The following is a 57,671-nucleotide window of genomic DNA, read 5'->3' on the forward strand; positions in this document are numbered from 1 at the left end:
TTAGCCGTTTTAACTAGTCAATTATCGCTAGATCTCGGTGCCACTGCAGATCAGTTGGCGTTGGCATCAGGTCTTTGGTTTCTAGCTTTTTCGGCGATGCAAATTCCAATCGGGTGGGCGCTTGATAAATTTGGTCCGCGGTTGACAGCAGGTTTGCTGTTTATATTGGGCGGCGGTGGCGGTGCGGTAATTTTTGCAGCCGCTCAGGCCGTCTGGCATGTACATTTGGCGATGGTGCTGCTTGGGGTTGGGTGCGCGCCGGTTCTTATGGGGGCGTATTTCATTTTTGCCCGGCTTTATCCGGCAAAAGTTTTTGCCACTTTGGCGGCTGTGATGGTTGGCGTTGGCTCGCTCGGCAATTTGGCTGGATCAGCGCCTTTGGTCTATGCGGTACAGGCGCTGGGATGGCGCGAAGCCATGGCAATTATTGCAGCTCTGTCCGTACTGATCGGGGCAGGTTTACTTTTGTTTGTGCGCAACCCCGAACCCTTGACGGGCAAAGCCGAGGGAAGCTTGCTTGATTTGCTGCGTCTGCGGGCGCTTTGGCTTATTTTACCGTTGATGCTGATGAGTTATGCGCCGGCTGCCGGTTTGCGCGGTGTCTGGATTGGGCCCTATTTGACAACAGTGCATGGCGCAGGCCCCGATGCCGTTGGCCGGGCTGCGATGATTATGAGTTTGGCAATGATCTTGGGTACGTTCCTTTATGGCCCCTTAGATCGCATTTTTAAAACCCGCAAGTGGGTGGTTTTTGGCGGCAACGCTTTGGGCGCACTGTGTTTGGCGGTTCTTAGCTTTTCCCCACAAATTGGATATACTGGCGCTGTTACGGCTTTTGCGCTCGTTGGGTTTTTTGGAATGTCCTATCCAGTGCTGGTGGCGCATGGGCGCAGCTTTGCACCGGCTCATTTAACCGGCCGTGGGGTGACTTTGATGAACCTGTTTAGCATCGCGGGTGTCGGAGTTTTTCAGGTCATCACCAGCCGCTTGCACAAAGCTGCTGTGGCCAAAGGCGGGGTAGGGGCCAATGTATATGAACCGCTGTTTCTGCTCTATGCGTTTGCGCTTTTAGTCGGCGTGTTGATTTACGCTCTGTCGCAAGACCGGTTGGATTAACCAATATTTTGCTTGGGTATTTTACCCGCCCCCCTTTCATCCACTGGCGGCCTGCGCTAAGACGACTACGGGTCTTGCAGGATAAGAGCCAGCTAAAGAAAAATAAGAGGAACTCTACCCATGGGGTACAACATCGTTGTTGTTGGCGCGACCGGAAATGTCGGGCGCGAAATGTTAAACATTCTGGCCGAACGTCAGTTTCCAGTGGAAAAAATTGCCGTGCTGGCAAGCCGCCGCTCGCTGGGCACCGAGGTTAGTTTTGGCGATGACACCTTAAAAACCAAGGATCTAGACACCTTTGACTTTTCTGGCTGGGATATGGCGCTGTTTGCCATTGGCTCTGACGCAACCAAGAAATACGCCCCTAAAGCGGCCGCTGCCGGATGTGTGGTGATCGATAACAGCTCGCTTTACCGGTACGATCCAGATGTGCCTTTGGTGGTCCCTGAGGTCAACGCCGATGCGGTTATGGGCTATGCAAAGAAAAACATCATTGCCAATCCCAACTGCTCGACGGCGCAGATGGTCGTTGCGCTAAAGCCGCTGCATGATCGGGCTAAAATCAAGCGGGTTGTGGTTTCGACCTATCAATCTGTTTCAGGCGCGGGAAAGTCAGGTATGGATGAGCTTTGGGATCAAACCAAAGCAATTTACAATCCAACCAGCCACGTAAGCGCGAAGACCTTTCAAAAACAGATCGCCTTTAATGTGATCCCGCATATTGACGTATTTATGGAGGACGGATCGACCAAAGAAGAATGGAAAATGGTCGCAGAGACCAAAAAGATCGTTGATCCATCCATCAAGGTGACCGCGACCTGTGTGCGAGTGCCGGTTTTTGTGGGCCATTCAGAAGCGATCAATATAGAGTTTGAAGAGTTTCTTGATGAAGATGAAGCCCGCGATATCCTGCGTGAAGCGCCGGGCATTATGGTCATCGACAAACGCGAAAACGGTGGCTACGTGACCCCGATTGAAGCGGTTGGCGATTTTGCCACCTTTATCAGCCGTATCCGTCAGGACAGCACCATTGATAATGGGCTTAACCTGTGGTGTGTGTCTGATAATTTACGCAAGGGCGCGGCTTTGAACGCGGTTCAAATTGCTGAAACCCTTGGCCTGAAGGTCCTTAAAAAAGGTTAATCCGAGTACACCTTAAAAGTGTTTTAGCCTCCCTATGGTTTGGGGGGGCCTTTCGGCATTAGTTTTTGTTTTTCTCAACCCTAAAGGATGCGGTTATCCATACATCTTTGACAGGGTTTATCCGAACGATCCAGTGTAATTGCCACCTGTCAGGGCTAATCTGATGGCGCAAACACCGGTGTGTTTGCCCAGAATGTAAGCGCTCTTATTCGAGCGATACCGTGCGCAAAGCACGAAGAGTTGGACCGGCCTGGTGCCTTAGACACCGCATCCCTTACCTTGGGTGTCAGGCTGGTTTGACAACGGATAACAGGGTAGCAATGGCGTCTCTCTCTTCTAAATCACTATTTGCTAAACTGGTAAAACGACGCGAGTTGCATGCCGCAGCCTCTGCAGAACAGGAAAAGCGCTCTCCTTTATCGCAGGCGGAATTGCAGAATTTGTTTGCCTATGATTTGAAAACAGCAGATGCACATCTATCAAAATTGAAACTGCTGACTAAAGATAATCGGTTTAAACCGGTGTAGGTCACCACCGGTTGGTGTCAAACTCCGAGTAAAATCGCACCGCATCCGCGCAATTTTTACCGCAGGAAACACGTTTTTTTGCACCACTGCGAAACTGCCGCGATACTGTTGCAATACCGACGTCGCTTTTTACCCCCAAAGCAGAGCCATAAAAAATCAACTTGAGTGTTGAATTGTTTTAAACAGGGGTAAATTTGTTCGAATTTGAATCGTAAGCTTCAAGCCCGCCCGCACCGATATCTGTCCACAGCCCATGCAGGCTAAGCTCTTCTTGTTCAACAGCTTTCTTGACAAATGGGAATGTCATCAGGTTTTCCAAAGAGGTCAGCACGGCTTTTTTCTCAAGGGCTTGCATGTTATCGCCGACATTATCGGTGATGTTGAGCGTATCATAAGCCGGCCTAAGGATTTCAAGCCATCTGCCGACAAAGCTTGTTTTTTCTTCTAAATCAGGGGCTTGGCCTGAGCACATTTCATAACAGCCCTGCACACCGCCGCAGTTTGAATGGCCTAGAACAATGATATGGCCGACTTTTAGAGCGCTAACTGCATATTCAACAGCCGCGCTGGTGCCATGCTGTTGACCGTCCGGTTGAAAGGGTGGGACCAAATTTGCGATATTGCGGTGGATAAAGAATTCGCCTTGATCGGCGCCAAAAATTTGGGTCGCCTGAACCCGCGAATCGCAGCACGATATCACCATTGCCCGTGGTCGTTGCCCCTCTGAGGCAAGCTTCTTATACCAGGTTTTATCTTCTGAATACGAGGTCGCAAACCATCCATGATAGCGCTGCAAAAGAAAGGATGGCAAAGGTTTTACAAACTCCATAGCGACCTCCAGATGTTTACGACTGCACTCGTAGTGCATTACGATAAATGCAATTCTTTTTCGAGAGTAAAATCAGATTTTTTTAATCTTTTTCTAGAGTGGACTACAATTTTTGGTAGATCATAACCTAGCACACGGTTAAATTTGTTTAAAAAGCTACTGTTTGGCCGGTGAATGAGTACAGGCTAGAGTTAATACCATGCCATTTCGCGTATTTGTGCAGGCAAGTTTACGCTGGATATAGGATGATTTTTCACCTTAGTGAGGCTTCGTGTAGCATTCCTTTGCGATCCTAAGCTTGAGTTAAAAAGCGCTCCGTAAAGGCTTGTGCTCTTAGGTTCAAGCGGTCAAGATGCCGGTCAAAGTATTTATTAGGATGATCAATGAGCCTTAAATTTTCTGCGCCAAGCAAGGATGCAATTCCCGTCTACCTTGCAGAGACTCAAAGCTTGCAAGATGTGTTGCAGGCGCTGCCGCATCATGTGCAGGCATGGGCCGATGCCCAGCAATTTAAGGGCGCTTTTGGATCGGCTTTGCTTTGCCCTGATGCGCAGGGCAAGCCAAAGTTCGCACTTTTGGGGTTAGGCGATGAAAATGCAAGGCAGCGTCAGCGATTTTCATTGGCAGCGGCAGCGGCAAATTTGCCCTCTGGTCTTTACCAGCTTGAAAATGATTTTCCATTTCAAAACAAGCAGTACGAAGTTTTAGGTTGGTTGCTGCTTGGATACCGTTTTGACAAATACAAAGCGTCCAAGGGAAAAAATATAGCGCTTGTCGCACCTGATTGGGCGGATGTCGCGCGCATAGAAACCATGGCCAGCGCCGAGGCTTTAAGCCGGGATTTGGTCAATACACCGGCCTCAGATATGGGGCCAGATGCCTTGGCAGATCACGCCGCTCAGCTTGCTGCTGAGTTTGACGCAGCTTTCGAAGTCATTGTTGGGGATGATTTGTTAAAGCGTGATTTCCCGATGATCCATGCGGTTGGGCGGGCCTCGGCAACAGCTCCGCGTTTGCTTGATATCCGTCATGGAACATCTGGCCCAAAGGTAGTTTTGGTTGGCAAAGGGGTTTGCTTTGATACCGGCGGCTTAAACCTTAAACCCGGTGGGTCTATGGGGCTGATGAAAAAAGACATGGGCGGGGCGGCCAATGTTTTGGGACTGGCCAAGATGATCATGGCTCTGCAATTGCCTATTCAATTGCGAGTTTTAATCCCAGCTGTGGAAAATTCCGTGAGCAGTGCGTCGTTTCGGCCACAAGATATTTTAACATCGCGCAAAGGCCTAACCGTTGAGATTAACAACACCGATGCAGAAGGCAGGTTGGTATTGGCAGATGCGCTCAGCTACGCAGACGAAGAAGATCCTGATTTGATCATATCAATGGCCACGCTCACTGGCGCTGCCCGAGTTGCGCTTGGTCCGGATTTGGCGCCATTTTATGCCTCAAGCGATGATGTTGCCGCGCCATTGATCAAGGCCGGTGAGGCCAGCCTTGATCCGGTTTGGAGGATGCCGTTTTGGGATCCTTATGAGACAATGATTGAGCCGCAAATTGCAGACCTTGATAATGCACCCCCTGGTGGTTTTGCTGGCTCTATCACCGCAGCACTGTTTTTGCGCCGGTTTGTATCTAAGCCTGAACGATATATTCATTTTGACATCTATAGTTGGAACCCAACCGCAAGGCCAGCGCGATCGAAAGGCGGAATAGGTCAAGGCCCGCGCGCAATTCTAACCGCGTTGCCGGACATTTTGGGGTTAAAATAGCTTTGTAGCGCCAATATTCACATAAAGCGTAGAGTGTCTTTATTCCTTGATATGCTGCATTGGTTATTTTGGTTTTGATTATTGTGCTGATCCACAGAAGTCGACATTGTGCCGCTGATTATAGCTTGTTTCACATTGCTGCGACGGCGTTTGTAATATAAAGTAATGGTTCATTTGAAAATTAACAGAGCTAGTAAGGTGATACGTGCGCTTTGCAGCCATTGTTTTAAGATATGCAATCAAATTTATTTAAGGCTGTGTAGCTAATAAGCGCTTGACCTTATAGCTCTGAGCGCCTAAATCGGCCTGCGTTGGCGGAGTAGCTCAGGTGGTTAGAGCAGCGGAATCATAATCCGCGTGTCGGGGGTTCAAGTCCCTCCTCCGCTACCATTTATCAATATAATTCAATGACTTGATTTGTGATGCATGCGGTAGTGCGCAGCGCACTCCCAGCGCACTTTTCTGCTCAAAGTATGCTGGAGGCGCTGTGTTGAGCACAGTATTTGCGACATAGTTTTCAAACACAGTGTTCGTGTATCGGTAGGTTTTTTTGAGAGAGCATATTGTTTACTGAAACAATATCGTACAGAATTTCAGTGCTTAAATTAAGCTCTGAAATTTTTGGACCGGTAGATGAAGGTAAAGGTGTTTTAAAATTTGCTCGCAGAAGCCAAAGAAGCAGCCCGTGAACTCCAAAAAATTCACAGCTGTTGCCGTAAAATGTATAGAAGACATGCATAAACAGATTAGTGCTAACTTGAGCAAGAAAAGCAACCATGATTATATCGCCGGACTGAGACCCTACTTGATCCCATATTTTAGTGATAAGTTTGTGACTTGCATTGACTATGAAGAACTGAAACGCTTTGCTAAATGGCGTGCTGATGAAATGGGGCGTGAAGCTATGGTCAGCGCGTCTAATACGTATAACTCAACCCTTAAAAGACGCTTATAATGAATTGATTTAGGGGCTTAAACCAGTGAGGCTTTCTCTTTCATTGAGGCTGTTAAGGAGCGAAGATGAATAAGAATTTTGACACATAAAGCGGAGGTCTGATGATCGGATGCCTAAGGATATTTTAGGCCATAAATAAAACTATTCCAATTATTGCAAACTAGCGGACTATTGGTGCGGTTGGGTGCACTAGTGAAAACTGCGCTCTAGTTTTTTTATGCGCATGATCAGTCAACAACTATCCTTAGTCAGCTTGCACCCCGTAGCTTGAAAACATAGCAAACGTATCATCAATTTCTGATTTTGATAAAATGAAAGGGTCTCCTGCAAGCAAAGCCTGCCAGTATTGGCAGGCAATAGTTTCTAATTCTACAGCCCGCCACATGGTTTGCTCTAAACCAGTTCCCACTGTCACCATTCCGTGATTTGCAAGCAAGCAGGCGGATCTGTCATGAAGCGCATCAAAAGCCAACCGCGCGAGTTGGGGTGAGCCGAATGTGGCATATCCTGCACAGCGGACATCGGTGCCACCAAAGGCTGCTATCATATAATGGCAGGCTGGAATGGGCTTTCTTAAAATGGCCAAAGTGGTGCAAAAAGGCGGATGCGCATGGATCACAGCCGTTACATCTGTCCGTTCTTTCATCAACATCCAATGGAAACGCCATTCCGTTGAAGGTCTACTTGTCCCCTGCCATTTGCCTGTCATCTGACCAGAGAGATCCATCGAGACAATCATGTCTTTGGTGATACTAGCATAAGGCGTGGCCGAAGGTGAGATTAGCATCTTATCCTCAAAGCGAACCGATATATTGCCTGAAGTTCCTTGATTGAGTCCATTTGCATTCATTTCAAGACAGGCATCGACGATGTCTTGCCGTAAATCATTTTCCCTAGTCATTCATTTCTCCTTTTTTTGGCTTTCAAGAAGGATATTTGCAATTTCACAAAAGCCGGCACCGCCCGACCCACTGGCCACCCAAGTTGGTAAAAGATCTAGATCGTTTTCAAAAGCCCGAATATTTGCAACGCCGCATGAATTATTGAAAAAGCTAAACATTGGCGCATCATTTGGGCTGTCACCCACAAAGATCACTTGACTGTTTTGCGCATCTATATCCAAAAATAAAACTTCGGCAGCAAAAATGCGAGACATACTCAGTTTGTCATATGATCCGAACCATCCGTTCACATGTATAGAAGATATTTTTGCCACAGCACCTTCTTCCTCAAAAATATTTTTGATGTGATTGATGTCCGTGGTGGATAACGCTGCAACATCTTCACAAAAATCAATGGCTAAATCTGCAACGCGAAAGCTTTGGTCTGCGGAAATAGCAGCGCCTGGAACTTCACGCGCAACCCGGTCAAGGATTTTATCAAACCTGTGAAGATTATCGATATGGTTGCCCAAACCCTTATTAAACCTTCGATGCATCTTCTGGCCGCTTGGATCATAGGCATAATAAAATGCCCCATTTTCTCCAACCACGCCTTGGACGGGCCAAAACCGAGCGATCATATCGCACCAACCTGCCGGCCGACCAGTTACAGGAACCACCGCAATACCGGCCATATATAAATCCTCAAGGGCCTGAAAAGCTGCGGCACCCAACCGCCTGTTTGTTGTGATTGTATCGTCGATGTCACAAAATACCGCTTTTACCTCAGAGGCAACCTGTTGAGATAACTCAGAAATTGGCCGCAATCCTTACACCTCCGCAGTCGCAAGTTCAGCTAATGCGCCGCTATCTCGAGCAATGTCAGCGAAAGAAAAACGATCACGCATCTCGTGGGCGTGAAAGACAGCCTCGCGGTAGAATTCGATCGGAATATTCAAACCCTGAGCTGTCGTCAGCCCGCCTGCCGCATTTAAATAGTCTGTTAGTTTCTCGGTTGGCACCGCAATTTCAAGACATTCATTCCGAAGTTCAGGCCATAGCCGGTGCAAATTTTCGTTAAATAGATCTGCTTTTTTTGAGTCAAATGCCTTTTTGCGAAAATTGGGTTCACATTGCGCCGCAATTTCGGGGCCCATTCGGCGTACCATATCTTCTGTATCAATTTGCGTTTCATGCACCTCCGGAGGCGACTTACTGTTCAAAAAGTGCTGCTGAATGCGCGACATTGTTAACGTTGCAATACCTACTTGCTGTCCATGTATCGACCCTGGATGCCGGCGGCCGGAAAAACAGTCGATATAATGTGAGATTTGATGCTCGCCCATAGATCCGTGATTTGAGACCCCGGTAAAACCAATTCCGAGGCCACAAAGTGTTAGCACTCGAAACAGAAAACCAATTGCTTCAATTTCACCTTGGGCAATACCCCGCGCTTGTTGCATCAAGTGGATCTCGTCCGGAATTTCAATCACATAGGGTTCATGCTTGTACATGGTGCCGATCAAACGGTGTGACATCCACCAATCTATTTGAGCCACGGAGCGACATAGACAGTCGCCAAAACCCGCAGCGTTTAACCACGCGGGGGCATTTGCACAAACCTCAAGGTCAACAAAAAATCCTAAAGGAGTTTGTCCGGGAAGCGAAACCTTTAGTCCAGTATCCAATGAAATTGAGGCTGTAGATGATGTATAGCCGTTCATTGAACCGGCCGTCGCAAAGACGCAATATGGACGCTTGTTCATTTTGGTTGCAAGTTTTGTAAGGTCGTTGATTGTACCTGAGCCAACTGCAATCGCCGAAGGGTAGGGCTCTAACTTTTTTGCCAGATCGCGCACCGTTGACATGTTTGCGCTTGGTTTTTCGAGGATGATCTCTTCCACCTCGCCTTTTGCCGAAAGTGCCTTTGCGATCCGTTCCCCCAGGGCTTGATGGGTATTTGGATCGCAAATAAGAGCAAAAGGCGCTACGAAGCCCAATGATTCAATCAGTTCAACTTCTTGTCCTGCTAAACTTTCCGAAAATACAATTCGATCATTGGGCGCAGGCGGAAATCGCTTTCCGGTCAGCGGGCTAATCCAAGTGCCAGCGCATATGTCATCAATCAATTCAGTCCAATTAAAATTCGGCCCTGTGGCTAATCTCATTATGTATTCCCATACCTTGATTTAACATATGCTATTATGATATGGCATATGTCAATTAATATTTATTCTTAGGGGATTGCGGTGCACCACACGAATTACAAAAGGGTACAGCAATATGAAATCAATTGAGTTCGCAGGGGACCCGATCAGGGCTGCCGCATGGTTGTATTATGCAAATACTTATACGCAAAGCGAGGTTGCAAATGCGCTCGGTGTCAGCAGGCAAACTGTGGCAAATTATCTTAGCGAGGCGCGTGAGCGCGGTTTGGTCACAATACAGTTAGAGCCGGATATATTGGCAAAACATGAACTTGCCACCAAACTTAAATCCTGCCTTGGTTTGCAAGGCGTGCATGTGGTGCCAGCCACTTCAGATCAAGATGAGTTGCGCCAAAATGTGGGCCGTGCAGGTGCCGAAGTGTTATGTAGTCTGATGCGAGATGGTGATATTATTGGTGTCTCATCGGGCCGCACCCTAAGCGCGGTTGCCAAGACCATGCCAAAGGCCAGCTTCCCCAGATCAACAATTATTCAAGTGTCCGGCAGTTCAATTTTTGCCACTCAGCATTCACCTGAGGTCTGTGCTAGCGACATTGCTACCAGTATTTCAGCGCGCTGTCTTAACTTACATGCGCCTGCATTTCTTTCATCCCAGGAGTTGACGGAACGGCTTTATCTAGAGCCCGCCCTAAAGGAACATTTCAAAACAATCTCTATGGCTTCGATACTTGCGTTTGGCATTGGTGAATTGACCGAACAAACTGTTGTTGAGCAACCACCATATCTAAATGCCGAAGTGCGTGATCAGTATATTCGAAGCGGAGCCAAAGCTATTGTTTTTGACAGATTTTTAGGTTGTGAAGGACAGGAAGTGCCCGGCGCATTATCAGGCCGAACTGTGGCTATTTCATTAGATACAGCGAAACTCGTGCCTACCCGTCTTGGGGTTTGTGGGGGCACGCAAAAGGTAGAGGCTGTCCAAGCAGCTATTTCTGCTGGTCTCATCACCCATTTGGTGCTGGATGCGTCACTGGCCTGCGCCTTATTGGGCAAGATAGGAGCAAAATGACAGAAGAATTCGTTATTGGATTGGATAGTTCGACCCAATCCACCAAAGCGGTGGCGTGGTCAAAATATGGCATTTGCCTTGGTGAGGGCCGTGCCAGTATTCCGATGGCACAACCCGCTGAAGGTCATTTTGAACAAGACCCTGAGGATTGGTGGCACGCGGCCTATGCTGCACTAAGGGCTTTGGGACAAGAGGTTGATCTAAGCTTGGCAAAGGGGTTGGCAGTTTCAAATCAACGTGAAACCATTGGTTTTCTAGACGGTCAGGGCGCCGTCCTTCGGCCTGCCATTGTATGGTTAGACGAACGCGCCAAATCTTCGGTCAGAAAATTTTCAAAGGCTATAGGGGCCGATTTTCTACATCACACTACCGGCAAACCGCCGGATATCACACCGGCAATTTACCGGTTGCATTGGCTGCAGAGTAATAACCCTGAGGTTCTGGCATCAACAGCTAAAATAATCGATGTTCACAGTTTTCTCTGCGACCGGCTAACTGGCAAAATGGTCGCATCATGGACCAGTGCAGATCCTATGGGCGTGTTTGATATTGCTGCCAAAGATTGGTCTGCTGAACTGATAGAATCGCTGCACATGCATCGTAATCAATTTGTGCACACTATATCGCCCGGTAGCAAAATTGGACAGATCCATGGAGCTGCATCCCAAGCCACAGGTCTTCCGGTAAATATGCCAGTGATCGCGGCCGGTGGTGATGGGCAATGTGCAGGGCTTGGAGCCAATGCAATGCGTCACGGGACCGTTTATCTTAATCTTGGTACAGCCATAATTACCGGCGCTTGGTCGGCAGAACCAAGAATAAGTAAAGAATGGCGCACCATGATTTCACCCACCGGAGCCGGCTATTTTCTTGAGGGTATTTTACGCGCAGGAACATTTTTTATCGACTGGTTTATTGAGAATTTTGCAGGTGGAGATCTTTCTGCCGAGCATTTTTTATCTTTGGAAAAACAAGCCCAAAACATTCCTGTAGGATCAGATGGGGTCGTCGTTTGCCCCTATTTATCTGGCTGCATGAACCCGCATTGGGATCTAAACGCACGCGCTACATTTTCAGGGTTGCAACCTGATCATGGCGTCGCTCATCTCTACCGCGCGGTTCTTGAAGCGCTCACAGGCGAAATTGTCCGCTGCATCAAAGCCATGCAAATTGCCGACATCAAAGTCACCGAAATTGTTGCTGTAGGAGGCGGTGCAAATTCACCCCTATGGCGCAAGATGATTAGCGATGCGTCTGGCATCCCTGTGACCATTAGCGCATCGCATGAAGCGTCTTCTTTGGGGGCGGGCATCACTGCGGCCAAAGGGATTGGATGGTATAGGGACTTTTCCGCAGCCGCTGCGGCAATGTGCTCTACAAAACAGACGCTTAAGCCTGATAAAACCGATTGCGCCCAATGGCAAACCCTGTTTGAGAAGCAAGATAAATTGAATAGGTTCGTTGTGTCGACCTCGGATTAATCCATATACTGCAATAGGCTTGCATCAGCCGCGCGCTTTGAAAGATGTTGCCGCAGCAGCTCTTAGCGCACCATAGCTGACACATTGCCGCCATCAACGGTCAAAACAGCCCCGCTGGTCGTTCTTGTGGTTGCAAGATAGAAAAATGCTTCGGCAACATCACGGCCTGTAACTTCTCTTCCCAGCAGATTACCGCGCATATACTCCTTGGTTGATGTACCACGGGCTTTTGCACGGTCCTTTATAAAACCATCAGTCAGCAAGTTTGTGCGGATGCGATCTGCATTGACCGCATTTGATGAAATACCTGCATCTCCAAATTCAACGGCGTATTGCCGCATCAGCGCCATCAGCGCAGCTTTCGATGTCCCATAAGGACCAAAGTTTCGACCGGGATTAAGAGCTTGTTTGGAAACATTGAAAACTAAAGCTCCTCCGGTATCTTGCTTTTCCATGATCGCAACGCAGGCGCGCGCCATTAAATGATGTGACCAAAAGTTTAGGTCAAATGCTTTTTGAAACAGCTTATCATCTACCGTTTTTAATGCACCTTGAAAAGCTGCGCCTGCATTCGAAATCAAAATATCGACGCCGCCAAACTTTCTTGTGGCTTTGTCGACGGCCTTCACCACGGCCGTAGGATCGGTGACATCGCAGTGGATTGGAATGCCTCCGATTTCACTGGCTGCGGCCTGAACGGCGTTTTGATCAACGTCGAATAACACAACTTCGGCGCCGTTTTCTTTGAACAGCTTTGCGGTTTCAAACCCAAGTCCGCTGGCAGCACCGGTTATAAATACAATATGACGGTCCAGTTTTTGTTCTTTAACCGAGGCAAGTTTGGCCTGTTCAAGCGACCAATATTCAATGTCGAAGAGCTCTTTTTCTGATAGTGCCGCAAATGTGCCAATTCCTTCTGCTTTTGTGATAACCGAGATTGTGGCCTCTGCGATATCGGCAGATATCGCCGCAGACTTAGCAGTTTTTCCAACTCCAAACACCCCGATCCCTGGCACATAAACCACCCTTGGCACGCAATCGAGTATCTTAAAACCACCGCCTGCCTGCTGGCTGTTGCGGTCAAAATAAGCTTTGTATTCTTGTGCAAACCGCTCAACTGCTCGAACAACCTCAACCTTAAACTGATCTAGCGTATCGGCAGAAGGGGCCGGCAAAACCAGTCCAAACCGTTTAATTCGAATAACATGATCAGGCGTTGCATTGCCTCTGGTGGCGTAATCGCAAAGCCCTTGTCCGTCGGTGAAATGGCGAATTTCATCTGAGTGCCTAAAATCTAAAACCCACCGATTGGGCCGTCCTTCAATATTGGTTTTCGTGGCCAATGCGCCGCGGATAATTGGTGCAATGTCACTTACTTCAGGTTTTATGGGGGGTAATTTTGCCGCCTTAAAAGGGCGTTCACATCCCTTTTGCAATGTATCTTCTGCCTGAGAACACATTGAAATCATGTCTTCATAGGATTGTCGTGGATCGTCGTGAAAGGTGAAAATGCCATGCTGCAATAAGATCATGTGCTTTGTCTTGGGGTTTTCTTTCAATTTATTATGGCACAGTTTGGCCAGCGCAAAGCCCGGCATGACGTAGGGGATAATCATGGTATCGGGAAAAAGATCACGAATTAGATCCTCCCCATTGGGTTGATTTGTTAATGAGATGATTGCATTGGCATGGGAATGGTCAACATATTTATGCGGAATAATAGCGTGGAGAACCGCTTCTATTGAAGGGTTTGGAGCGCTCGGTTGCAATAATAGTTTGCGCTGAGCCGCTACTAAATCCTGATCTGAAAGTGCTGACCGCTCAGCCAGTGCCGCTAAGGGCGCAAGCTCGACGGCTGGTAGCCCGGGCGCTTCGATCGATGCCATATCCCACCCTGATCCCTTTACGCAGAGAACCTCGAAAAGATCGCCCAATGGATCTTTAAGATGGGTTTTTAACGATGTATTTCCGCCGCCATGCAAAACCAATTCCGGCTCTTGGCCAAGCAACCTTGTTGAGTAAATGCGGATGGCAAGATCTTTTGCCAGACCTTGTTTTTCCGATGCGGAAATAAATGCACTTAAATCGCTTTGGTTCCAACTTGATTGCATTGGTTACTCCTGTTTAGCTGAATTGGAAAGTCACAGCGAAATCCGATTACCACTTGCCTGATCAAACACATGGATTTTTTCTGGTTTTATCGAAAACATCATCACTTCGCCAATACGGGCCTGAAGTGCGCGCGATGCGACGGCAACAAATGGGCGCCCATATAAATCCAGATGGAACTGGGTATCTGCTCCAGTTTTTTCGGCAATCTTTAAGCTGCCTCTGATCACACCCGTAGGATCCTGCACCACTTCGCTTGGACGGATGCCACAGGTGACCTGCCTACCCGCATGCGCTGCATATGCTTTGGGTAGAGCAAGCAACAAATCACCAGCCCGCAACAGCACCTCACCTTTTTCAGAAACAATCTCACCATCTAAAAAGTTGATTGAGGGGGAACCAATGAAATCCGCAACAAACCGGCAATTTGGTCGGTCATATAGATCATCGGTAGTGCCTAATTGGATAATATCCCCATCACGCATCAGGGCAATTTTATCCGCCATGGTCATGGCTTCGATTTGATCGTGGGTTACATAGATTGTGGTTGCCCCGAGCTTGTCGTGCAATTGGCGAATTTCAATACGCATATGGGCGCGCAGCTTGGCATCAAGGTTTGATAGCGGTTCATCAAATAGAAACACACTGGCATCTCGCACCATCGCCCGCCCCATGGCGACGCGTTGCCTTTGCCCACCTGAAAGCTCGGCCGGCTTGCGGTCAAGATACTCGGTTAAATTAAGAACCTCGGCAACCTGTTGCACTTTCTTAGCAATTTCTGAGGCTGATTTCTTGGCAACCTCTAAGCTGAAGCCAATATTTTCGCGCACTTTCATGGTGGGATAAAGCGCATAGTTCTGAAAAACCATCGCGATATTTCGATCACGTGGATGCACATCGTTGACAACACGGCCGTCGATAGAAATTTCACCTTCGCTTATGGTTTCAAGTCCGGCGGTCATTCGGAGCAAAGTGGTTTTTCCACATCCTGAGGCCCCCAGAAGAACCACAAATTCACCGTCTTTTATATCAAAAGATAAATTCTTAAGAACCGACACTGCCCCAAAGGACTTGCCAACCTTTCTAAAATTTACTTCCACCATGCAGTTTATCCTCAGTATTTTTGTCGCGTTGGGGTCAGGCAAATTTCTTGAACCAGTACGTTTTGGGGCTGGCTGTAGACGTCCGCAATCACCTGCCCTACAATTTGGGCGTCAAGACCTCCGCCTATTTTAGCTTTATTCTTTTGGTACTCTGCCAGTGTTTTTGGATCACGCACGCCCGACAAGACTTCTGTTTCAATAATACCGGGTGAAACAACAACCACCCTGACGTTAAAATCAGCAAGATATTCCCGCAAACCTTCGCAAATGGCATGTACAAAAAACTTGGTCCCACAGTAGACCGTATGGTCTGGGTAAACCTTACGGCCTGCAATTGAGCTCATCACAACAAGCGTACCGCGCTTGCGTTTGATCATTCCTGTAAGAACAGAATGAACTGTATTCATGACGCCTTTGGTGTTGATATCTATCATTTCGTCCCATTCTGAGGGTGGTTGATGGCCAATATCAGCCAGCCGGGCAATTCCAGCGTTGGCGAACATCAAATCAACTGGGCCAAATTGCACTTCGGCCTTGGCCACTGCTTTTATGATTTGCTGACGCTGGCGAACATCAACTTTGCAGCAGATTGAGTTTGGTAGGTTTAAGGCGTTCATTCGATCCAACCGACGGGCCATCAATAACATAGGATGGCCCGCAGCTGAAAAAGCTTGCGCGGTGGCCTCACCGATACCAGAACTGGCACCAGTGATGGCGACAAGCGGTTTATGAGACATTTCCATCGTTCCGAATTTGGGCGCAAAGAACAGCTTTAGGATCTGCGGCTCTTTGCTTTCCTTTAGCCCGCGACAACTTTGTCGACTGATTTCGCAATGTCATCCATTGCTTCTTTACTTGATGCATATTCACCGGCAAAATACTTGCCTAGCCCGACTGGAATTGTATCGTTTGACAGCTGTGCCCACTGCGGCAAATCTGGCTCGGACCCCATATCTTTGGCAATCGTTTCCCGTACCACACCTAAGTGGCGCGTCGTGCCTGGACCGACCCGATTGTTTGCAAGTATACGCGGATCATCATAAACACTTTCCCTCGTGGGACCAGTGCCACCACCGAGTGCTGTGATCAATACTTGGGTGTCAAAAGAGGTTGCCCATTGCATAAAGATCCAAGCCGCATCGGGATTTTTGGAATTATGTGATACGGCAAGCGATGATCCACCTTGGTGCCCAACCCCAGGAATTTCACCAAACCCGGTTTCATTGACAGTTCTTAAAGCTTTCGGTTTTGGGCAACGCACGGCTTCCATTAAGCCAGAAACTTTGGTTGCGCTAGGATCATCGAAATAGGGGAAAAACTCACCCCAACTCATCATGGTGGCAGCAACGCCCTGAGCCACTGACTGACCCTGACCATCCCAAGTCCAGCCGGTCACTCCCGGTGGCATTGTAGCTTTCAGACGATCCCAGTACTCCATCGCTGCAAGACCTGCGTCATCATGACCTGAGAATTTTCCATCCGGACCAAACACTGATCCACCATGGCCCCAGAGCCATGCTGTCCAATCACATTCGAGACTGTAGTGACCAGATTTCATCTGACCCGTAGCGCCAAATACCTTCGGCCCCATCTCATCTGTGATGGCTTTTGCCTGCTCATAGTATTCCTCAAGCGTCTCCGGCGCTGTGAAACCCATTTTTTCGTAGATGTCCTTGCGGTACATCATTATGAAAATGGGAATATCATAGGGAACGCCGACCCAACGGTCTTCATATTTTGCAATCCCGTCGACCAAAGCAGGCAGAAAGTCATCGATGTTGTAATCTGGCATGGCCAAATCCGGTTTATCCGCCAATTGTTCGCGCGGATCAAAAACATCGCGGCTTACGGACGCCGCCCAAGACTGGTCGATATAGTAAAGGTCATAGGTTCCAAGCTGGGACGCGATATCCAAGGTGAGCTTTTGCAAAACCTGCTCTAGTGGAAGCACCTCAATCTCAACCTTGATGCCCGACGCTTCTTCAAAGTATTTTTTTAGCTGACTGTTAATCGCATTCGAAGGCGGTGTTGATTCAGTTGCCAGCCTTAAAGTGGTGCCGCGAAACGGCTTTGTTACATCCTTGACCCAAGCAAGAACTTCTGCCGAAGGCTCAAGGGCCATGTTGGTGTCGGCAAAGGATAAACTTGGGCGGATAATACCAGCGCCTAAGGCGCCAGCGCTTAGCCCAAGGCTGGATGCGTTTCTCAAAAACGATCGGCGATTCATTTTACCGCGGACATAGTCGTCAACTATTTTCGCCCTGTAGAGTTTTTTATCACTGTCTTTCATCGGTAAATTCCCTTTTGGTTAGTTTCATTAATTATTCCTTGACCGAGCCCAGCGTGAGCCCGCGCACAAGATGTTTTTGAACCAATAAAATAAATACAAACGCTGGAATCATTGCGGCCGCCCCCAAGGCGGCCATGTTGCCCCAAGCCGTGCCAGTCGAGGTTACAAACGTCGATGAAACCACTGGCACAGTTTTCAACCCAGTTTGGGTTAAGGTCAGAACAAATATAAATTCAGTCCAAGAAAAGATAAAACAAAGCACCGCTGTTGCCGCCATCCCACCCTTGACAATCGGCAGCACAACGCGGCGGAAAATCAAAGCGCGGGATGCCCCATCCACCAAGGCACTTTCATCAATTTCTTTGGGTATATCATCAAAAAAGCTTTTCATTAGCAAAACGGCTAATGGCAAATTCATCAAAGCGTGGATCAATATCACCCCAGTATAAGTGTCGAGCAAACTCAGCTCTTTATAGATGAAAAAGACTGGTATCACGACGGCAACTGGCGGCATCATGCGGGTCGAAAGCACCCATGACACAAAATGATGCTGACCTGCGAATCTCATTCTACTCAGCGCATATGAGGCAAAAGTGGCAATCGTCAGTGCCAGAGCTGTTGAAAGGACGGCAATGACAATAGAATCCCATAAACGAGGCCCCATTTTCCAATTGCCGCCTCCAGGGAGAACTTCTCGCTGTTCGCCAAATCCAAATCCTAACGACAGTCCAAAAACTTCCTCAAAATTTCTGATTGTCGGCTTAAAGTCAAAGACTTGCGGCGGATAATTAAATATCTCACGTCCATCCTTGAAGGCCACAGTGAGCCAATAATAAAGCGGAAAGGCAAAGAGCATAACAATCGCCCATCCCGCCAATGTGCGCATCATTCGATATGACTTGGACTGGACCATCATCACCAACGAACCTTTGCGACATAAATAAATAGATTTGCCAAAATCAGGATCACTATCAGTGTAAACAGTGACAGCGTTGCCCCATATCCCCACTTGATAAAGCTGAAAGTCTGCTGCCACGAGTAAAGAGACAGGGTATAGGTCGCGGTTCCTGGGCCCCCGCTAGTCATGACAAAGACATAATCAAACATCCGAAAGATATCGATACCGCGTATCAGAACCGCAACCGCAATCACTTTACTTAACAATGGTAAAGTAATTCGGCGGAACACGGTGAAACCTGATGCCCCATCTAACATCGCAGCCTCATAAGGTTCTGCCGGCAGCGCGCGCAATCCAGCCAGAAATATCAACACCATAAAGGGGGTCCATTGCCAAATATCGGCCAGCATTACCCCCCAAAGCGCCGTGGATGAAGTTGCTAAAATTGGGGTGGATTTATCTAAGATACCCAGAAGGTCGAGCACATAGGTCAAGACCCCAAATTCCGGATCTTCGATTAAAAGATACATCATGCCCACAATAGCGGGCGGCACTACTAGAGTGAGGGTCAATACGGTGCGAAGCAGTTCAAAACCAAACTCTTCCGCGTCTAGTAGCAAGGCGATGGCCATCCCAAGCACCAATTCAATCGCCAAGACAAAAACGAAATAGAAGACTGTTGTGCCCAAAGCGCCCCACATACGACTGTCAGAAAATAATTTTTGCCAATTCAATAGGCCGACGAACTCTAACTCGCGGCGGAAAAGGGAATATTCATGGAAACTTAGCCAAATGTTATAAATCACAGGAATGATGGTGAATGCCACCAGCATCATTATTAAAGGGGCCATCCAAATAAATGGCCGATCAGACGAAAACACTCCAGATAGCAAGAGCTGCTTCTCCTTACCGATTCTTAATTACACCGCACGCTCATAGTTGCTTAATATGCTCAATTGTGCAACAAATTTTAAATCAATGCACATTTGTGCAAATTAATCTCTTGGATGGATCGACAGGCATGTCCTTCAATCAGAGTGCTAAGGTTAGGAGTTCTAAGTATGTATAAGCCTTTGAAAAAGAGTGCCCAGCTTAGTGGATCAAATGACGAAACATTGGCCCGAGTTTCGCATCTTTACTATGTGCTTGGACTTACACAGAATGAAATCGCCAAACGCCTAGCAATCACCCGGTTTAAAGTACATCGTCTGTTGGTGCGCGCGCGCGAAAAAGGAATGGTTAGAATCGAAATCGACGTCCCTTATGCAGCGCGGTTTGAACTGGAAAGCGCATTGATGGAAGCCTATGGATTAAGTGCAGCTTTTGTGTTTCCTTCCGATGCATCTGATGATGTGTCAGTTTCTGAAGTCATTGGAATTTATGCGGCCAATGTTGCGGCTGGATTTATCAAAGATGGGATGACCGTCGCTACATCATGGGGCCAGACCTTGCGAGCGCTGGCAATAGCGATGGAGCCAAACCCGGCACATGACTTATCAGTAGTCTCAATGATTGGAAGTCTTTCAACCAGATCTGGTCAAGATAAATATGAAGCTGCCACGGTACTCGCCGAGCGTCTTGGGGCAGAGTGTTTCTATCTTCCTGGCCCAATTTTATGTGATACCATGGCCGCCAAAGAAATCATAAATGCCCAGCCAGCGGCGCAGATTGCAATGGAAAAATCTAAAACGGCTCACCTTGCGCTGCTCAGTATTGGTGGACGCGAAATGAGCAGCATAAAAGACGCAGCCTTTCTATCTGATGAAATGTATCAACAAGCACTTGATGCCGGCGCTATCGGAAATTTTTTGGGCCGGTTTATTGGCGCCGACGGAGCGCCCATTCAGCATGATTTGAATAGATTATCTGTGGGAATTGATCCCGATAGCATCCATGACATACCTTGCCGAATACTTTGCGCTGGTGGCTCTCATAAAGTTGCAGCCATGAAAGCTGTTTTGCTTCGCGATGTAGCGACGGTTCTTGTCACTAATGACCAAACAGCTCGCGCATTACTGAAATAGATCACCAAATCTGTGAGGATCAGTGGCAACTTTGTAAAGTTGCCTTGATTATAGGAAAATTGAATGCGTCGCTTGCATTTCTTAAAGCTGGAAGACGTGGTAAAAGTTCTAGCCGCGTGTGATCGCTAATGTTGCAAAAAACTGGCCAATCGCCTGATAGCAGAGACTGGTATGTGTCTATCATCAGGCACTGGGCTACTGAGATTTAATCGCAATAATCAAAAATTGCGAACCTGATGTGGGAAATATCAAAGGGCGCTTTCTACGTGAAACTGGTTAAAAAACTGAGATACCATGAGCAAAAGACCCTGATTGGATATGTGGTTAGGAGCGGAGCTATTTGTTGTCTAGGACTTCACCAATATGCACTGACGGTTGCTCGTATCAGTCATAAGGTGCAACAGCAAACGCTGACTCCGCTACGGCCATAGACGCGTCTGGGGCAGCTTTGGGCTTAAAGATAATCAACGATGAGCATGTGTTTGGCTTCATTCAATTTGACCTGTGGCCAAGCCTACGGCGCTTTGGAATTCAATTGATGGTAAGATAAACTAAAGATTAATAAATGGATTATTTTCTGTCGATCAAATTAATAGAATTGTATCACAAATTATGATCTGCTAGCAGTTTCAAAGCGCACTTTTTCAAGGGCTATCGTTTGGACAAAAAAGACCCAAAAATTGTACCAAGCCGACGTGTCTACGGATGCGTTTCTGCGCGTATCACCGCGCAGAAAAAATTACCTAAATTGATATTTGATTTTATTGATGGGGCTGCAGGTCGTGAAACTGGCTTAAAAAACAACCAAGCCGCCTTTGACCGCCTCAAATTGAAGCCTCGCGTATTGTCAAAGGAAACTCAGCAGTCCTTGGCAACAGAATTTTTGGGGCAGTCATATAACCTGCCGTTTGGCATCGCGCCGATGGGAATGTGCAACCTATCCCATCCCAGAGCCGATTATTTGATGGCGCAGGCTGCACAGCGTTTGAAATTTCCGGTAACCCTGTCCTCTGCTGGCTCAAGCAGCATCGAAGACATGCGCAATTGGGCCGGCGATAATGCGTGGTTTCAACTTTATGTGACGCCGCCCATGGAGCATAGCCTTTCGTTGGTGCACCGAGCTCAGGATGCTGGCTATCGCAATTTAATTTTGACAGTGGATGTGCCAAAAGTCAGCCGCCGGCTGCGAGATATCAAAAATGGCTTTCAAATGCCATTTAAATTGCGCACGCGGCAATTTTTTGATTTTGCCACCCACCCCGCATGGAGTCTGCGCCTATTGGCGGCAGGCAGGCCAAAACCCGTCAACTTTCCCCAAAACGGATTGGGGTTTGACCGCGATGCCAGCCGTGCCATGGCAGATTGGGATTTTCTTGCCCGCCTGCGCGATCAATGGCAGGGCAATTTAATTGTAAAGGGCGTAACAGCCCCCGAGGATGCTTTACGGATCAAATCGACGGGAGCAGATGCGGTATATGTCTCCAATCATGGCGGCCGTCAGCTGGACAGCGTACCGGCAGCGATTGATCTTATAGGACCAATTAGAGAGGCTGTCGGCCGAGAATATCCTGTGGTGTTTGACAGCGGGGTACGCGATGCAGAAGATATTCTAAAGGCTTTGGCGAGCGGTGCAGACTTTGTCATGCTTGGGCGGCCAAATTTATTCGCGCTTGCCGCAGATGGCGCAGCCGGACTGGAAAGTCTTTATGCAGCTTTACGGTATGATCTTTCGGTTGCGATGGCGCAAATCGGCGTCGAGACGATTGGGCAGATTGGATATCATAATTTATCACAGGATACGCAGATGATGACCGCTCACACTGACGCCGCCGCATCCGCGAAGGCAAAAGGTAAAAAACCATGAACGAGCAGTCTATGATACGCGGCGGTGAAATTTTAGCCAGAGCGCTAAAGGAAAAAGGTGCAGAGCATGTATTTACTCTTGCAGGTGGATTTTGCAATCCGGCTTTAGAAGGGTTCATGAAATCCCAAATGCCGGTCATCAATTGCCCGCATGAGCAAGTGGCCGGCCATTTGGCTGACGGGCATACACGCATCACCCGAAAGCCTGCCATATGTCTGGTGGGTCCAGAAGGGTTTGCCAATGCGGTTCCGGCCATGCTTGAAGCCGGCGGCGAACGTGCGCCAGTGATATTCGTCACCGGATCGTCAACATTAAAACGTCAAGGCGCCGGTGGATTTAAGGAAATTGACGATGTGGCCATTGCTGCGCCCTTGGTAAAATATTCTGTGCAGATCACAGATGGCGAACGGATTAGTGAATTTGTTGACCGCGCATGGACAGCGGCCACAACCGGTTACCCCGGCCCGGTTCATATCAGTCTACCAGTGGATTTGATGTTTTCAAGCTTTGAAGCGGATGCAGGGCGTGATGAACGGCCCTTTGATCGCAGTGACCGCCAACCACCCCGTGCCTGGCCGGACCCGGCGGTTATGAACGCTATACTCGAGCGGTTATCCGCGGCAGAGCGCCCGGTTATTATCGCAGGCCATGGGGTTTGGTGGTCAGGTGCGGAAACCGCGTTGGAAACCTGTGCTGTGGCACTTAAAATTCCAGTGTTTAATGTCCCCTATCATCAAAAGCTCTTGGGAGAGGAAAGCCCAGCCTATATGGGGCTGGCTGATTTTCACCAATACCACCCCTCAAAGGCGGCGTTTCATCAGGCCGATGTCATTCTGATGGTGGGCGGGCGGTTGGACAATCAGATGAATTTTGGTAACCCTCCGTTTTTTCCGGCCTCCAGCCATTTGATTTGTATCAATGGCAGCCATGAAGAGCTTGAATATAACCGTGGTGCTGACACAGTTTTGCTAAGTGATCCTGGGGCATTTTTTGACGCTGTAAGCAAAGTTGGAAAAACCTGGGAAACCTGGTTCGAGCAGCAGCGGGATCGTCGCAATACATGGGTGAACGACTGGTTTGATCATATAGATACCGAAACCCGCGCGGATACGGAAGCCGGGCAGAATATGCATCCGCTTCAATTATCTTTGGATGTGCAATCACATCTCGGCCCCCAAGACTGGCTTGTTTTTGATGGTGGCAACACCCACTTCTGGTCTGAGATTGCTGTCAATATGGCCGGCTGGAAGGGCCAAAAGCTTGGCGGCATACTGCACCCGGGAAATTACAGTTTGCTCGGCGTTGGTGTAAGCTTTGCAATTTCTGCCAAAGCCGCGCACCCGGATCAAAATGTGGTTTTAATCTCTGGTGACGGCGCGTTTCTATCCGGAGGTCTATCAATAGAGGCTGCGTTTCAAGAAGGGCTGCCGATCACGGTGGTGATAGACAATAACGGGGGGCTAGATTGCATCAGTCAGCAGCAAGAACGGCTGTTTTCAAATGGGGCACATTTTGCCACTGATTTTCGCGATATCCCGTTCCATACAATGTTTGAAGGATTGGGCGGACATGGAGAATTGGTTGAACGGCGGGATCAATTGGGACCAGCTCTAACGCGCGCCATGCAAAGTGGTAAAACAGCCTGTGTAAATGTTAAATGCCGTGGGGTGATTAGCCCAATCGTTGCGGCAACCTCGGATAAACGGGATAAGGCGTCGATAGAATAATGTCTCTTGTTAGCTCACATACATTAAACGGGGTTGATGGCACACATGCGGGCCATATCCCTGTTCGCCTTGTCCACGTTGGATCTCAAAAAGTACTTTTTGAAACACACATGGATGACGGTGGGCGACTCTCGCAATATATAGACAGCTCAGAGATTGACGCAGACGGACAGTATGAGTTGGCTTTTGATACTACCGCGTACTGGCAAAGCCGCAACTTGCCACGCAAACGGGCGCAAATCATGGATCAGATCGTCATTCGATTTTCAATGCCCGACCCCGAAGGGCAGTACCATATTCCTGTGATCCTAAGCCCCAATTCTTATTCCGTTTGGTGGTCAGGAGAATAAGACATGGCTGATGGTTTGAATATGTCGCGCCGTATCCGGCGCACCCCTTATACAGACAGGGTAGAAGCCGCAGGCGTGCGGGGCTTTTCCGTGGTCAACCATATGCTGCTGCCAAAGGCCTTTGCGCGGAGCGTCGAAGAGGACTACTGGCACCTAAAAGAGTATGCCCAAATTTGGGACGTCTCATGCCAAAGACAAGTGGAAATTTCCGGCCCGGATGCAGCTAAGCTGGTGCAGTGGATGACCCCGCGCAATATATCAAAGGCAAAAATAGGAGAGTGCCTTTATATACCTATTTTGGATGATCAAGCGGGTTTGATCAACGATCCGGTTCTGTTGAAGTTGGCCGGGGATCGTTTTTGGCTGTCCATCGCGGACAGCGATGTTCTGCTGTATGCCAAAGGGCTCGCCCTTGGCAGGGGCCTTGATGTGATCGTTCACGAACCTGATGTTTACCCACTTGCCATCCAAGGGCCACGCGCAGAGGCGCTGCTTTCCGAGTTGTTTGGTGCAGAAATTCAAAAAATCGGGTTCTTTAAATTTGGCTGGATTGATATTTTCGGCACTCGGCAACTTATTGCTAGGTCTGGCTATTCGCGCCAAGGTGGGTTTGAAATTTACCTAAATGGTGCATCGTTGGGCGGCCCTTTGTGGGATAAGATTTGGCAGGCAGGTCAAAGCTATAATATCTCGCCCGGCTGCCCAAATCTTATTGAGCGTATCGAAGGTGGACTGTTATCCTACGGCAACGAAATGACGTCTGAAACCAATCCTTTGGAAATTGGGTTGGGAAAATATTGCAGCCTTGACGGGACGGTTGAGTTTATTGGGCGCCCCGCGCTTGAGAAAATCGCAGCGGCCGGTCCCGACCGTTTGATACATGGCGTTGTTTTTGACGCGCCGGCCTGTCCGACATGCTCTGTTCCTTGGCCCGTGCGGGTTGGTGAAAACCGTGTTGGAGCCATTACATCGGCGATATATTCCCCACGGCTGAAGAAAAATATTGGGCTGTCCTTGATAGAAAAAGGGTATTGGACGCCCGGACGAAAAGTATCCGTAGAACTTCCTGATGGTTCAGCAAGACAGGGTGAATTATCCGCTCTGCCTTTCGAGTGATATTCGAGCATTTAAGGCAGTAAGCTAACCAGGTTTCGACTGAAATATGGTTTTCAAGCTGGTAGCGGCTGACATGCGCACTGTTTTGGCTTGGGCATATCCCTTTGAATGACACCACTCATGTGCTGCTTCAAAAGATGGAAATTGGATCACGGCATTTCGATCCCCGGGTGGTGTGACTTAATAGTTGATCGAGCAGCGTCCGGGCACAATGAAGGTACCACCGTAATGTTCAATTGTTGGTAAAACCATTTTTATGCGTTTTTTGCACATCGCCGAAGTTGATCAACGCCTTTTTACTTTTGCATGGTTGTTTTTTGCAAGATTATAACCACCCGTCAATAATCATATTACTTGTGCTCCCTCACATCTAAAGTAAGTTAGAAAGGGTTCGTAGATAATTTCCGACAATTTGGAAAGATATTGAAAACATTTCTGATTGATGTAGCGTGATTGGGACTTTTTCATACAAGGAGCAAAAATCTGTTTCGATTTATTGTTTATATTTTTTTATTTATCACCGGCAGTTCTGGTTTTGCAGATACGATCGCAAAACGCGTACAAATCTATTTGAATCTGTCTGGCTATAATGCCGGTACGATTGATGGAATAATTGGGCCTAAAACCCGGCAATCAATCATTGTGGCTTACAATGAAGCAGGTTTTGAATTCGATAATATAATTGACGAAGAAGACCTATCCCAACTACGGCAAATCTACTTTGATAATGGCCGACAATCATGGCTAATGAATCCTTTGCTTTCCAAAGTCATGGATGTGGCAGATGCAAGGCATTTTTTGGAAAGAACTGGGATCGGCGCAAATCCATTTGATATTCAAAATCTGGTGGGTGTACCACGCGCCGACGCTATTCATGCGCTTCTCAGTCAAATGGATGGCACTGTTCAAAGCCCTTTGCCTGATTTTGTTTTTGACACTGACACCGAATACTGGGTTCGTTGGGATTATGATGAGCCTGGACGACAATCGTTTCGTGTCGCGCGGGATAGAGAAATTGCAGAGTTCCGCACATGGTGGATTCGCGAGATGATTGAGACTACAAAACCCCAAAACGAAAGGCTGTTATTATTTTGGACGGATCACTTTCCGGTTGAATATTCGGCGATAGACGAAGAGGCTTTTTCCATTGCCAAACAACATCTGATGTTTCGTCAACATGGGTTTGGAAATTTCAAAACATTGATCAAAGCAATAATTCGTGACCCAGCCATGCTCAATTATCTGAATGGTGAAAATAATAATAAGAAAGCTCCAAATGAAAATCTTGCGCGTGAATTAATGGAGCTCTTCGTTTTAGGTGAGGGCACGTATGATGAAACTACAGTTAAAGAAGCGGCGCGCGCTTTAACTGGTAAAAGAATCAACCGTATGAAAGGCTTCGAATATCACCTTCATCCACGCCGACATGACCAGACCACCAAAACACTTTTTGGAAAAACGGGACATTTTGACGGCGATGATTTGATTGATATATTGTTTGCACAGCCTACTGTCAGCCATTTTATCACCGAAAAGCTTTGGTCCTATTATGTTTCGGAGACCGATCAAAACCAATCTGAGATTGACCACATTTCGAAAGCTTTTTGGAATTCGAACTTTGAAATTCCAGTGCTTCTGGCCGAATTGTTTTCCTCACCGTCCTTTTGGGCTGATCAATCAAGAGCCACAATTGTAAAGTCACCGGTTGATTTGGTTATCGGAACCATTCGCTCTACTGGCTATCTACCCGTTGATTGGCAAAGTAGTGGCAGTGCAATGGCTAATCTAGGTCAGCATCTCTTTGAACCGCCAAATATTGCTGGCTGGTCAAGAGGAGCGGGGTGGGTTACCCCGGCCAGTTTACTGAATAGAACAAAATTCGTGACTGACTTTTTTGCGAAAGAAGGCTCAAGCCTTGCTGATCTGGCAACAGATAGTCCTGAAATGATGTTAAACAGACCAGATAAAATTATTGTGCGCTATGGTGCAGAGAACTTTGAAGGTCCGCCTAAATTCAAAGTAAAATTATTGAAGAAGAAAGAGGGTAAAAGTTATGCGGTCAATGTTTGGCGATCAAAAACGATCACAGCAAAAGGCGGGCATGATACGGGACTTTTTGGCCGCGTTGAAAGAAGTCAAATCCCTTGGGTGATTATGGATTTAGATTATGATCCTAGCACTAGTTTTGACGCTGTAGCGATTGAGTTTATGAATGATCATTGTTGTGGGCCTGGTGGATCGGATTCAGGTGACCGCAACCTATTCATCGAGTGGGTAAAGGTCGGTGATAAGTTATTCTTAGCGCAAGACGGGGAACAGATATCTGGATGCAAAAACGGCAACCAAAATCCAGGGCATTTGCATTGCTCAGGCATTGTGAAAATGAGCCAAGGCGAAAATATTACCCAAGAAAAAACGCCGCCTGACTATCAAGAAAATCAGTTGGTGATCGAGCGCGCAACTTTTTTCCATGGGAAAAAATATGACCCCCAAAAAAATTGGAACGAGATCAGTTTGGGGCTTTTAAATGTCGATTTTAATCATCATTGGCAATCTGGAATGCGGGTGAACTTAATCGTGGAAAATAATAATGAGATTTTCCTAGAAATTAACGATTTAGAATGCTCTGATACTTGTTTGCAGGGTAAATGGCCTAAATCTGCGCATAAAGGGCGTTTGGATCAAAAGTTCATTCGGATTTCCTTGGGACCGCGTGAAACTAGGCAAACTCGCCAAAACTTTGAACAGCTCAGCCAATTGGATAAGCTCTTTGTCGCAGCCCTTTGGCAAGCTATGCCAGACCTACTTGTTGCAATGCAGGCAGGGCGCAATTTTGATAGAAGAAATGGAAAAGAAGTCTTGGCAAGTTGGAGCAAAAAATTTGCTCATATGGAGCGAAGGCTGCGGAATTCTCGATATGTAATCCGTTATCCGGTTCCAAAGGTAAGGATCGCAAAAGACACCCGTAAAAAGGCTGATGGAATGATGGCAATGGCGATGTCGGCAATTAAAATTACCCCACCGGTGCCAGCTTCGCACATCTTTGTAGAAACAAACATAGAATGGGAACAGATGCTAAGTGAAATGTTTTTGGACGATGAGATTGCAAACGCAATTTTAGCGCTGCCACCAATATCCGTTTCAATTCAGGGTTCTCCGACGGATTTCATCGCAGATCCTGTTTATCATTTAAAGTGAGGGCAATATGCACAGACGCTTTATTTTGAATTCCTTATTATCTGGACTTATTTTACCGCTCGTGCCGGTAAAATTAGCATCAGCTGCTGCAAAGACAGGGCGCCGGATAGTTTTAATTGAATTGTCTGGCGCCAATGACGGGCTAAATACCGTTATTCCTTTCGCCAATGACAGATATTTTAATCTTCGACCAAACTTGGCTATCGAAACAAAAGATCGCTTTAGTATTTCAAATTCTCTGGCGCTTCACAGTGCATTATCAGACCTTGGAGAAATTTGGGAACGCGGCCAATTGGCCATTATTCAGGGCCTCGGGTATCCAGGAGCCAATCGGTCACATTTCAAATCTATTGCCCTATGGGAAACAGGAGGGGATGGCTCAGGCTCTGGCAAAACCGGTTGGCTTACCGAAGATATTGAAGGCCTGGGAACTACTCATGATTTTGATGCGCATGGTATTAGTTTAGATGGTGGGATGGGCGTTTTTACTTCAAAAAATGGTGTATGGTTATCAATGACGTCTGCAGAGCAGTTTAAGCGCTTAAGCAAAACGACACTGACAGCTAAGTCAACATCTCAAAATCCAGCTCTTGAAATGCTTTTAACGCGCGCTGCGGCTTTGAATTCATCAATGGAAAGTATTACAAACAAACTCAGCAGCTCGCGAAGCCGTCATTTCAAAATTCGTGCCGGAGATTTGGGGCGTCAACTCTCTCTTGCATCTACGCTTATTGCTGCTGGTATAGATACACCAGTTTTAAAAGTTAAAATTGATGGCTTCGACACCCATGAAAATCAATCTTGGCGGCATCAGCGTCTTTTGGAAAACCTTGGTCGCGCCCTGTCTGGTTTTGCCCAACAAATGCAAAAAATTGGCCAGTGGGACAACACATTGGTTTTAACATATTCTGAGTTTGGTCGGCGCGCTGTTGAGAATTCAACAAACGGTACTGACCATGGCACTGCCGCCCCGCATTTTTTGTCAGGTGGTGCTATCAACGGCGGGATTTATGGTAAACACCCAAGCTTATCCGCGCTTATTGATGGTGATATGCAATTTACTATGGATTATCGGTCTGTTTATGAGTGGATTCTTTCACAATGGTTTGAAATAGAAAACAACAGATTTTCTCAGTATCGGACAGCTAAATTGAATTCACTAATGACATAATTAGAAACAAAATTTATTATTTTATTAAATTAACTCAATATTACAGAGTGTTAGTTTGAGCTCTATTGAAGTAAAGAACTTCCAAAAACGTTGTAGCTGAAGTCAGCACAAAAAATATGCTTGCCTTGAAGCCATTAGTTTAAGTGATCATCCTTTCGAAAGTAAAGGCGAATAGGTCAGCAATAATTTTTTTGTCTTTTCTCTTCTTTCTATACATGCACGAACCCATGCCGGAAACTCAATTTAATCTTCAGATATAGATGCGGTAATAGGGCATTCCAACGTACTTTTACCGCAGTGGGAATTCCAAAGGCCCTATCGCGGCGTCAGACCTTGATATCATCCTGTTCTAAGCAGCCGCTGTGGAATTCAAACTTTAGGCTACTAGCCTTCACAAGTTTGAAATTTCAACATGGCGGTTGGGATTGAATTTGTAAAAAAATTGTATCATCCTCAAGAGAGTAGACCTCGATAATCAGCAGACCGCAGTGATATGTTTAAGAGCTCATCCACTGAAAGCGAGAGGCAAAAATGGCCAAAATAAATGAAATTATAGAACATCCCGACATGGCAATTGAGATGCCGGATGGATGCCGGTTATCCGCCCGCGTCTGGATGCCCGCCAATGCGATAGACTCGCCCGTTCCCGCCATTTTAGAGTTTCTTCCCTATCGCAAACGTGATGGAACAACTGCACGCGATTGCCTCACTCATCCTTATTTTGCAAAAAATGGGTATGCCTGTGTTCGAGTGGATATGCGCGGCAATGGCGATAGCCAAGGCATCATGGAGGATGAATATACCGAGCAAGAACTTAGCGATGCTGAGGCAACCATCGCCTGGCTCGCGCAGCAAGCTTGGTGCAGCGGCAGCGTTGGAATGATGGGGATAAGTTGGGGCGGGTTTAATTCACTGCAAGTGGCTGCCCGTCAGCCATCAGCTTTAAAGGCCATAATTACGCTCTGTTCGACGGTCGACAGATATGCGGATGATATTCATTTCAAAGGCGGATGCCTGTTAAATGAAAATCTTGGCTGGGGATCGACCATGTGGGCCTATTCATCCCGTGCGCCCGACCCTGCTTTGGTGGGGGATGCGTGGCGCGATATGTGGCTGGCTCGACTTGAGGCAGATCCATTTTTACCAGCGGTCTGGCTTTCTCATCAGAACCGAGATGCCTATTGGGAACATGGCTCAATCTGCGAGGATTATTCCACGATCAAGGCGGCCACGTTGGCCGTTGGCGGGTGGGGGGATGGGTATAAAAATACAGTCTCCCATTTGGTCGAAAACCTATCTGCGCCTGTGAAAGGGATCATTGGACCATGGGTGCATAAATATCCGCATTTCGCCGTGCCAGAGCCGCGCATTGGGTTTTTACACGAAGCGCTGCGTTGGTGGGACCATTGGTTGAAAGGAAAAGATACCGGGGTCAACAAAGACCCTGATTATACAGCCTATCTCATGGACGGTGTGCGGCCAAAGACTTGGTATGAGCAGCGAACGGGTCATTGGATTGCCTCGAACAACTGGCCGGATGAACTTGGCCATGATCATTGGCACCTGCAGCCCGGGAGTGTTCTTGCAGGGCAGGCGGCCGACTTAAGCGAGCTTATTGCATCGCCGCAAACCTGTGGGGCGGCCTCGGGCGAATATTGCGCTATTTGGCTCGGTCCGGAAATGCCTGGGGATCAACGCAGCGACGATGCCGTATCAGCGTGTTATACATCCGCACCGCTGATACAGGATTTGGACATTGTGGGCGCTCCAAAAGTCACGCTAAAACTGAGCGCAAATAAACCAGCCGCACAGATTGCTGTGCGTTTAAATCATGTACATCCAGACGGGGCATCAACGCGCATCACCTATGGAGTTTTGAATTTATGCCACCGCAATGGCCACGATACCGCCGTAGCTTTGGTGCCGGATGAGACTATTGAAATTTCCCTAAATCTTGATCAAATCGCATACCGTGTTCCGCGGGGGCACTCTATTCGGGTCGCAATTTCATCCAATTACTGGCCGTTACTCTGGCCGGTCCCTGAGCCTGCTGAACTGTACTTAAAGGCAGGCGTGATTGATATCCCCAATCGGCCAAGCGGGACCACGGATGAAAGAATATTTCCACAACCCGAAACTGATGCGCCATGGGAAGTTATGACCATCCGTCAGCCTAGTCATCAAAGGCGCCATACCACGGATATGGTGAACGGATCAGAAACGCTTGAGATTATTGATGATTTTGGATCTGTAAAGGACTTGGATCATGGGTTATTCAACGGGGGGGTGGCCCGGGAATGGTGGACAATTCACCCTGATGATCCGCTCTGTGCAAACGGCCAAACACACTGGACCTGTGAAAATAGCCGTGGTGATTGGTCTGTACGAACAGAAACATATGCAAAGATGGTTTCAGATGCAGATTACTTTTATCTTACAGCACGCCTAGAGGCTTATGAAAATGATGCTTTGGTCTTTGAAAAAGACATCTCAGAACAGATTAAAAGGGATCTCAGGTAGTAGGCTAACTTTCCAAATCGGCGCGTTTGGCGTTTAGATTGGTCAACCAATCGGGGTCCATCTCTGGAACTGAGGATAGCAGTAATTCGGTATAATCCGGATGCGGTGGCTGAAAAACCTCGGTTTTTCGGCCCTGTTCAACGACTTTTCCTTCGTTCATAACCACCACTTGATCCGAGATGGCCTTGACCGTGGAAATATCATGCGTGATAAATAGATATGTCAGTCCCAATTCTTTTTGCAACCGCAGTAGTAGCTTTAGAATGCCTTCCTGAACAATCTGATCAAGGGCCGAGGTAACTTCGTCGCAAATCACAAAATCTGGATTGGCGGCCAAAGCCCGGGCAATACAAATACGCTGTTTTTGACCACCGGACAATTCGCCTGGAAGGCGCTCGAGAAAGCGGCCATCCAGTTCAATCATCTCAAGCAATTCAAGAATGCGTTCATTTTTGGCTTTGCCACGCAGACTAAGATAGAATTCCAGCGGCCGCCCAATAATATCGCGCACTGTTTGACGGGGGTTCATCGCCGTGTCGGCCATTTGATAGATCATTTGAATACGGCGCTTTTGGTCTTTGCTGCGATCGGCCAATGCCGGCGGCAATTCGGTGCCGTCAAAATGCACACTGCCGGCGGTTTGCGGCAGCAGGCCGGTGATCACCCGCGCCGTTGTCGATTTTCCTGAACCAGACTCGCCGACCACTGCGACAGTTGATCCTTTGGGAACTTCGATATCAACGTCAAACAAAACTTTTGACGTGCCATAGGCTGCATCAATGCCCTTCAGCGATAAGATGCTCTGACCTATTTCCTGTTCTTTCTTTTCCAACGCACGCACTGACCAAAGCGATTTAGTGTAGTTTTCTTTTGGCGTGCTTAACATCTCGCGGGTAGGGGCCTCTTCTACCTCATAGCCGTAGCGCAGAACCTTTATGAAATCGGACATCTGGGCCACCACAGCAAGATCATGGGTGATGTAAATCGCAGCCGTATTAAACTCTTCGACAATTTTGCGCATTGAAGACAACACTTCCACCTGCGTTGTCACATCCAAAGCTGTGGTTGGTTCATCAAAAACAATTAAATCCGGCCGCGGTGACATTGCCATTGCCGTCATTACGCGCTGTAATTGCCCGCCGGACACCTGATGCGGGTAGCGGTCACCAATATGTTCAGGGTCGGGTAAATTCAACGCATCATAAAGGATACGAGCATCGTTATAGGCTTCACTGCGATCTTTAAGGCCAGATCGAATTGTCGAAGCCGTGGTTTGCGCAATAAGCCGATGGGCAGGATTGAATGAAGCTGCAGCCGATTGCGCAACATAAGTCATTCGATTGCCCCAGAATTTTCGCCGCTCAGCATCGCTTAACTTTGCCAAGTCCACACCGTCAAAGATAATTTCCCCGGCTGTTATCCGGCAACCTGGCTGGGTATAGCCCATAGCGGCAAGACCCAGAGTGGATTTTCCGGCACCAGATTCGCCAATAAGTCCCATGACCTCACCGCGCCGCAGTGTAAGGTCAACGCCATTGACGATGTCATGCCACTTTTCATCTGAAAACCCTTGGATTTTTAGGCCTTTGATATCAAGCAGGATATCGCCTTTTAGATTGCTTTTATTCATCGCGAATACCACTTGTTTTGTGCAAGAACCAATCCACAACAAAATTTACCGCCACTGTTAGCAATGCAATAGCCGACGCAGGCAGCAAGGGTGTCAGACCAGCTTTCAGATCATATTGCGCAAATTGGATTAACGAGGCGTTTTCGCGGACCATTGATCCCCAATCCGCTGTGGGTGGTTGAATGCCAACACCTAAGAAAGACAGTGCAGCAATTGCAAGAAAGACAAAGCAGAAGCGCAACCCAAACTCAGCAACCAGAGGCGGCATTATATTGGGCAGAATTTCGCGCCGCATTATCCATCCTATGCCTTCGCCCCGCAGGCGTGCCGCCTCTACATAATCCATAACCACAACATTAATGGCCACTGCGCGCGTTAGGCGAAACACGCGTGTGCTATCTAGAACGGCGATAATTATAATAAGGTTAACCACAGTTGAGCCAAAAATTGAAAGCAGTACCAAAGCAAAAATTAGGCTGGGAATGGCCATAAGAACATCCACGGTACGGCTTAGAAATTGATCCAGATAGGATCGATTAATCGCCGCAGCTAGTCCCAAAGTACCGCCAATCAAAAAAGCAAGAAAAGTGGTCGCAACCGCAATGCCAACAGTATTGCGTGCACCAAAAATCATACGCGAAAATATGTCCCGTCCTATTTGATCTGTGCCAAAAATAAATTCGGAACTCCAAGGCGCATAGGGTACTGGAAACACCTCAGCTTCGCCATAGGGTGCAAAGAACGGCGCAAAGATTGCAACAATGGCATAGATAAGAATAACGGCCATCCCAAAACGGGCGGTCATTGGGGACTTTTTTAAGTCCAGCTTTAATCTTGTCCAAAGAGTGCGACGTTCTTGAAACGCGCCGACTTCGCCAAGTGCAGAATAGGTTTCAGGTTCTTGTGTCATTTTGGGTGCAGAAGCCTCGGATTGGTTATGATGCCAATAATATCGGCTGTCAGATTAAGCAGGATATACGTCATGGCAAAAATCAAGGCGCAGCCTTGAACGACCGGAATATCGCGGCTTGTCACAGCATCTACCATCAATTGACCAACTCCGGGATAGACAAACACCACTTCCACAACCACAACCCCAACCACCAGATATGCAAGATTAAAGGCGATCACGGTGGCAATCGGTGCCCAGGCATTGGGCAATGCATGTTTGATGATGACTTCTGTTTGGGATGCGCCAGACAGACGCGCCATTTGAATATAGGGGCTGGCAAGCAAATTGATAATGGCTGCCCGGGTCATCCGCATCATATGTGCAACAATCACAAGCGTGAGAGTCATAGCGGGCAGGGCGGCTTTAAACATTCGCTCTGCTAAAGGTGTTGCTGCATCTACATTGGCAAGCGATGGAAATACTGGCCAGAGCGAAGCCAGTAGCAGAATAAGAATATAGGCGACGAAAAACTCAGGAAAAGAAATGGTGGTTAACGTGGCCGTATTGATAGTGCGATCATAAATCGAATTGCGATAGAGCGCGCTGGATATACCAAGCGCAAGGGAAATAGGAACTGCTATAATCGCTGTCATTGAGGCCAAAAACAAAGTGTTCCACAATCGTGGGGCAATAAGATCAACCACGGGTCGGGATCGGTCCACCCCGGAGGCATTTCGGCCAGAGAAGGAGGTGCCTAGGTCACCTTGGACAACATTGCCTATCCATTGCGCGTATCGCATGTATGCCGGCTCATCCAGCCCAAGTTCACGGCGAAATGCAGCCACCGTTTCTTTGGTGGCGGCCTGTCCTAGCACTGCTTCGCCAAAGTCACCGGGCAACATTTCTATGGCCGAAAAAATAATGATTGAGACGATAAATAGTGTGGCAAGCCCCAAGCCTAAACGCTCAAGAACCGTTCTAAATACAGGATGCAAGGGAAATCACCGATTTGTTAGATTAAGTTATTGTACAGGCCAACAGGGGTCGGCCTGTACAAATGATATGTGAAGTTATCCTTCGACCCACCAACGCTCGGCGGCTTTTCCGCCATCAAGATCCCAGTTGGCCGCCATTTCATCTGGCTGGCCAATTCTCTTGTTCACTGCTGAGATATAGTTGGCAAACATTGGAACCAATGCGCCACCATCATCATTAACCAGTGACTGCGCTTCGTAATACTGCTCGCGACGTTTTGTAGTATCGAGCTCTTTACGGGCTGCTTGGACCAACTCATTAAACCGCGCAGATGCATCTGTGCCTTTCCAGGCTGTATCATTCCATTCGGTGTCGTTGGTATAAGCTGCTGAGAACATCCAGTCTTCGGTCGGACGGCCGCCCCAATAGCAGGCACACCAGCCTTTTTTGTTCCACACGTTGGACCAATACCCATCAGATGGCTCACGCACCACTTCGACGTTGATACCGGCTTCAGCTGCAGAGTTTGCGATCAACTGGGCGGCATCGACGGCACCGGCAAAGGCGGCATCGGCTGCAGACAGTTGGATCGCGCCTGAGTGGCCGGATTTCTTGTAGTGGAAAGCCGCACGATCGGCATCAAATTCCCGCTGGGGAAGATCGCCATTGTGATAAGGATTTGCAGTTGAGATTGGGTGATCATTGCCCAGCGCACCATGTCCAAGCAGAATTTTGTCAACCAGTTCCTGACGTTTGACAGAATACTTCATCGCCATGCGCAAATCGTAGTTGTCAAATGGTGCAACATCTAGCCGCATTGGGAATGTATAGTGCAGTGTACCTGTATTTTCCTGAACATTCAGGTTTGGCACACGTTCCATTAGATTAACTGTTTTGGGATCAACTCTGTCGATGATATCCACATCGCCATTCATTGCAGCATTTTGCCGTGCCGTCACATCAATCAAAGAAAGAATTTCGATTGAGTCTGCGTGGCCTGCGCCCTCTTTCCAGTAATTTGGGAATCTGGTGAATTTTGCAGTGACGCCGGGCTCAAAGCTATCCAGAACAAATCCGCCGGTTCCGATCCCTGAACTCCAATCCATGGTGCCATCGCCATTGGATGGGCGAATTGAGAAGTGGTAATCTGAAACGATGAACGGGAAGTCGGCATTGCCATCAGCAAGAGCAAACACAACTGTGTCGCCGTCAACTGAAATTTCATTGACCGCAGTTAGCAAACCTTTGGCCGCAGATGTTGAATCTTCACCACGGTGGTGGTTGAAGCTGTCGACAACATCTTGCGGTGTAAGGGTTTTGCCATTGTGGAACTCTACGCCAGAGCGGATCTTAAACCGCCAAGTGGCCGCATCGGCGGAGGCTTCATAGCTTTCAGCGAGTTCAGGGCGAAGTTGTCCGTTCGGGCCCACTTCTGTGAGGTGGTTTGAAAAGGTGTACCCGACAATGTTACTCCAACCATTTTCAAAAGTGGCTGGGTCTAATGTGTCTGTTGTTGAACCATGGCCCATGCCAAACTTCATTAATCCGCCTTTTTTCGGCGTTGCGGCAAAAGCTTGTGTCGCCAGACCTAAGGCTGCTGGTACAGCAACACCGGCCGCCAGTGCAGATGTCATAAACTGCCGTCGGTCGATAAGGCCTCGCATGAGCAAGGATTGTTGCTGCTTTACAAATTTATCAGTCATGTTTTCCCCCTGATTGGAAATTTGATTTTGTGTAACCCAATAGAGATTGTGGGCGCACTAATATCAAGACAAAATTTGGAAATAAGCCAAAAAAAGAACAAGTAAACGGACTTTGTTTGAAAAGATATTTTGACAAATGTATGAAATATCTTGGTAAGTGACAGTTAATATTTTAAATTTGTACCGCTTGCTGAGGTTTTTTCTGACATTAAGTGTCGCAAAATTATTAATATGATAAAATATACAGGATTGTTTTAGTGGAGTGTTTTCCGTTTAAACAATAAAATCAAGCGATGGCCAAACCTTGGATATAATCCATCTTTGATTGAACTCTTTGAGATTTCGTATAATGGTGTTGTAGTAAAAGGCACAAATCCGAATATGGTGAGTTGACCCTGAACTATGAAAAAGTAAATTGGTTCGGTTTATGGTCCAGGTTCGCTGGCCGATGAGAGATGTACCATGAGCAAAATAGTAACTGAAAAAATAGCACCCCATATCAAGCTTTTCATGTGCATTTTTTGGTTCAGGCGCATTTGCGCTGCATCGATATTTTTAATGGTGGGCATTCAAGCCCTAGCTGAAGACTGCTTGAGCTGTAATTTTGACAACCAAAACCTAGCCTTTGTCGATTTTGCAAACAGCGATCTTTCCGGCTCTTCCTTTCGCAATGCCTATCTTGTGGGTGCCAATTTCACCAATGCGGTTCTGGACAGATCTGATTTCTCAGATGCGATTGCAAATTCAGCAGTTTTCAAAGATGCGCATCTTGAAAATACTATCTTTATGGCAACCGAACTTGAGCTAGCCGTTTTTGAAGGCGCACATATTTTAGGTGCCAATTTTACAAAGGCGTATCTGGTGCATTCAAGACTGGATAACCAAAATGCTAATGGCGCTATTTTCTGTATGACAGTGATGTTTGATGCTACTGAAAGCAATAGGGATTGCTAAACCTCATTTTCAGTAGGGCAGAAAAAATTCAGCTAGCTGCAGCCTCAGTTTTAGGCTCCTACGCAGCAATTTTGGCGCGCAATTCTGAAAGTTCTTTGAAGTACTCAATTACAGGATCGCCGGTTGCGCCAGATGGCTTAAACCTCCTAAGCGAGATTGATCCATTAGCCTAAAACATCAAGCACAGATTCGGCGATCATTGCGCTTACGCGTATATTCGACTCTTCTGTCACGCCGGCAATATGCGGGGTGAGGATTAAGTTTTTGAGGCCTTGGAATTTCTCGGCACTTTCTTTGCTTAGCGGTTCGGTTTCAAAAACATCCAGCGCTGCGCCAGCAATTTGCCCATTTACCAAACTGGTGGCCAGTGCGGCTTCATCCACCACACCCCCACGCGCCGCATTGATTAAAACAGCGCCGGTTTTCATCTGGCATAGCCGTGCTTGATTAATCAAATGATGCGTGTCGTTGCTTAAGGGAACATGAAGGCTAATCACATCCGATTTTTGTAGAACTTCGTCAAGAGATCTGCGCTGCGCTGATTTCCAAGCGGGATCATCGTCTTTTAGAAAGGGATCATATGCGTATATATCCATTCCAAGCGCAGCGGCGCGCCGAGCGGTTTCGCGGGCAATGGCCCCATAGCCAATGAGCCCCATTGTTTTTCCAGCGACTTCTCGCCCTGCACAGGCCATTCGCGGCCATGATCCCTCCAGCATATCGGCCTTGGATTGATAGGCATTACGTAATAAAATCAACGCATTGGTGACCACATATTCAGCAACACTTAAATTGTTGGCACCAGTGGCAGGGATGACTGTAACTTCGAGATTTCTACACGCGTCCAAATCAATGTTGTCTAAACCTACCCCAAGCCGTCCAACGCATTTCAAATCGGGCGCTGATACTATCAAGTCTTTGGTCACTTGTGTTCTATTGCGTACAATAAGCGCCTGTACGCCTCCCATCAGGGCCTGAATTTGATCTTGGCTATCTGCCAGTTCTGGCGCGTAGGTGGTTGGATGGGCTGAAGATAACTTATCTACAGCCGCTCTATCCATAAATTCGGTGATTAAAATCATGTGTTGAGCCCCGCAATACAGGTGTATTTCAGTTCCAGATAATCGTCTAGACCCTGGCTACCGCCCTCATTGCCCAAGCCGCTTTCCTTCATGCCACCAAAAGGAGCTTCAACCGTTGTGATCAATCCCGAATTAATGCCTATTAGCCCATACTCAAGGCTCTCGTTAATGCGGAAAATACGCCCCACATCTCTGGTATAAGCATAGGCCGCCAGGCCATATTCTGTGGCGTTTGCAGCAACTATTGCCTGATCCTCTGTGTCAAACTTGAAAACTGCAGAAAGGGGCCCGAAAATTTCCTCGGTTGCAAAATTCATCTCAGAGGTGGCTTGGGTAATCACTGTTGGTTTAAAGAACGTCCCGCCAAGCGCGTGCCTGCGTCCGCCTTCAGCGACTTTTCCACCTTTTGCAGTGGCGTCACTGATCAAGGCCTCGACTTTCTCAACAGCGTCCTGATCAATAAGCGGGCCTTGGGTTATACCATCGGTGGTACCATCGCCTACCTGCAATGCGCGCGTTGCTTCGGTTAATTTTTCGACAAAAGCATCATGGATGCCTGCTTGAACGTAAAACCGGTTGGTGCAAACGCAGGTCTGTCCCATATTTCGATACTTTGATACCATCGCGCCTTCAATTGCGGCGTCAATATCTGCATCATCAAACACTAAAAACGGGGCGTTTCCCCCCAGTTCCATTGAGACTTTCTTGACGGTATCTGCCGATTGCCGGATCAGTGTTTTGCCTACTTCGGTTGATCCGGTAAAAGTCACTTTTCGAACTTCGGGGCTGGCCATAATGGCGCCCCCGATTTCACGGGACGAACCGGTCAGAACATTAATCACACCATCCGGATACCCGACATCTGCTGCAAGTTTGCCCCATACCAGACCCGAATATGGGGTGGCTGTTGCGGGCTTTGCTACAACTGTACATCCCGCGGCAAGCGCTGGGCCAAGCTTTCGGGCGAGCATGGAAGACGGAAAATTCCATGGCGTTATTGCTCCGACAACCCCCACCGGGTGGCGCGTGACAAGCAAGCGCCGATCGCTCATTGGGGCGGGAACAATTTCCCCTTTTGACCGCCGAATTTCTTCTGCAAACCAGCGAATATAGGCCGCCCCGATGGCAATTTCGCCGCGTGCCTCGGCCAAAGGCTTGCCTTGCTCGGCAGTAAGCAATTGCGCGAGCGGTTCTTGATGATCCATCAGGGCATCGTGCAAATCTTGCAATAATTTTACACGAAACGACAGATCCGTCCGAGAATAGCTTTTGAATGCCTTAGACGCGGCCATTATCGCACGGTTTGTTTCGGCGCGGCCGCAGTTTGGAACCGTGCCAATGGTTTTGCCTGTTGCAGGGTTTGAGACATTGATAACTTTGCCGTTGTCTGCGCCGACCCAAGCTCCATTGATGAAATTGGCTTGGCACATCATGGATGAAAAATCGGTCATGTTTGATCCTTATTGAATATATATTGAGTATGTTGTTGGTAGGTGTCGCCAGGGGCCAGAACCGCTTGTGGAAAATGCGCGTGGTGGTTGGCATCGGGCCAAACTTGTGGCTCCAGCGCTATTCCAGCGTGTGGCAGCATTTCTCTGCCATCAAGCCCTCCAACAGGTATGTTTATTTTTGCTCCATCATAAACTTGCAGGCCAGGTTCGGTGCTAAGGACATCCATGGTTATGCCGCTTTTTGGGCTGTGCAAGCAGGCAATTTTGCGCAGCGCGCCGCGGTCTTGAGCGACACAAAAATTATGATCAAGGATTTGGCCAGCGGCTGCTTCTCCCACGGCTTTGGGCGCGCGAAAATCAAATGTGGTTTGGCCGACGTCGCGCAGTTCACCTGTCGGGATCAATTCATCATCCACCGGTGTGAAGTGCGGGGCATCCATCTGTAACAAATGCCCGTTTATATCGCCTTGGCCGTCTAGATTGAAATAGCTATGGTGAGCAAGATTACAGAGGGTTTGCTGATCACCGCTGGCCCAAAACTGAATGTCCAAGATACCTTGTGCCAACAGCGTATAGGTGAGCTTTATGGTCATATTTCCCGGATAGCCCATGTCCCCATCCGGTAAATGGATTGATAATGTGGCGCTATCGTCGGTGAAGGTTTCAATATCCCAAACGCTTTTTCCCATGCCGGCTCGGCCACCATGTAAGTGATGTCGCTCAAGAAAGTTTTGATCCAGCTGGTAGGTTTTGCCAGACAGGGCCAAATGCCCATCGCGTATCCTGTTGGCACAGCGCCCGGCATTGGCGCCAAAATAGGGGGAATGGGCCAGATAGTGTTCGAAATGCTCAAAGCCTAGCACCAGAGCTGGTGCGTGCCCGTCAAGCCGGAGGTCTTGAATGACACCGCCATATGTAAGAACATTGGCCGATAATCCACCACCTTTCAGCGTGATGCGATGAACATCAGTCCCATCCGGCATTTTACCGTAAAGTTCAACCGTCATGACCGGCCTCGTGTTGTGAAAGCTCTATCGCTTGACCTGTTCGTGCAGATGTTTCGGCCGCTTCGCCGACCAGAACAGACCAAAGCCCGTCTTCAAGGCTAACTTCGGGGGTGCCGTGCCCGCTTTGAACCAGATCGCGGAACTTTTGATGTTGGAAAAAGCTTGATCCATGGTGGTCGCCTGCTTGAAGTATGGCCTCATCAACCTCGATTTCTTCTGTTGTCGTGCGTTTACTGGCCCGTTCCGAGATGACAATTTCGGACGCCCGCTCTTCGCCATTGGGCGAAAATCGGGCAGGGCCGGGTACGCAGGCATCAATCCGCGCTGTATCACCAGTGACAGAAATTACCTCCTGCCAGTAAGAGCCTTCGGCAAACATACATAAATCAAGCATACCTCTTGTACCATTGGCAAAATCCACTGTGACAAAGGCGTTGTCGATGATATCCGGGGTCTGCCCCTCATATCGTTCGTCAAGATGATTGACGTCAATATTAGCCGAGGCATAAACGCGGATAGGGTCGCTTTTCAATGTTAGCCGCATCAAATCCCAAAAGTGACAGCACTTTTCAACCAATGTCCCGCCAGTACGGACATTAAAGCGGTTCCAGTCATTGACTTTTTCCAAAAACGGAAAGCGATGCTCACGGATAGCCATCATTTTGGGCGATCCGATCCGCCTATTTTCCACTTCCGCAAGCAGTCTCTGTACAGGCGGCATATACCGGTATTCCATGGCCACCCAGATAGGGGCTCTTGCACCTTCGGCTTTGGCAATAATATTGCGGCAGTCTTGCGACGTGGTGCAGAGAGGCTTCTCGCATAAAATTGGCTTTCCAGCGGCCAAAACATCTAACAGGATAGCATGATGCAAGTCATTTGGTGCTGCAATGATAAAGGCATCGCAAAGGTCGGCTGACAGCAGGTCCTTATGATCGCTAAAGGCTTGCGCAGTGCCACCTGATGTTTCAACCGAAAGGCTTTGCATTTCTTTATCCGGGTCTGAAACGGCGGTTAGAGTGACATTCTCAAGCAGTTTGAGATTGCGAATATGTTCTTGGCCCATCATTCCAGAGCCGATAAGTCCATAGCGAATAGGCATCTTATATCTCCAGTATTGGTAGCCCCATTGCGGCTGCTGTGGCGCGCAGTGCGGGCCTGTGCTCACCATAAGCCAATGCCATATGGTGCTCGAGTCCAGAGTCCATCACATTGCCCAGCACCTCATCAGCAGGATTTTCAAACCTGACCACCCCTGATGTACCGGTAAAGGCCATGGGCCGTTTTAGCATTTCACCCGCTGCAAGGATCATTTTGGGTTCGTTGAAGGATTGCGAAATCCGTACGAAAGTCACAGCCCCCGGTTTTAAGGGAAATTCATACAGAAGCGGCATTTTGCGGTTGGTATGAATGGTTGCGCTGGCGTCCACTTCGGGGTCACGCATGGAAATGGGCGCTTGACCGCAATGCCATACAACGGCGCTATTATCTTCGGGGTCGATATCTACAAGATCAGTCAGAAAGACAGCTTCGCCGCTTGCCTCTTGTAAGATAAGCTGGGTGAGGGCGCCGTAAACATCGGCTTCACAGGCACAGGGCACACCGGCCTCGCCCATCATCCCCGCAGGGCCGCAGACCGCTCCGCCATATTCGGTAAATGTTTCTGGCCAGCAGCGGATCGCAAAAGCATCATAGCGGCCGTCGCTGCGCAGTTGATCCAATCCGGCTTTAAGCCGCAGGGATTTATCCAACTGATCTTGATCAACATCGTTCAAGTCGCTCATGGATAATCGGGCAATATCGCGGACAGATCTGATGTCCGCTGCGCTTGCCGCAGATGCGGTGGCAAACAAATTATTGAGTTCAAGCGCATCCACCGTTACGCCGGATAAATTTGCGAGCTCGGTGGCTGAATAAGCGCAGGTATCAAACCCGTCCGGATGTGCCCCAATTTTGGCAATGCGCCGGGATTTGAGATTTTCAGCAATGCTTTTGCCGCGTTTGGACGCGTAGTTATCAGAGGCTTTAGCCTGCAAGTGACCAGCTCGCCGGTTACCAGCAAAAAGCGCGCCTAATTGGGCATCAATCCCATCGATTGGATCGTCATAAAGCCACGAAAACTCACGGTCTCGAAGTGCCAGAGCATGACTTGCAAGATTGAGGCCGCAAAATGAGTTTAGGCGCAGCCGCTCCCCGGCGCGCGGCTCTTTGATCGCCCAAATCGACATGGGTTGCTGAAAGTTGGTTGCAGCCGTTACAGTTAGGGCCGCATCGGTAAAGGTGACTTGCAAAATCAGTAGATGGTCAATGCCTTCAGCCTTGAGTTCCTGCATTGCTGAGGTGGTGGTGTTTGCGTCAAACAGTAAACTGCGAGGCCCTAAAATTTGATGCGGTGAGCGATCAAGGGCCGCTAGCATAAGCTGCAGTTTTTCTTTGGCCAGAGCTACATCAAAGGTTGCCCGTGCCAGTGGAAGGATCCCAACTTTCATACCGCCCCTCTAAATTGACGCATATTGATGCCGAAAACCGGCATCCGCGGGTGTAAATTTTGCCCCAGTATCGCCAAAACAGGGATGTTTTGACCAGTCCTGTGCCATCGTGCTGGCAAGATCTGATATCTCTTTTAGATAATCCACAGCGCCGCCTTCTAAATCAGTTTGAATTTGCGTCCAGTCCGGATAGGCGCCAAAGGCATCTAGCCAAATCGCACGGCCAGCCAGAAAACCGGATGCACCTGCTTTGAACGCGTGCTTAAGCACATTGTGGAATTCTGTCTTTCCAGCGCCTGCGGATAGCATTACCCAAGGCCGTCCCGCCAGATGGCCCATTTCGTCAAACACCGTTTGCACCTTGGCAGAGCCGTCAGCCTCTGACGCGTTCACTGGGCTTTCAAGTTTGAACACATCAACGCCATAGTCTGGCTTTGCAAACTCTTCAACCGAGGCCAAAACATCATCGGCCTTTTTGCCCTGCATCTCGATATAATCTTTGGTCTGATGCGCGTCGCTGGCCAGTGGATAGACCAGCAATTCAAACAAAAATGGAATATCATGACGCGCGCAATCTTCACCAATTTTTTTGACGTAATCTTGCTGCGCAGACAACACGGTTGCGCCGGCATCTGGGCGATACCATGCCAGAACTTTCACCGCATCGCCGCCCATACGTTTGATCTTGGCCACGGACCAGTTATCAATGCTCGACGACAGTCGCCCGTTGTCCGTTTCTTTGAAAACCGAATCTTCCAGCGTAACGATGAGACCCTTGGCCGGAGAAAAGTGATCCAAGCTATCGGGAATGGCAAAATGCGGATCAAGAAGCATCGCGCTGCTTTCGCCCTGAAGTGTTTTCACCAAGAGGCTTTTAAAACGGGCAACCTCGTGCCATGGGGCTTCTTGCACGTCAAGATATTTGGCAATAGGGTTTTTGATCGGCGGGCGTTGATCCACGGCAGTCATCTTGAAAATGCCGTTTTCGTCGGCCATCCGACGTAAGCCCCATAACTTGCCGGGCGTCAATTGCATGGTGTATTCTCCTTCATAAAAGTCTCGGTCATCTGGCGGTCGGGGCATCCCTTACGACCACCAAACTGCATACATTTCAAAGCCGCAGCGGCGTTTGCAAATTCGATTGCTTTTGGCGCATCCATTCCTTCGCCAAGCCCAAGCGTAAATGCGCCGTGCCAAATATCGCCCGCGCCCAAGGTGTCTGTGATGGGCACCTCAAAGGCGGGAATATGTGCGATTTGGCCATTATCAGTATAAAAAACACCGGCCCGACCATCTGTCACGCAGGCCCAGCTTTCCAGTTCGGATGTCACCTCAGTCAGGGCTTGTGGCAAAGTTTTCGCATCACTTAAGGACAATAACCCCTGACGTGAAAATGCGATATGTGATGCGGCGTTCAATAAGCTCATTTTGATGGGAGCTTCTGCATCAAGCACGCCGGGGATTGATAGCGCTTTGGCTCGCGTGAGCGCTGCAAGGGCACCTTCGATCCAGCGGGTGTCAACTAGAACCGCATCAGCTTTAAAGTCTTGTGCGGACGACACATCATGAGGGGCTAAACCGTCGCCGCGGAAGTTCATAATTTGACGTTCGCCGCTTCGGTCAACAAACACGGACGAAAAAGATGAGCGACCATTTTGAGTGCGCTGAATAGACTTGGTTTCTACACCCTCACGCTGTAAATCGGATAAAATTAAATCGCCTAGTGCATCATCTCCAAGGCACGCAGCAAGTGTCGCTTTGCCGCCCAGCCGAGCAATGGCGACAGCCGCATTTGCAGCGCAGCCTCCGCCCACAATATGGGCATCTGAAGCGCGATATTTTTCGGCTCTGTCTGGCAACTGGTCGACCGAAAAAACAAAATCTACAACGGCCATGCCGGCCAAAAAAACATGTGTCATCTCAGTTTTTGCAACCTCGCTTTTGGAACGGGGATGCCTGCGAACTGCACCTTTGGGCGGTACTTGATAGAGTGTGGAAGTAGGCTTGTAATGTGGGGCGTATAAGCGGGGATCAAAACAGAGGTAGCGTGCTGTTTTGGCTGGGATGAAGTGTTCCAAACACTCGCTTTTAGAACCTTGCGGATCAAAGGCCATGCAGCACCGCGGTGCATGAAAACCTGCGATAATCGCCAGATTGAATATAAAAAGCGCATATTTTGATCAGTGATTCTTTGGGTTTGCGATGGTCTTAATTAGCCGTCTTGAATGTCCGAAGGCCATCGCATGCAATGGCCTTCGGGATGGTTACAAAGACTAGTTGATGTCTTTTGCTGTGCCAGCGTTGATCGATGCCTCTGCATCTGCAACTGCAGACGTCAGAGCGTCAAAGATTCTTGGTCCGCCACGAACATTGTCTTTAAACCAGTCATAAACTGGCGCGGCTGCTGCTTTGAACTCGGCTTTTTGATCTGGAGTAGGCACGTAAAGTGTACCGCCGCCAGCAACAAAGTCAGAGTACGCCTGGATGGATTTACGCTTTGGTGAAGCAAAAGTGGCTTGCTGCAATGCTGAGAAACCATCAACCACAACGCGCCGCATTCCTTCTGGCATACCCATGAACTTTTCGTTGTTCATCCACCACAGAGCGCCCATGTAAGCATGGCCATCAAGTGTAACGTACTGCAGGCCGGCATCTGGGAATTTCATGCCCATGATGTCGGTGATGCCGTTTTTGGAGCCTTCAACAACGCCAGTTTGGAATGATGTGAAAAGCTCAGGCCATGGAATAGGCGTAGGTGAGGCGCCAAGCGCACGCACGAGCTCTTGTGGCAGATCGGCCACAACAGTCCGGATTTTCAGACCGGCAAGATCGCCTGGTGTTTTGACAACACGTTTGGTGTTGGCAAAGTTACGCCAGCCGCCAGTGTTACCAATGGTCATCAAGCGGATTGCACCATTTGAATCTTCCAGAGCCATTTCACGCATTGTGCGGGTGAAATCGCTGGCCAAAACGGCTTCTGCGACACGGTCATTTGCCATCAAGTATGGTAGGTCAAGAACCTGAACATATGGGAAAATACCTGACGCGCCACCCGATGTTGAAATGTAGACATCGATGGAGCCGTCGGCCACACCTTGCAAACATTCAGCACCTTTAGAGCACAGCTGAGTGCCGATAAACAGTTCAACGGCAATTGCGCCGTTGGAAGCTGACTCGACAAAGTTTTTGAATACGATCAGACCATCATAGTCTTCGTCGTTTTCATTTGAGTTTGCCGTTGCGCGGATTGTGTAATCTGCCGCAGCGGCCGCCATTGCGGAGCTGGCCACAAGTGTGGCCACCGCTAGCGTTTTTAGGGTTGATTTGATCATTTATTCCTCCTTGTTGATCATTTTGGTCTGGTGGTTGCTAATTGACGAACCCGGTTAGTTTCGGGATCGCTAGGGATATTGCCGGCACATAAGTGATCAATAAGATCACTAAAACTTCGACGGCAAGGAATGGCAAGATGGCGCGGGCAATGGTTTCCACACGCTCTCGTGAAACAGAAGAGGCGACAAAAAGCACCAGCCCCATGGGCGGTGTTGCAAGTCCCACTGTAAGGTTTACCGACATGATGATCGCAAAGTGAACGGGATGCACGCCAAGATCTATAAAGATTGGCCCAAGAATTGGTCCAAGGATGATGATCGCAGGCCCCGCATCTAAAAACATGCCAACGACAAACAGCAAGATATTAATCAGGAATAGCAAGATCAGCGGCTCATCGCTTAGCCCAAGGATTAAGGCGGCCAATTGCTCGGGAGCGTGGCTTAGGCTTACTACCGTTTTGAACGCAACAGCAGCGCCGACAAGCAGCAAAACCGTGGATGAGGCCAAAGCAGACTTTGTCAAAATGGCAGGTAAATCGCGCAACTTTAGGGTCTTTAGAACAAAAAACGAGATCAGCAGCGCATAAGCAACAGCAATGGCAGAAGCTTCGGTCGGGGTAAACACACCGATCAGGATTCCACCAAGAATAATAATTGGCGTTTGAAGTGGCGCCACAGCCTTTTTGCAGATGATCCTGAAATCAGCCGAAACATTGTTCCGCATACGCAGGAGCACCACATGTGCAAGCGGCAAAAAGACGATGAACGGCACCCAATTGCTAATGGTAATCTGTGTTCCGGTGGTTGCAGCAATGATTGATTTAATCAAGGTGTAGAAAATCAAAAGCACGCCTGCAAAGTTTATCCGTAAAAGGAAAAATGATATGCGATCTTCAAGAGGCGTAATGGTCTGGTTTGAGGTCACAATTCGTTCGGCTTTCGGCAAGTCATAACGATCTGCCAACAAACGCACGACCAACATCAACCCCAAGCCAACAAGTACGCCGGGCACGATACCGGCTAGGAACAACGCGGCGACGCTTTCGCCCATCACATAGGCGTAGATGATCATAATACCTGACGGGGGAATAATGGGTCCAATCACCGAACTGGCGGCTGTCACCGCGGCTGCAAAGCGGCGCGAGTAGCCGTTTTTCTCCATTGCAGGGATCAGTGTCGACCCCAGTGCAGAAGTATCGGCCACAGCCGAACCGGAAAGGCCTGCAAAGAGCATGGAGGACAGGATGTTGACATGCGCCAGCCCGCCGCGAAGATGGCCCATAAGCGCTTGCGAAAATTCAACCAGCCGCATGGTGATGCCGCCTCGGTTCATCAACTCGCCTGCGAGCATGAAAAAAGGCAGCGCCATCAGCGGAAAGCTGTCCATTCCATTGTATACGTTACGGTAAAGCAGGGCGATGTCCCGCTCTTGTCCATTGAGCCAAAGCAAAATGCCCGGCGCAAAAAGCAACGCAAAAAATACCGGCAAACCAACCATCAAGAACACTAGGAAAACAGGCAGAAAAAATACCAGCATCAATCGGCCCTTTGTAGGTCAGAGGGTGCATCCGTTGACGGCAGGATTGCTTCTGGTGAGATGAGACTGGCAGCAGTGCGCAGAATGAGTTCTATGTTTACGGACAGTAAAAGGATCATTCCAAGCAGCAAAGAGCCATACATATAACGAAGTTTGACCTTCATGCTTTCAAATCCAATGAGGTCAAATGGCAACCTAAGAGACGAAGAGTCAAAGTTTCCACCAAAACCCATTGTATGATTATAGCCATGTTGCAGAGCAACCGCTAAAACAGACAGCGATAACAACAGCAGAACCAGCGTCAACAACAGACCCGCTATTCGCGGCAGGGCGAGGGGCAGCATATCAATGGCAACAAACCCACCCCAACGAAATGCAGAAGGCGCAACAAGCCCAGTCATCCAGAGCATTAAAAAGCGCGCTGCTTCGTCTGGCCAGGCCAGAGCGTTGTTAAAGATATAGCGGAACACAACTTGCAGCAGGATAACCACAACCATTAGTCCAAGCGCCATCCACGCAATCTGGCGCCCCAGCCCAAGGACTGCTGAATTCAACACTGAGAGCGCGCGCAGCACTAGCAGCATGAGCTGATCCCCTCCCGATTAATACGTGCTCTTGGTTTAGCTCCAAGCTTGCGTTTAACTTTCGTTTTAATCGAATTACTGTCTTAAACGAATGTAGCAGTCAAGTCTTTTTAAGCCTTGCTTCAGCGATCGCGTGCTTCTATCAGGCTGACCTCGTTGTGCTTGCAAAGTTTACGTAAATCCGCTGGGCACCCCGTATCGGTTACCAAAGTCTGAACTTGGGACAAATGACCAATGCAAACTGGCGCGGCGCGATCAAACTTTGTGCTGTCAGAGGCCAAAATCACGTGCCGTGCATTTTCAATGATCGCCCGGGCCACCGAAGCCTCACGTAAATCATAATCTAGTAATGACCCATCGGTAGCAATAGCGGAGGCGCCTATAATCGCAATATCTGCGCGAAATTGTCGAATAAAATCAACAGTGGCTTCTCCAAGAATAGCCCCGTCTGAGCGCCGAACAACACCGCCCGGCACCATCACTTCTAATCCGCCAAAAGCCCTTAGATTATTAGCAATATTTACGTTGTCAGTGACAACTTTTAAGCCGGTGTGGTGGCCAAGGCTGCGTGCAACTGCCGCTGTGGTGGTGCCTGCATTGATGATAATCGCAGCATTATTAGGGATCAATTTCGCCGCAGCTTTGCCAATTTTTTCTTTTTCAGGGCGTGAAATACTCTCGCGTGCTTCAAAGCCGGTATATTCAATTCCGGCCAGCAAAGAGGCTCCGCCGTGGAATCGCATAACTTTGCTTTCTTCAGATAGCGCATTTAAATCTTTGCGGATGGTTTGTGGGGTAGTGTTAAAAAATACCGCGAGATCATCCACCAAGGCGCGGCCATTTTGCTGCAGGTTTTGAAGTATTGCAGCGCGCCGTGCTTTCGAATTCCTGCTGACAGCCATCTTTATCGCTCTCTAATCCCTGATTTATCTTTCGTTATACCTTAAAACGAAAGGTTTTATAGGAAAAAACAACAGAAAGTAATTGCAAATTTGGAGATATAAGTTCTTTCGGCAGCATAACGGCGCCATTTGAAAAACGTCGCCCTACTGACCCACCGGTGTTTCTTTCAGCCGCCACGCAATTTTTGCAACAAAAATACTTCGCTATTGGGCGAAACCGGTTCAGTAAGGCTGTTGACAATAATACGGCCATCGACAGCAACTGAAACACCGGCGTCGATGCTTGGTTTTAAACCGGGATGGGCTGCAATAAGGGCTCTCAGCACTTCACCGACCGTTTTGGCTTCCACTTGGACAATTTCATGGCCCCCGGCCTGCGCTCGCAGGCCGGACCATAAGTTAACCTCAACCATTTGATTGATTTTTCAACGCAGCAACGATGCGTGGAGGCGACATCGGCAACTGCCGCAAACGAACACCAGATGCTGCCGAAACCGCATTTGCAATGGCGGCCAAGGGCGGACAAATGGATGTTTCCCCAACCCCGCGCACGCCATAGGGGTGACCGGGGTTGGGCACTTCGACAATCACTGTGTCGATCATTGGCAAATCTGACGCAAGCGGGATACGGTAGTCAAGGAACCCGGCGTTTTGCAATCGCCCGTCATTACCATAAATATATTCTTCATTTAAGGCCCAGCCAATGCCTTGTGCTGCACCGCCTTGGTACTGGCCTTCGACGTATGTGGGGTGTATCGCCTTGCCTGCATCTTGCACCACTGTATAGCGCAAAATTTCGGTTTTACCTGTTTCGGGATCCACCTCTGCGTCGACCACATGGGTGGCAAAGCTCACCCCTGCGCCCTCTGGCGAGGCTTCAAAGTGGCCCACAATCGGACCGCCCGTTGCGCCCATATCAGCCGTTAAGTCCTTAAGGGGAATTGGATCGAAGTTGCCCGCATTCGGGCCTGAGGGTACAGCAAACCCATCTTGCCATTTTACGGCCTCTTCGGGGATATCCCATTTGACTGCTGCGCGTTTACATAGTTTTTTGACGGCATCGCGCGCCGCTTTGATAGTTGCTAATCCAGAGGCATATGTGACCCGTGATCCGTGGCTGATTTCATTATAGCCTAATGTCGCAGTATCGGCGATTGTGCAGCGGATATGGTCATAAGGTATGCCAAGTTCTTCCGCCGCCATTAAAGCCATAGAGGCTCGGCTACCTCCGATATCAGGCGTTCCCACGGATATTTGCGCGGTTCCATCTTCCGAAAGTGCCAATGAAACAGCGGTTTCACCACCATGGTTAAACCAAAACCCACAGGAAACCCCACGGCCTTGCCCGGGTTTAAGGGGCGCAGAATAATGTGGGTGTCCTTGTGCAGCTTCTAAGGTTTCAACAAGGCCAATCGCATCAAAGCGTGGGCCGAAGCTGGACTTAGACCCTGTGTGCGAGGCATTTTTCAGCCGAATTTTGATAGGATCCAAGTCTAGTTTTTTGCACAGCTCATCGATGACGGATTCTACTGCAAAAGCGGCCATTGGCGATCCAGGTGCGCGATAGGCGGCCTGTTTAGGACGGTTCGACATTACATCATAACCAACCTGCAAAACATTTTCTAGGTTATAGGGCGCAAAGGCGCACATGGCGCTTTCATCAGAAGGTGCGCCCGGAAAGGCACCGCCCTGCAAGCGAAAAATACCTTTTGCGGCGGTGATTTTGCCGTCTTTTGTCATTCCTATTTTAATATCCATCGATGTCGAGGATGTGGGGCCGGTGGCGCGAAATACTTCGGACCGGCTCATTACTAGTTTCACTGACCGGTTTGCTTTTCGGGCCAGTGCCAGCGCGACCGGTTCAATAAATACGGTTGTCTTACCGCCAAAGCCACCGCCAATTTCCGATGCCGTGACCCGTAATTGGCTGGTTTCCAGATCTAGCAAGGCGGCACAGACTTTTTGGGCATGCCAATGCCCTTGAGTGGTACACCATAGCTCGCCTTTGCCGTCGCTTCCCAATGTTGCAAGGCAGGCGTGTGGTTCGATATAGCCTTGGTGAGTGGCTTCGGTAACAAAGCTATCCTCGATTACCAGATCAGCTTCGGCAAATCCGGCCTCTACATCGCCATGTCCGCTTTCGTGATACCGCACCACATTGGGATGAAGACCTTCTGGAACCGAGCTATCAGCCGCCCCTTTTCGTAAAACAGGTGCGCCTGATGCCATAGCTGCATCGACATCTGTCACATGCGGCAAAACCTCATAGTCAACTTTAATCAATTTGAGCGCATCGCGCGCATCTAGGGCGGATGTGGCCGCAACCGCCGCCACTGCATGCCCATCATACAGCGCTTTTTCCCCCGCCATCACATTTTCCAAAATATTCCAAAACTCGCCTGCCAGACCACTTTCGAAAGGTACATTTTTGGAAAAATCCGCACGGGTTACAACCGCCTTAACGCCTTTCATAGACTCAGCTTGGCTGGTGTCTATGGAAAGAATATGGGCATGCGCATGAGGAGAGCGCAAAATCGCTGCGTGTAGCATACCGGGCGCAGACATATCTGCACCGAATTTGGCGCGGCCAGTTACTTTGTCAAATCCATCCGGACGATTGGGGCGGGTACCGACATATTTGAAGTCGGTTGTTTTTGGTTCATCCAAAGCCATTAAGATGCCTCCCTTAAATCTGCCGCTGTGTCCATGATCGCGCGGATAATTTTATCATACCCTGTGCACCGGCAAAGGTTTCCCGCCAGCCAATAACGTACTTCGCTTTCCGTTGGGTCGGGGTTTTTGTCTAAAAGAGCTTTCGTCGCCACAAGGATGCCCGGGGTACATATCCCACATTGCAGCGCCGCATATTCAATAAACTTTTGCTGCAGCGGATGAAGACTTTCACCCTCGGCAATGCCTTCAACTGTTCCGATTGATCTGCCCTCGGATTCGGCGCCCAACACAAGACAGGAGCACACTAGCCGATCATCCAAAGTGACCGAGCAGGCACCGCAATCACCTGTGCCGCAGCCTTCTTTGGCGCCTGTTAGGTTGAGTTTGTCGCGCAAACAATCGAGCAATGTCTCACGTGGATCGCACAAAAACTCAACATCGTCTCCGTTCACAGTGGTGCTTACATGGATTTTGCTCATAATTTGCTCCTCGCCCGATGATAGGCAATTTTAGCGGCGCGCTGAGCCAATACGCCCGCCACATGGGTGCGGTATTCTATGGTGCCGCGTTTGTCGTTGATCGGATCACAGGCTTCGCGCACAGCGGTCGCAAGCGCTGCGAGCGCTTCATCATCAAGCGTGCTGTCAATGAGGGCATCAGCTGCGCTTTCAACCGATCTTACGGTTGGGGCAACCGCCCCAATTGCAATCCGCGCTTTGGCAATCTGCGGTCCATCAAGCTCAAGGCTTACTGCGCAGCCTACAACAGCAATGTCCATCTCTGTGCGGGGAATGAACCGCAAATAGGCATCTGCGCCGCTTGCGGATTGCGCTGGTAAATTCACAGTAGCGATCACTTCGCCCGATTTTAATGTGGTTTTGCCCGGTCCGCTAGGAATGTCTTTCACGGGCACCTGTCGTTGCCCGTCGGGGCCGATAATTGCCACGCTGGCATTTGCTGCCAGCATGGCAGGCACAGAGTCAGCAGCAGGTGAGCCGTTGCAAAGATTGCCGGTTAATGTGGCGCGCCCTTGCACTTGGGTTGAGCCGATTAGGTTCATCGCTTCAACAAGACCGGGCCATTCTGCTTTTAGGGCCTCATGTTCATCAAGCTGTGCACCGCTCACTGCGGCGCCGATTTGCCAACTGCCATCTTCCAAACATTGAATATCAGCGGCGCCGGGAATTTGTTTGATATCAATCAAAACATCAGGGGTTATAAATTCTCCTCGCAGTTGTACAAGTACATCGGTTCCGCCTGCTAAAAACCGGACCGTCCCCTGTGCGGCCTGTGCCAAGTCTACTGCATTTTCAAAACTGGTGGCTGTGTGATATTGCATGCTACCTCCATTACAGTGAAAATAGAAATTTCACCTTATAGTCCACCCAAACTTTGGCATATCGACGTGGCTGTCAAGACAGGTTTGCTAGCTGTGTCAATTCAACCAAGGCCAACGGCGTCGCTTGCTTAATTGTAGGCTGACCTTTTGCCCCGATTTTTAGGCAAGAAACCAGTTGAATAAATTTAACTTTCATTTATCGGCATGTTTGATAGCTTTGAGATGTCGCATAACAGATTGCATAGCCAACACATGCCAAATCAAACAGTCAAACATTTTGTCCCTAAGTCAGAGCAAATGGCGTTGATGCCGGAGATTTCTGGAAATGAGGTAAATGGTTTGGGTGAAACTGATTTTCGGCGTCCAAGCTATGTGTATTGGGGCAACAATCCGGATGATACGGCGCATGGCGAAGTGCAGAAATGGTTTTACACAGTTGATCCAGGTTTGGAAGAATTTTCCAAATTGCGCGCCGCCCGGCAAAAAATCTTGGATGCCCCGCTACGCCCGGTTGGCCCAATGCAAAAGCCCCTTATGGCCGACGCGGTCGCCAAGGCTACATCTAAATTCAAAAACAACGGGGTATTTGAAAAATATGGGGCGGTTGCCTTTAATCCGGATTGGGCCTTTGAAGGGATCAAAATAACTCGTAAAAATATCATTATACTGGGCTTTCATCATACCTATGATGAAATTGAAAAAGCCCCGCAACCCGAAGCTGGGGTTGAAGTAATGCGGCAGTATAAACGGGCGGCCTATGGTGCGAAATTTATGGCCAACTGGCTGCATGATTTAGGTTGGGAAGCTGAGCCGCTGACCGGGCCGATGTCAGGTAAGATCACGATGATTCCCGCAGCTTTACAGGCAGGCTTTGGGGAATTGGGAAAGCATGGATCTATTATCACACCTGAGTTTGGATCAAGCTTTCGGCTTTCGGCTGTTTTAACCGATGCGCCGCTGCCACTTTACGAACCCGCTACGCATGGGGTGGATGATTTTTGCGCCAATTGCCGAATTTGTGAAGCAGCATGCCCCACGGACGCAATTTTTCCAGAAAAGCAAATGGTGCGTGGTACCGAAAAGTGGTATGTTGATTTTGACAAATGCTTGCCATTTTTTAATGAACATCAAGGTTGCGCTATTTGTATAGCGGTTTGCCCTTGGAGCCGTCCTGGGATCGGAATTAACCTTGCTCAAAAGCTGATGAAACGGGCCCAGCGACGAGAGGTGCAAAGTCCAGATACATCAACGACTTAATCGAGATACTTTTATCCATAAATTAATTTATCCAAAGCAAAAAATGAGAAATTTCCACACGTGTGAAGGCATATGATTTTAATAGACTGGATGACAAAGGTGCTTTTCTTATTTTGTATTAAGCTCTATACCGCGCCTAAATCAAAGGCATACCAAAGATGACGAGTGTTTCCGTTGTAATCCCGATCAAGAATGAGGCAGAGAATATCCGCCCCTTGATAGACGAAATAGTTGCTGCGCTTGAACCGGTAACCCAGTTTGAAGTGATTGTTGTGAACGACGGCTCAACTGACAGTTCATCGCAGGTGGTCAGAGACGCAATGCAAACCTACACTAACCTTTTATTGCTCGAGCATGCGTCATCTGCAGGACAATCGGCAGCCGTGCACAGCGGTGTTTTGGCCGCAAAAACGCCTCTTATTGTAACTCTGGATGGTGATGGGCAAAATCCACCCGAAAATTTGCCAAGCTTACTGGCGCCGTTTCTAGAGAAACCTGCCCAACCACAGCTTGGTTTGGTGGCAGGCCAGAGGGTGGGTCGTCAAGATAGGATGTCCAAAAAAATTGCGTCGAAATTGGCTAACGGACTGCGTGGGTTTTTATTGCAAGATGGTACTCGGGATACCGGATGTGGATTGAAGGCGTTTCGCCGAGAAGCCTTTTTGCAATTGCCGTATTTTAATCATATGCACAGATACTTACCGGCATTATTTAAAGCTTATAGGTGGGATATTTTACATGTTGATGTGTCTCATGCAGCCCGTAGCGCGGGCCAGTCAAATTATTCAAATTTACAGCGTGCAGTTGTCGGAGCGATAGACCTCTTTGGGGTTATGTGGCTTGTCCGCCGTGCTAAACGCGCGCAAATAGTAAAAAAGTAGGCCCAGATGGATACATTGATGGCATTTCTAAAAGTTGAGAGTGGGCTCGAATTGGCTTGGGTGGCATTTGGCTTAATAGGCCAGTTAATGTTCACCGCGCGCTTTTTGGTGCAGTGGGTCGCCTCTGAACGTGCCCGTCGGTCCATCATTCCAACTGCGTTTTGGTATTTTTCTCTGGCTGGTGGCAGCACGCTGTTGACCTATGCCATCTACCGTCAAGATCCGGTATTCATACTAGGGCAATCTTTGGGCGTGTTTATTTACACCCGAAACCTTTGGTTAATCCACAAATCTACCCGCGATAACGCGGCGGAGCAAAAGGATGTTTAACCAGAGAACAGCAGTTTTCTGGGCCTTTTCGTTTATCCTTCTGTTAACAGCGCTGCGGATTTTAGCGCTGGCTATAACCCCCACTGATCTTTTTGTTGACGAAGCGCAATATTGGTTTTGGGGACAAAATCTTGACTTTGGGTATTATTCCAAACCACCACTGATCGCTTGGCTTATTCGGTTTGTAACGGACCTTGCAAATTCGTCTGATGCTTTTTGGGTGCGCGTGCCGGCGCCGTTTCTGCATGGTCTAACCGCAGTATTGCTGGGGGTATTCGCAGCCCGGCGCTTTGATTTTGTAACTGGCGCTTGGGTGTCAGTGGGGTATGTGTCTTTGCCGAT

The 57,671-nt window shown here is 48.6% G+C and carries 50 protein-coding genes and 1 tRNA gene (2 of these 51 running past the window's edge); 21 read left to right on the forward strand and 30 right to left on the reverse strand.

Annotation, left to right across the window (positions count from 1 at the left end; translation table 11 throughout):
• The 3 genes from GN278_07505 to GN278_07515 form a co-directional block, all read left to right on the forward strand.
• Nucleotides 1–1,116, forward strand: the 3' portion of a protein-coding gene (locus GN278_07505) for an MFS transporter (protein ID XAT60667.1). The gene continues 63 nt to the left of window position 1, outside the view; the window shows 1,116 of its 1,179 coding nt (coding positions 64–1,179); its start codon lies off the left edge, out of view; its stop codon occupies nucleotides 1,114–1,116.
• A 120-nt stretch (nucleotides 1,117–1,236) separates the two neighbouring features.
• Complete coding sequence (locus GN278_07510) at nucleotides 1,237–2,259, forward strand: aspartate-semialdehyde dehydrogenase (protein ID XAT60668.1); 1,023 nt, start codon at nucleotides 1,237–1,239, stop codon at nucleotides 2,257–2,259.
• Nucleotides 2,260–2,555: 296 nt separating this feature from the next.
• On the forward strand, nucleotides 2,556–2,786 hold the full coding sequence (locus GN278_07515; protein ID XAT60669.1) for a hypothetical protein: 231 nt from the start codon (nucleotides 2,556–2,558) through the stop codon (nucleotides 2,784–2,786).
• Nucleotides 2,787–2,964: 178 nt separating this feature from the next.
• On the opposite strand, the gene GN278_07520 is transcribed toward GN278_07515, so the two are convergent.
• Complete coding sequence (locus GN278_07520) at nucleotides 2,965–3,615, reverse strand: carbonic anhydrase (protein XAT60670.1); 651 nt, start codon at nucleotides 3,613–3,615, stop codon at nucleotides 2,965–2,967.
• A gap of 383 nt (nucleotides 3,616–3,998) precedes the next feature.
• On the opposite strand from GN278_07520, the gene GN278_07525 reads away from it, so the two are divergent.
• The 3 genes from GN278_07525 (at nucleotide 3,999) to GN278_07535 (ending at nucleotide 6,342) form a co-directional block, all read left to right on the forward strand.
• The gene (locus GN278_07525; GenBank protein XAT60671.1) at nucleotides 3,999–5,387 is read left to right on the forward strand and encodes a leucyl aminopeptidase family protein; all 1,389 of its coding nucleotides are present in this window, start codon (nucleotides 3,999–4,001) and stop codon (nucleotides 5,385–5,387) included.
• 313 nt (nucleotides 5,388–5,700) lie between these two features.
• Nucleotides 5,701–5,777, forward strand: a tRNA-Met gene (locus GN278_07530).
• Between the two features lie 295 nt (nucleotides 5,778–6,072).
• Nucleotides 6,073–6,342 carry a hypothetical protein gene (locus tag GN278_07535; GenBank protein XAT60672.1) on the forward strand — a complete coding sequence of 90 codons (270 nt, stop codon included), beginning with the start codon at nucleotides 6,073–6,075 and terminating at the stop codon, nucleotides 6,340–6,342.
• 244 nt (nucleotides 6,343–6,586) lie between these two features.
• Here GN278_07535 and GN278_07540 read toward each other — a convergent pair whose 3' ends face one another.
• The 3 genes from GN278_07540 to GN278_07550 are packed head-to-tail and all read right to left on the reverse strand — an operon-like array spanning nucleotide 6,587 to nucleotide 9,391.
• On the reverse strand, nucleotides 6,587–7,243 hold the full coding sequence (locus tag GN278_07540; GenBank protein XAT60673.1) for a class II aldolase: 657 nt from the start codon (nucleotides 7,241–7,243) through the stop codon (nucleotides 6,587–6,589).
• Complete coding sequence (locus GN278_07545; GenBank protein XAT60674.1) at nucleotides 7,244–8,050, reverse strand: HAD-IIB family hydrolase; 807 nt, start codon at nucleotides 8,048–8,050, stop codon at nucleotides 7,244–7,246.
• Nucleotides 8,051–8,053: 3 nt separating this feature from the next.
• The gene (locus tag GN278_07550) at nucleotides 8,054–9,391 is read right to left on the reverse strand and encodes an iron-containing alcohol dehydrogenase (GenBank protein XAT60675.1); all 1,338 of its coding nucleotides are present in this window, start codon (nucleotides 9,389–9,391) and stop codon (nucleotides 8,054–8,056) included.
• Nucleotides 9,392–9,506: 115 nt separating this feature from the next.
• Between GN278_07550 and GN278_07555 the strand changes: the two genes are divergently transcribed.
• The gene (locus tag GN278_07555; protein XAT60676.1) at nucleotides 9,507–10,460 is read left to right on the forward strand and encodes a sugar-binding transcriptional regulator; all 954 of its coding nucleotides are present in this window, start codon (nucleotides 9,507–9,509) and stop codon (nucleotides 10,458–10,460) included.
• Nucleotides 10,457–11,941: a xylulose kinase gene (locus tag GN278_07560; GenBank protein ID XAT60677.1), complete on the forward strand. Its 1,485-nt coding sequence runs from the start codon at nucleotides 10,457–10,459 to the stop codon at nucleotides 11,939–11,941. Before GN278_07555 ends, GN278_07560 begins: the two co-directional genes overlap by 4 nt.
• A 62-nt stretch (nucleotides 11,942–12,003) precedes the next feature.
• Here the strand turns inward: GN278_07560 and GN278_07565 are convergent, their stop codons facing one another.
• From GN278_07565 to GN278_07590, 6 genes are all read right to left on the reverse strand, one after another.
• Nucleotides 12,004–14,052 (reverse strand): bifunctional aldolase/short-chain dehydrogenase, encoded by a 2,049-nt coding sequence (locus GN278_07565; protein XAT60678.1) that lies wholly within the window; start codon nucleotides 14,050–14,052, stop codon nucleotides 12,004–12,006.
• A 30-nt stretch (nucleotides 14,053–14,082) separates the two neighbouring features.
• On the reverse strand, nucleotides 14,083–15,153 hold the full coding sequence (ugpC, locus tag GN278_07570; GenBank protein XAT60679.1) for a sn-glycerol-3-phosphate ABC transporter ATP-binding protein UgpC: 1,071 nt from the start codon (nucleotides 15,151–15,153) through the stop codon (nucleotides 14,083–14,085).
• Nucleotides 15,154–15,164: 11 nt separating this feature from the next.
• A complete protein-coding gene (locus GN278_07575; protein XAT60680.1) occupies nucleotides 15,165–15,890 on the reverse strand; it encodes an SDR family NAD(P)-dependent oxidoreductase in 726 nt (241 codons plus the stop codon).
• A gap of 62 nt (nucleotides 15,891–15,952) precedes the next feature.
• Nucleotides 15,953–17,443, reverse strand: coding sequence for an extracellular solute-binding protein (locus tag GN278_07580; GenBank protein ID XAT60681.1), 1,491 nt, complete (start codon nucleotides 17,441–17,443; stop codon nucleotides 15,953–15,955).
• A gap of 31 nt (nucleotides 17,444–17,474) precedes the next feature.
• Complete coding sequence (locus GN278_07585; protein XAT62589.1) at nucleotides 17,475–18,356, reverse strand: ABC transporter permease subunit; 882 nt, start codon at nucleotides 18,354–18,356, stop codon at nucleotides 17,475–17,477.
• A 2-nt stretch (nucleotides 18,357–18,358) separates the two neighbouring features.
• A complete protein-coding gene (locus tag GN278_07590; GenBank protein ID XAT60682.1) occupies nucleotides 18,359–19,192 on the reverse strand; it encodes an ABC transporter permease subunit in 834 nt (277 codons plus the stop codon).
• 156 nt (nucleotides 19,193–19,348) lie between these two features.
• Between GN278_07590 and GN278_07595 the strand changes: the two genes are divergently transcribed.
• The 5 genes from GN278_07595 (at nucleotide 19,349) to GN278_07615 (ending at nucleotide 25,422) form a co-directional block, all read left to right on the forward strand.
• Entirely contained in the window at nucleotides 19,349–20,365 is a 1,017-nt protein-coding gene (locus tag GN278_07595; GenBank protein ID XAT60683.1) for a hypothetical protein, read from the forward strand.
• Nucleotides 20,366–21,044: 679 nt separating this feature from the next.
• Complete coding sequence (locus GN278_07600; protein XAT62590.1) at nucleotides 21,045–22,229, forward strand: alpha-hydroxy-acid oxidizing protein; 1,185 nt, start codon at nucleotides 21,045–21,047, stop codon at nucleotides 22,227–22,229.
• Nucleotides 22,226–23,956, forward strand: a complete 1,731-nt coding sequence (locus GN278_07605; GenBank protein ID XAT60684.1) for a thiamine pyrophosphate-binding protein — start codon at nucleotides 22,226–22,228, stop codon at nucleotides 23,954–23,956. The genes GN278_07600 and GN278_07605 overlap by 4 nt, the downstream gene beginning before the upstream one ends.
• The gene (locus GN278_07610; GenBank protein XAT60685.1) at nucleotides 23,956–24,306 is read left to right on the forward strand and encodes a hypothetical protein; all 351 of its coding nucleotides are present in this window, start codon (nucleotides 23,956–23,958) and stop codon (nucleotides 24,304–24,306) included. Before GN278_07605 ends, GN278_07610 begins: the two co-directional genes overlap by 1 nt.
• Before the next feature lie 3 nt (nucleotides 24,307–24,309).
• Nucleotides 24,310–25,422, forward strand: a complete 1,113-nt coding sequence (locus GN278_07615) for a dimethylsulfoniopropionate demethylase (protein ID XAT60686.1) — start codon at nucleotides 24,310–24,312, stop codon at nucleotides 25,420–25,422.
• A gap of 24 nt (nucleotides 25,423–25,446) precedes the next feature.
• On the opposite strand, the gene GN278_07620 is transcribed toward GN278_07615, so the two are convergent.
• Nucleotides 25,447–25,575, reverse strand: a complete 129-nt coding sequence (locus GN278_07620) for a DUF1330 domain-containing protein (GenBank protein ID XAT60687.1) — start codon at nucleotides 25,573–25,575, stop codon at nucleotides 25,447–25,449.
• A 300-nt stretch (nucleotides 25,576–25,875) separates the two neighbouring features.
• Here GN278_07620 and GN278_07625 point away from each other — a divergent pair, with 300 nt between their 5' ends.
• The 3 genes from GN278_07625 to GN278_07635 all read left to right on the forward strand — a co-directional run bounded on the left by GN278_07625 (nucleotide 25,876) and on the right by GN278_07635 (nucleotide 32,311).
• Nucleotides 25,876–28,620 carry a DUF1800 family protein gene (locus tag GN278_07625; protein XAT60688.1) on the forward strand — a complete coding sequence of 915 codons (2,745 nt, stop codon included), beginning with the start codon at nucleotides 25,876–25,878 and terminating at the stop codon, nucleotides 28,618–28,620.
• 7 nt (nucleotides 28,621–28,627) lie between these two features.
• On the forward strand, nucleotides 28,628–29,791 hold the full coding sequence (locus GN278_07630; GenBank protein XAT60689.1) for a DUF1501 domain-containing protein: 1,164 nt from the start codon (nucleotides 28,628–28,630) through the stop codon (nucleotides 29,789–29,791).
• Between the two features lie 567 nt (nucleotides 29,792–30,358).
• Nucleotides 30,359–32,311, forward strand: coding sequence for a CocE/NonD family hydrolase (locus GN278_07635; GenBank protein ID XAT62591.1), 1,953 nt, complete (start codon nucleotides 30,359–30,361; stop codon nucleotides 32,309–32,311).
• 4 nt (nucleotides 32,312–32,315) lie between these two features.
• On the opposite strand, the gene GN278_07640 is transcribed toward GN278_07635, so the two are convergent.
• From GN278_07640 to GN278_07655, 4 genes are all read right to left on the reverse strand, one after another.
• Nucleotides 32,316–33,941: a nickel ABC transporter ATP-binding protein NikE gene (locus tag GN278_07640; GenBank protein ID XAT60690.1), complete on the reverse strand. Its 1,626-nt coding sequence runs from the start codon at nucleotides 33,939–33,941 to the stop codon at nucleotides 32,316–32,318.
• Nucleotides 33,934–34,851: an ABC transporter permease subunit gene (locus GN278_07645; protein ID XAT60691.1), complete on the reverse strand. Its 918-nt coding sequence runs from the start codon at nucleotides 34,849–34,851 to the stop codon at nucleotides 33,934–33,936. The genes GN278_07640 and GN278_07645 overlap by 8 nt, the downstream gene beginning before the upstream one ends.
• Nucleotides 34,848–35,828 carry an ABC transporter permease subunit gene (locus GN278_07650; GenBank protein ID XAT60692.1) on the reverse strand — a complete coding sequence of 327 codons (981 nt, stop codon included), beginning with the start codon at nucleotides 35,826–35,828 and terminating at the stop codon, nucleotides 34,848–34,850. Before GN278_07650 ends, GN278_07645 begins: the two co-directional genes overlap by 4 nt.
• A gap of 75 nt (nucleotides 35,829–35,903) precedes the next feature.
• Nucleotides 35,904–37,511 (reverse strand): peptide ABC transporter substrate-binding protein, encoded by a 1,608-nt coding sequence (locus GN278_07655; protein ID XAT60693.1) that lies wholly within the window; start codon nucleotides 37,509–37,511, stop codon nucleotides 35,904–35,906.
• Between the two features lie 462 nt (nucleotides 37,512–37,973).
• Here GN278_07655 and GN278_07660 point away from each other — a divergent pair, with 462 nt between their 5' ends.
• Nucleotides 37,974–38,465 (forward strand): hypothetical protein, encoded by a 492-nt coding sequence (locus tag GN278_07660; GenBank protein XAT60694.1) that lies wholly within the window; start codon nucleotides 37,974–37,976, stop codon nucleotides 38,463–38,465.
• Between the two features lie 164 nt (nucleotides 38,466–38,629).
• Here GN278_07660 and GN278_07665 read toward each other — a convergent pair whose 3' ends face one another.
• The 15 genes from GN278_07665 to GN278_07735 form a co-directional block, all read right to left on the reverse strand.
• Nucleotides 38,630–39,547 (reverse strand): 3-phosphoglycerate dehydrogenase, encoded by a 918-nt coding sequence (locus GN278_07665; GenBank protein ID XAT60695.1) that lies wholly within the window; start codon nucleotides 39,545–39,547, stop codon nucleotides 38,630–38,632.
• Nucleotides 39,544–40,980 (reverse strand): aldehyde dehydrogenase family protein, encoded by a 1,437-nt coding sequence (locus GN278_07670; GenBank protein XAT62592.1) that lies wholly within the window; start codon nucleotides 40,978–40,980, stop codon nucleotides 39,544–39,546. The genes GN278_07665 and GN278_07670 overlap by 4 nt, the downstream gene beginning before the upstream one ends.
• Nucleotides 40,981–40,994: 14 nt before the next feature.
• Nucleotides 40,995–42,005, reverse strand: coding sequence for a galactose-1-epimerase (locus GN278_07675; protein ID XAT60696.1), 1,011 nt, complete (start codon nucleotides 42,003–42,005; stop codon nucleotides 40,995–40,997).
• Nucleotides 41,995–43,107 (reverse strand): gfo/Idh/MocA family oxidoreductase, encoded by a 1,113-nt coding sequence (locus GN278_07680; protein XAT60697.1) that lies wholly within the window; start codon nucleotides 43,105–43,107, stop codon nucleotides 41,995–41,997. The genes GN278_07675 and GN278_07680 overlap by 11 nt, the downstream gene beginning before the upstream one ends.
• Nucleotide 43,108: 1 nt before the next feature.
• Nucleotides 43,109–44,494: a hypothetical protein gene (locus GN278_07685; protein ID XAT60698.1), complete on the reverse strand. Its 1,386-nt coding sequence runs from the start codon at nucleotides 44,492–44,494 to the stop codon at nucleotides 43,109–43,111.
• Nucleotides 44,495–44,503: 9 nt separating this feature from the next.
• Nucleotides 44,504–45,529 (reverse strand): DUF2090 domain-containing protein, encoded by a 1,026-nt coding sequence (locus GN278_07690; protein XAT60699.1) that lies wholly within the window; start codon nucleotides 45,527–45,529, stop codon nucleotides 44,504–44,506.
• Entirely contained in the window at nucleotides 45,520–46,413 is an 894-nt protein-coding gene (locus GN278_07695; GenBank protein ID XAT60700.1) for a sugar kinase, read from the reverse strand. The genes GN278_07690 and GN278_07695 overlap by 10 nt, the downstream gene beginning before the upstream one ends.
• A 354-nt stretch (nucleotides 46,414–46,767) precedes the next feature.
• Nucleotides 46,768–47,826, reverse strand: a complete 1,059-nt coding sequence (locus GN278_07700; GenBank protein XAT60701.1) for a C4-dicarboxylate ABC transporter substrate-binding protein — start codon at nucleotides 47,824–47,826, stop codon at nucleotides 46,768–46,770.
• 37 nt (nucleotides 47,827–47,863) lie between these two features.
• Nucleotides 47,864–49,363 (reverse strand): TRAP transporter large permease subunit, encoded by a 1,500-nt coding sequence (locus tag GN278_07705; protein XAT60702.1) that lies wholly within the window; start codon nucleotides 49,361–49,363, stop codon nucleotides 47,864–47,866.
• Nucleotides 49,363–49,947 carry a TRAP transporter small permease subunit gene (locus GN278_07710; protein ID XAT60703.1) on the reverse strand — a complete coding sequence of 195 codons (585 nt, stop codon included), beginning with the start codon at nucleotides 49,945–49,947 and terminating at the stop codon, nucleotides 49,363–49,365. Before GN278_07710 ends, GN278_07705 begins: the two co-directional genes overlap by 1 nt.
• Before the next feature lie 122 nt (nucleotides 49,948–50,069).
• Nucleotides 50,070–50,849, reverse strand: a complete 780-nt coding sequence (locus GN278_07715) for a DeoR family transcriptional regulator (GenBank protein ID XAT60704.1) — start codon at nucleotides 50,847–50,849, stop codon at nucleotides 50,070–50,072.
• A 167-nt stretch (nucleotides 50,850–51,016) separates the two neighbouring features.
• The gene (locus GN278_07720; GenBank protein ID XAT60705.1) at nucleotides 51,017–51,262 is read right to left on the reverse strand and encodes a hypothetical protein; all 246 of its coding nucleotides are present in this window, start codon (nucleotides 51,260–51,262) and stop codon (nucleotides 51,017–51,019) included.
• Complete coding sequence (locus tag GN278_07725) at nucleotides 51,255–53,522, reverse strand: molybdopterin-dependent oxidoreductase (protein XAT60706.1); 2,268 nt, start codon at nucleotides 53,520–53,522, stop codon at nucleotides 51,255–51,257. Before GN278_07725 ends, GN278_07720 begins: the two co-directional genes overlap by 8 nt.
• The gene (locus GN278_07730; GenBank protein XAT60707.1) at nucleotides 53,522–54,001 is read right to left on the reverse strand and encodes a 2Fe-2S iron-sulfur cluster binding domain-containing protein; all 480 of its coding nucleotides are present in this window, start codon (nucleotides 53,999–54,001) and stop codon (nucleotides 53,522–53,524) included. Before GN278_07730 ends, GN278_07725 begins: the two co-directional genes overlap by 1 nt.
• A complete protein-coding gene (locus tag GN278_07735; protein ID XAT60708.1) occupies nucleotides 53,998–54,861 on the reverse strand; it encodes a xanthine dehydrogenase family protein subunit M in 864 nt (287 codons plus the stop codon). Before GN278_07735 ends, GN278_07730 begins: the two co-directional genes overlap by 4 nt.
• A gap of 252 nt (nucleotides 54,862–55,113) precedes the next feature.
• Between GN278_07735 and GN278_07740 the strand changes: the two genes are divergently transcribed.
• From GN278_07740 to GN278_07755, 4 genes are all read left to right on the forward strand, one after another.
• On the forward strand, nucleotides 55,114–56,118 hold the full coding sequence (locus tag GN278_07740) for a 4Fe-4S dicluster domain-containing protein (protein XAT60709.1): 1,005 nt from the start codon (nucleotides 55,114–55,116) through the stop codon (nucleotides 56,116–56,118).
• A gap of 158 nt (nucleotides 56,119–56,276) precedes the next feature.
• Nucleotides 56,277–56,999 (forward strand): glycosyltransferase, encoded by a 723-nt coding sequence (locus GN278_07745; GenBank protein XAT60710.1) that lies wholly within the window; start codon nucleotides 56,277–56,279, stop codon nucleotides 56,997–56,999.
• Nucleotides 57,000–57,005: 6 nt separating this feature from the next.
• On the forward strand, nucleotides 57,006–57,329 hold the full coding sequence (locus GN278_07750) for a lipid A biosynthesis protein (protein XAT60711.1): 324 nt from the start codon (nucleotides 57,006–57,008) through the stop codon (nucleotides 57,327–57,329).
• Nucleotides 57,322–57,671 carry the beginning of a hypothetical protein gene (locus tag GN278_07755; protein XAT60712.1) on the forward strand. Its footprint extends 1,105 nt past the window's final position, so only the first 350 of its 1,455 coding nucleotides appear in the window; its start codon is at nucleotides 57,322–57,324; the stop codon falls past the right edge of the window. Before GN278_07750 ends, GN278_07755 begins: the two co-directional genes overlap by 8 nt.

The organism is Rhodobacteraceae bacterium Araon29 (assembly GCA_039640505.1).
Lineage (GTDB): Bacteria > Pseudomonadota > Alphaproteobacteria > Rhodobacterales > Rhodobacteraceae > CABZJG01.

Bases quoted from the DNA above. Each gene is read 5' to 3' on its own strand.
- GN278_07645 (XAT60691.1), bottom strand. From the start codon at position 34,851: ATGACACAAGAACCTGAAACCTATTCTGCACTTGGCGAAGTCGGCGCG.
- GN278_07750 (XAT60711.1), top strand. From the start codon at position 57,006: ATGGATACATTGATGGCATTTCTAAAAGTTGAGAGTGGGCTCGAATTG.
- GN278_07615 (XAT60686.1), top strand. From the start codon at position 24,310: ATGGCTGATGGTTTGAATATGTCGCGCCGTATCCGGCGCACCCCTTAT.
- GN278_07575 (XAT60680.1), bottom strand. From the start codon at position 15,890: ATGTCTCATAAACCGCTTGTCGCCATCACTGGTGCCAGTTCTGGTATC.
- GN278_07595 (XAT60683.1), top strand. From the start codon at position 19,349: ATGGATCGACAGGCATGTCCTTCAATCAGAGTGCTAAGGTTAGGAGTT.
- GN278_07660 (XAT60694.1), top strand. From the start codon at position 37,974: ATGAGCAAAATAGTAACTGAAAAAATAGCACCCCATATCAAGCTTTTC.
- GN278_07565 (XAT60678.1), bottom strand. From the start codon at position 14,052: ATGCAATCAAGTTGGAACCAAAGCGATTTAAGTGCATTTATTTCCGCA.
- GN278_07605 (XAT60684.1), top strand. From the start codon at position 22,226: ATGAACGAGCAGTCTATGATACGCGGCGGTGAAATTTTAGCCAGAGCG.
- GN278_07525 (XAT60671.1), top strand. From the start codon at position 3,999: ATGAGCCTTAAATTTTCTGCGCCAAGCAAGGATGCAATTCCCGTCTAC.
- GN278_07715 (XAT60704.1), bottom strand. From the start codon at position 50,849: ATGGCTGTCAGCAGGAATTCGAAAGCACGGCGCGCTGCAATACTTCAA.
- GN278_07700 (XAT60701.1), bottom strand. From the start codon at position 47,826: ATGATCAAATCAACCCTAAAAACGCTAGCGGTGGCCACACTTGTGGCC.
- GN278_07665 (XAT60695.1), bottom strand. From the start codon at position 39,547: ATGATTTTAATCACCGAATTTATGGATAGAGCGGCTGTAGATAAGTTA.
- GN278_07675 (XAT60696.1), bottom strand. From the start codon at position 42,005: ATGACGGTTGAACTTTACGGTAAAATGCCGGATGGGACTGATGTTCAT.
- GN278_07555 (XAT60676.1), top strand. From the start codon at position 9,507: ATGAAATCAATTGAGTTCGCAGGGGACCCGATCAGGGCTGCCGCATGG.
- GN278_07585 (XAT62589.1), bottom strand. From the start codon at position 18,356: ATGGTCCAGTCCAAGTCATATCGAATGATGCGCACATTGGCGGGATGG.
- GN278_07740 (XAT60709.1), top strand. From the start codon at position 55,114: ATGCCAAATCAAACAGTCAAACATTTTGTCCCTAAGTCAGAGCAAATG.
- GN278_07630 (XAT60689.1), top strand. From the start codon at position 28,628: ATGCACAGACGCTTTATTTTGAATTCCTTATTATCTGGACTTATTTTA.
- GN278_07655 (XAT60693.1), bottom strand. From the start codon at position 37,511: ATGACTGATAAATTTGTAAAGCAGCAACAATCCTTGCTCATGCGAGGC.
- GN278_07695 (XAT60700.1), bottom strand. From the start codon at position 46,413: ATGACACATGTTTTTTTGGCCGGCATGGCCGTTGTAGATTTTGTTTTT.
- GN278_07510 (XAT60668.1), top strand. From the start codon at position 1,237: ATGGGGTACAACATCGTTGTTGTTGGCGCGACCGGAAATGTCGGGCGC.
- GN278_07690 (XAT60699.1), bottom strand. From the start codon at position 45,529: ATGCAATTGACGCCCGGCAAGTTATGGGGCTTACGTCGGATGGCCGAC.
- GN278_07670 (XAT62592.1), bottom strand. From the start codon at position 40,980: ATGATGTGCCAAGCCAATTTCATCAATGGAGCTTGGGTCGGCGCAGAC.
- GN278_07640 (XAT60690.1), bottom strand. From the start codon at position 33,941: ATGAATAAAAGCAATCTAAAAGGCGATATCCTGCTTGATATCAAAGGC.
- GN278_07610 (XAT60685.1), top strand. From the start codon at position 23,956: ATGTCTCTTGTTAGCTCACATACATTAAACGGGGTTGATGGCACACAT.
- GN278_07685 (XAT60698.1), bottom strand. From the start codon at position 44,494: ATGAAAGTTGGGATCCTTCCACTGGCACGGGCAACCTTTGATGTAGCT.
- GN278_07710 (XAT60703.1), bottom strand. From the start codon at position 49,947: ATGCTGCTAGTGCTGCGCGCGCTCTCAGTGTTGAATTCAGCAGTCCTT.
- GN278_07550 (XAT60675.1), bottom strand. From the start codon at position 9,391: ATGAGATTAGCCACAGGGCCGAATTTTAATTGGACTGAATTGATTGAT.
- GN278_07590 (XAT60682.1), bottom strand. From the start codon at position 19,192: ATGGCCCCTTTAATAATGATGCTGGTGGCATTCACCATCATTCCTGTG.
- GN278_07520 (XAT60670.1), bottom strand. From the start codon at position 3,615: ATGGAGTTTGTAAAACCTTTGCCATCCTTTCTTTTGCAGCGCTATCAT.
- GN278_07735 (XAT60708.1), bottom strand. From the start codon at position 54,861: ATGCAATATCACACAGCCACCAGTTTTGAAAATGCAGTAGACTTGGCA.
- GN278_07580 (XAT60681.1), bottom strand. From the start codon at position 17,443: ATGAAAGACAGTGATAAAAAACTCTACAGGGCGAAAATAGTTGACGAC.
- GN278_07725 (XAT60706.1), bottom strand. From the start codon at position 53,522: ATGGCTTTGGATGAACCAAAAACAACCGACTTCAAATATGTCGGTACC.
- GN278_07720 (XAT60705.1), bottom strand. From the start codon at position 51,262: ATGGTTGAGGTTAACTTATGGTCCGGCCTGCGAGCGCAGGCCGGGGGC.
- GN278_07560 (XAT60677.1), top strand. From the start codon at position 10,457: ATGACAGAAGAATTCGTTATTGGATTGGATAGTTCGACCCAATCCACC.
- GN278_07730 (XAT60707.1), bottom strand. From the start codon at position 54,001: ATGAGCAAAATCCATGTAAGCACCACTGTGAACGGAGACGATGTTGAG.
- GN278_07745 (XAT60710.1), top strand. From the start codon at position 56,277: ATGACGAGTGTTTCCGTTGTAATCCCGATCAAGAATGAGGCAGAGAAT.
- ugpC (XAT60679.1), bottom strand. From the start codon at position 15,153: ATGGTGGAAGTAAATTTTAGAAAGGTTGGCAAGTCCTTTGGGGCAGTG.
- GN278_07680 (XAT60697.1), bottom strand. From the start codon at position 43,107: ATGCCTATTCGCTATGGACTTATCGGCTCTGGAATGATGGGCCAAGAA.
- GN278_07705 (XAT60702.1), bottom strand. From the start codon at position 49,363: ATGCTGGTATTTTTTCTGCCTGTTTTCCTAGTGTTCTTGATGGTTGGT.
- GN278_07540 (XAT60673.1), bottom strand. From the start codon at position 7,243: ATGACTAGGGAAAATGATTTACGGCAAGACATCGTCGATGCCTGTCTT.
- GN278_07635 (XAT62591.1), top strand. From the start codon at position 30,359: ATGGCAATTGAGATGCCGGATGGATGCCGGTTATCCGCCCGCGTCTGG.